Consider the following 57,025-nt stretch of genomic DNA (forward strand, 5'->3'; position numbering starts at 1 on the left):
TACATTGCACGTCGTGGACAATGGGGTTCATGGCCGACGACGACCTCCACTTCTATTTCGACCCGGTGTGCCCGTTTGCCTGGATGACCAGCAACTGGGTGCGTCAAGTGCAAGCGCAACGGAACTATTCGGTCGACTGGCGGTTCATCTCTCTACGCCAACTCAACGCGCACATCGACTATGCGGCCCACTTCCCGCCGGAGTACGAGGCCGGGCACACCGCGGGGCTGCGGCTGCTCCGAGTGTGCGCGAGTGTCCGACGGGAGCACGGGCGCGAGCTGATGAACCCGCTGTATCAGGCGTTCGGCAGGCGGATCTTCGACGAACACACCGGCACCTACCTCGTCGACGGTCGTGATGTCCGGGGCACCGAGGAGTTCCTCCGGCCCGTCCTGACCGAACTCGGGCTTCCCGTACACCATGTCGAGGCCCTCGACGACACCTCACTCGACGCCGAGATCGAAGCCGAGACCGACGAGGCCCTCGCACTGACCGGCCGCGACGTCGGCACCCCGATCATCCATGTCGAACCACCCACGGGCGTCGCCTTTTTCGGACCGGTCATCAGCCGCCTACCCGACGACGCCGACGCCCTCGAGTTGTGGGATCACGTGGTCGGTCTCGCGCGATTCCCGGGCTTCGCCGAGCTCAAGCGCAGCCTCCGAGAAAAGCCACAGCTCAGGAGTTTCGGTGTCGACGTCGACGCCGTCGGCGACCAAGAAGACTGGCACGGCGGGTCTCGGCGGACCAAGCATTGACGGCCTGGTTACTGTTTGCTCATGACGACCGACTGGCGAGCAGCCCGCGCCGATGAGGTGCGCACCCTGATCCTGCAGGCCGACCCCGACATCACCGAAGAGATCAAGTGGCGCAAACCGTCCAATCCCGATGGCGTACCAACGTTTTCGCTCGACGGACTGGTCTGCACCCTGGAGACCTACAAGGACAAGATCAAGGTCACCTTTGCGCAGGGGGCTTCACTGCCCGACCCGGGACAGGTCTTCAACGCAAGCCTGACCGCCGGCACCCGACGGGCCGTCGACCTCAAGAAGAACGATCAACTCGATGCCGATGCGTTTGTCGAGCTGATCCGCGCGGCGGTGGCGTTCAACCGGAAGTAGATCGTCCCCACCCGTGTTCATCAGACCTTCCCATGCAGGGTAGCCTTAGCTAATCTGAGGGAAGGGTGGTCATGATCGAGGCCGCAGCGACCCCGGTGCCGTTCATCGGTGCCGGCGCATTGATGACGATGCTGCTCGCGCTCACCGTGCTGCTGGCCTCGGCAATTGCGTTGGGCTGGCTCGCCCGGCGAATCGGCCTGCCCGCGGTGGTCGGCGAGATCCTCGCCGGCGTCATTCTGGGTCCGTCCATCCTCGGGCAGGCGTGGCCATGGCTGCAGCACACCCTCTTTCCGACCGATGCCGCCCGGTTGAACCTGATCGACGCCATCGGTCAACTCGGAGTCATCCTGCTCGTCGGATTGGCCGGCGCCGAACTCGACCTCGCATTCGTGCGGCGCCGCACCAGCGTGGTGACCTCGGTCGGGGTGTTCGCGTTCGTCGTTCCACTCGCCGCGGGCATCGGGGCCGGATTCCTCATCCCCGCGAGCATGCGCGCCGACGACGTCTCCCCCACGGTGCTGGCGTTGCTGCTCGGGACCGCACTGTCGGTCAGCGCCATCCCGGTCATAGCGAAGATCCTCACCGAGATGGGGTTGTTGCACCGCAACATCGGCCAGTTGATCCTCGCCGTCGGCAGCACCAACGACGCCGTCGCCTGGGTCCTGCTGTCGGTGACGTCATCGATGGCGACCGTCGGGTTGCGCAGCGGCAACGTCGCGGCGGCGCTCATCGCAACAGTCGGCGCGATCGGGGTTGCGGTGTTCGTCCTCAAACCGCTCATCCGGCCGCTGCTGGACAAGCTCGAGAACACCGAGGCGGCAACGGGATACCTCGTCCCGGTCTGCGCGACCCTCGTCATCGCATGTGCTGCCGTCACCCAGGCACTGAACCTCGAGGCGATCCTGGGTGCCTTCCTCGCCGGCGTGGTGATCGGTCCGCGCCGACCCGCCCTCATCGAGCCGCTGCGTCTGGTCACGATGACGGTGCTCGCGCCGATCTTCCTGGCGACCGCAGGTCTGCGGGTGGACCTGCGCCTGCTGGGCGACCCAACGGTCGCTCTCACCGCGGCGGTACTGCTGGTACTCGCCGTCACGTCCAAATTCGCCGGTGCCTACATCGGCGCGCGTCTGGCGCGGCAAACCCGTTGGGAATCGGTGGCATTGGGATCGGGACTGAACACCCGAGGTGCCGTGGAGATCGTCATCGCGATGACCGGATTGCGCATCGGGGTGTTCTCGGCCAGCGTCTACACGGTGATCGTGCTGATCGCCATCGTCACGTCCGTGATGGCACCGCCGATGCTCAAATACGCGATGTCCCGGATCACCAGCACCGAAGAAGAACACGTCCGTGAGGCGCTGCGGAGTGCGTGAGTGCCGAGTGAGTCTCGTGGAGTCGTTCGCAGTGCGTAAAACGGGCCGGTATACCGATGTCGTTCGGGGGGTAGGCGGACAGGATGCGGCAATCTCAGCAAGTCGACGCGTGTTCTGCCACCTGCGTGCCCTCACCGGCGTCCACCATCGGCTGTAGCCGCACAGGCAGATGCGGGCGCATCCATTCGATGACCGGGTCAACCACCATCGGCGCCGCGAGGACCGACGCCAGGGCGACACCGACCGAGGCCAGGACATCGGTGCGCCAATGCGCACCCAGATAGAGGCGTGACGCGCCGACGGCAGCGGTCACAAGCGTGGCCGCAGCGATTGCCGCAATCCGCGCGCCACCGGCCGCAGTCGCGGCCACCGCAGCCGCAAAGACCAACGCGCAAATGCCCGTGACGTGGCCCGACGGAAACGACATCGTCAGCTCGGGCGCCCCCACCTGATAAATCGCCGACGGCCGCAGCCGATCCACGCCGAGCTTCAGCGCCTCGGCCACCGCACCGGCGAGCATCACCGCCCCGAGAATGCGAGCTCCACGCTCCAGGCACCGGTCTCGGCGGATCAGACCGAAGGCACTGATCACCGTGGCGATCGCCACCCAGATCGGTGCGAATACGGTGCTCAACGCCGACGCCGAGCGCGTCGCCCATGACGTCCGGTGATCGAGTACCCATCGCAGTGTCGAGCTGTCGACGCCGGCGGCAGGATAATGCTGCACGGCGATCGATACCCCCCAGGCCCACTACCAGGACCATCAGGCCCAGAGCCACCATCATCCGCACGCGACCACTCATGCCGCCACCGTGCCTGGCTATCGCTGAGGAATCGCTGAAAGGCGATCGACAACCTCCCGTCCGACAACCCCACGTCGTGGCCGGCCGCATCCGAAAGTTGTTGCGCAGCAAGCCACCGGGATCACGTGACCGGTGGGCGGCGCCGACTGCGGCTCGTCGGCAGACAACACTACCGTCGCAGAACGCCATCGACGATGACGGCGACGGCAGCGATCGATGCCAATCCGGCCGGTCCGAACGACCAATGGGCTGATGCCACCAGGGCTCCCACCGCAACGCCGACCTGCGCAGCCGCGCCGAGTTGTGCCGCACGGCCCATCGACAATGCCCCGGCTGTATCCATGCTTCGTGAATTCATCAGCGGGAAGACCACGCCGACGCCGAGACCAAGCGGAATGGTTGCGAGCAAGAGCCATTGAGTCGAACCGAGGACGCCGGCCCACCAGGTGATCGCCGCCCCGCCGATGGCCAGTGCCGTCGCCCCGATGGCGGGCACTGCGCCGCCGGCACGATCAGACGATCTCGCCACCATCAAGGTGCCGATCGCGGCGGCGGCGTTGAGCGGCAGCAAGCCCACACCTGTCATCGCCGCAGACCATCCCCGATCGGCCTGCAGCGTGAAACTCGCGGTGATCACCGCAGCCGTGAGCAGCGCGTTGGTGGCCACGACAGCTCCCATCGCCGCCGTCGTTGTCGGATCGATACCCACCCACGGCACCACATCGCCGACACCGCCCGGTTGTGCGGACCTGGCGCGGGCACAAAGCTTCCACCACAGAGCACAAACGGCCGCGGCGGCACCGATCCCCCAGAAACACCAGCGCCACGACACATCCGCGATCGGTCCCACCACGAGCAGGGCTGCCAGAGCCCCCGAGCCCGACAACAGAGAGAACCCGGCGAAGGCGCGCATGCGGCGAGGGTCGGCGCGGGTTGCCGTGTGCAGCGCGGCCAGCACCCCGGTGGTCACCATCGCGGCCGAGAACCCCTGCGCTGCACGAGTCACGACGAGTTGCGCGGTCGTCACCGCACATCCGCCGACCACCGCACTCACGGCGAAGGACACCACGGTCGGCGCGAGTGTCCGCACCGGGGCCACCCGGCGGAGCAGGAGTCCGGCCACCGGAAGTCCACACACGAACGCGCAGGCGAACGGTGTGATGAGAACATGACGGGCCGAGGACCCCAGGGAGAGATCGCGTGCGATCACCGGAGCCACCAGCCCCACCGTGGTCTCGTCGACGACGATCACGAATTGGACACAGGCCAGGATCGAGACGGCGACGAGCAGGTCTGCCCTCCAGCGCCGCGCCATCGCTTCTCCCACCAAGTTGGGTCCGGTCGACACCGTCGACCGACACGTGTGCTTACTATGGCAGAACTCGCGGCAGCCGGACTCCGTCCACCAGCCCGGTGACCGGTCCACCTCGGTCGCCTCCTCCGGCTCAGTCGCCGACCGTAATGGAGCCCGTAATGTCTTACGCTGCCCTCAAATCCGCCCTCATGGCCACGGCCGTCGTCATGATCTGCGCTCTGGGCGCCTGCGCATTGACGGCCGCCGCAGGCGGTGCGACGGCCGACACGCTCACCGGTGTGCGGTATGCGCGGGCCACGGCAGGCCAACCGTTCCGCGAAACGGCCACGTCACCGAGAAACTCTGTGGTGTCGGTGTGGTCGGGGTCCATGGCCACCCAGATTCCGCTACTGGTGCAGTCCCCAGCCGACGGAGACCCCGCGGCACCAGTGCTCTACCTGCTCAACGGTTCGACCGGGGGCGAGCAAGGCGACGACTGGACGCATGCCACCGACGCGAACGCCTTCTTCGCGGGCAAGAACGTCTGGACGGTGACGCCGATAGGCGGGGCGGCGAGCTACTACGCCGACTGGCGACACGTCGATGGCGCCGCGAATTTTCGATTCGGTGTGACAAGTAGTCGCCCGCTGAGGTGGGAGACCTTCCTGACCTCCGAGCTGCCGAGGATATTCGAAACCAGACACGGAGGTCGGACCGGAGCCGCCCGCGCCCGTGCGATCGCGGGCATCTCTATGTCGGGCACCGCGGTCATTCGACTCGCCGAGAATCACCCCGGACTGTATCGGGCGGTCGGTTCGTATTCGGGCTGCGCCGACACCGCGTCGCCGGCCGGCAACGCGATCGCACGTTCCGTCGCCCTCCTGCCCGGAGGCGCCGATGCGTCCAACATGTACGGACCCCCTGGGGACCCGGAATGGGCCGCGCAGGACCCAGTGATCAACGCCTACAAGCTGGCCCGAGGCACGCCTGCGCTGTGGATCAGCGCCGCATCGGGACTGCCCGGACCCCATGACACACCGAACGACCGCCGGATCGCGGGCAACGTCGGCGCCTTGGCCGACCAGATAGCGATCGGCGGAATCGACGAGGCCGCCTCACGCGCATGCACCGCAACACTTGTCCGCCGACTCGGTGAACTCAAGATCGCCGCGCACGTCCGTTTTCCCGGCACGGGCACGCATTCCTGGGGCTACTGGCAGGATCAACTGCACCAATCCTGGCCCGTGTTCGCTCGCGCACTGGGCATCTGACCACTCGGACCCGCCCCCGTCCTGCATTTTCAGGTCTCTTTCAACTCACCGGCCGTAGGCTGTCGACGACGCTGTGCGAATACTGGGAGGGCATCTGTACGAATCAGCGAAAGCGGCTCGCGAAAGAGCATGCGGGCAATGACCATTACCCGGCGGGCTCTGTGGCTCGCACAGTTGTTGCGACCGCACACCTCTCACGTCATCGCATTCGGCATCGACCTCGACGGACCGCTCGACCTACCCCGTCTGCGCTCTTCGGTCGACTCCGTTCTCGCCCACATCGGCTGGGCCGGCGTCCACATCCCGGCGCATCTGTCACCCGCCGATCCGTCGTGCATCGATCCCCTGCGGCAGGCCGAAACACCTGTGCCGTCGATGGTGGTCGAGGATCTCCGGGATCACTCGCACCCCGATGACGAGAGCCGCAGACGAGCCGAGCACTTCATTGATTGCGCCGATGCCCGTGACCTCAGCTCGCCGTTGTGGGCCAGTCGGCTACACATCCTGGCATCCGATCGGCACCGCTGGATCCTTCGTGTGCACCACGTCCTGACCGATGGCGCCGGTGCACAACGCCTCATGCGCCACATCGGCGAGGTGTACGCCGGATCTGCACAACCGGGCGACCTTTCGGTACCGACGACCGACGAGCTCATGGCAATCGATCACCGGTACCGCAACTCGCCACGTTTCACCGCCGATGCCATGTATTTCGAGAAGGCCCTCGAGCACCACAGTCCCAGTCTGCTGTGCGCCACTCCCACCGGGCCCACCTCCGACGTGGTTCGGGTCACGCGTCGGCTCGGCGTCGCACGGTCGCCGGAGACACCGGAGATCCTGGCCGCCTTCGCGTGTCTGTGCGCCCGGTTGCTCGACACACCCGACGTCGGCTTCTCATTGCCGGTGGCCGCCCGCACCACCTTCGTGCGGCGACGCGCTCTGGCGCCGTTGTCGACCGTTGTGCCACTGACTCTGCCGGGGATCGGCGACTGCGCCGCAACCGACGCCCGCAACCGCATGACCACCACAGTCGTCCGGACACTGCGTCACCAATTGCACCACCGCGAGGACATCCTGCGACACCGCGAGGACCTCACCGACTTCGGCGCAGTGGCGAACATCCTGCCGGCTTTCGAACCACCGGCGGGGACGGGGCTCTCCTGGACGGTGGAGGTGATGCGGACCGGCCCGGTCAGTGACGTGGCGATGACGCTTCATCCCGACGCCACCGACGGCTTGCGGGCGCTCACCTGGGAGGCGCCGGCGGCGGCGTTCGACACCACGCGACTATCTGCACTGGCCGCTCGCTTCGACGGGTTTCTCGGCTCATTCCTCCACGAACTCGACACCCAGACGCCGATGGCACCGGAGGCGATCTTCATCGGCGACGAATGGGCCAGGTTTCGCCATCGATCGGGGCCACCCGCGCCGGAATTCACGCCCACCGCAGCTCTTCTCGACGAGGTGTGCCGGTCCGATCCGAACGCGCCGGCACTGATCGAACCACAGCACGACGCCGACCCGAGGGTCCTGAGCTGGTCGGACCTGCGTGCCGCGGCCGACCGCGGAGCGCAACTTCTCCTCGATGCCGGCGTCGCACCGGGCGATCGGGTTGCGGTGTGTCTCGAGCGTTCGGCGTCTTCGGTGATCGCATTCTGGTCGGTGATCCGCGCCGGCGCCGTGTGGGTGCCGGTGGGCGATGCGTTCTCCCCCGACACCAGAACCAACGACATCATCACGCGCGCAGGGGTATCGGCGATCATCGGCGCTCCCGGCGTCATCGGTGACGGGTCGAGGTCGCCCGCCGCAGACCTCCGATGGCTCGACCTCTCCGTCGCCGAGACGGCCGACGTCACCGAATCGAGCTGTCCCGAAAGACTTCCCGGCCTCGACCGCGGACCCGACGACCGTGCCTACATTTTGTTCACCTCGGGTTCGACCGGGATACCCAAGGGCGTGGACATGCCACACCGCGGTCTCCCGGCGCTGGTTGCCGAGATCAGGAATTCGTATGCGCTGAAGCGTGACTCGCGGATGCTTCACGCCTCGGCACCCACTTTCGACACCGGACTGGTCGAAGTGTTGTCCGCGGCGGCGACCGGCGCGGCCCTCGTCGTCGCCCCGACGGGGATTCGGGGCGGGGACGCGATGACGCGATTGATACGCCGGTACCACCTCACCCACATCATCGTCACCCCATCGGTACTCGACACGCTGGACCCGGCGATCGCCGATCAACTCGACCAGGTGGTTCTCGGCGGCGAGCCGGTACCAGCGCATCTCGTCGACCGGTGGGGCACTCTGGTGCCCCTGCGAAACGCCTATGGACCCACCGAAACCCGCTGCAGCATCAACTTTTCCGCGAGACTGCGTGGGCAAGCAGCGGTGACGGTCGGCCCGCCGATGACCGGGGTGACCGAGGCCGTCCTCGATCGACTCGGACGCCCTCAGCCGCCGGGGGCATGGGGAATCCTGCATTGTTCCGGGCCGCAGGTGGCCAACGGCTATCTCGACGCACCCGACCTCACCGCGACCGTGTTTCGGCCGAGCACCATCTCCGACGACGACGTCATGTACTGCACAGGAGATATCGCCAGTTGGACCGCCGACGGCGAGATTCGTCTCCGGGGTCGGCGCGATGGTCAGGTGAAGCTTCGCGGGTTGCGCATCGAACTCGGCGAGATCGACGCGGTGCTCGGCAGGCACGACACTGTTGCACGGTGTGCCACGCAACTGCGAACACTGGCGTCCGGGCGGCCCGCATTGGTCACCTATGTCGTTGCCGCCGAGGGAACCTTGGTCGACCCCGCCGAGCTACGACGCGCGGTCGGCGCAGTGTTGCCGGCGTACATGGTGCCCTCGGTGTTCGTCGACATTGACGAGTTGCCGCACACCGCCAACGACAAACTCGACATCGCGGCGTTGGCGGCCATTCCGCTACCCACTCGTCGAGGCAGATCGGCACTCGATGCCAGGGAGGCCGCTCTGATCTCCGCGGTCTCCGAAGCACTCGGGGTCGAGTCGGCGGATCCCGATGCCGCCTTCCTCGATCAGGGCGGCGATTCGCTCGCCGTGATGACCGCGGCGGCGCTGCTGAGAATGGCCGGGCATCCCGAGATCACCGCCAATGATCTACTCCTCGCCGACACGCTCGCCGATGTGGCCACCCGCATGAGCGATCCCTCGGCGGCCCTCGCAGCCGACACCCGACCTCGCCTCTCCGCGCGATGCGCGGGTGACCGCCCGACCCGGCCCAACTCCGATGCCGACTCCGTGATCGCGTTGACCGCTGCCCAGCGCAGCGTCGTTCGCGATCCGGATGACCCGTGCGCTCAGTTGATCCGATTCGCGTGGGTCGTCCCCCAGGGGACGTCACTGCGGTCCGAGGCCGACGTATCGCGACTGATCACCGAACTCACCTCCGCACACCCCACATTGCGCTCGACCCACCCCGACACAGCGACAGGGCCGGTTCGACACGTGCACCGCTCGTGGCCCACGACCAGGGTGTTACGAGTGGCCGCCGTCGACGGCGTGGACCGCGACGGTTTACAGCGCATCGTGGAGGACACCACCGCCCGACTCGACGTACGATCGCAGGCTCCGATCGCGGTGACCGCGGCGACCGATCCGGCCGGGCGGATCGTCGCCGTGGTTACCGTCCTCCATCACATCGCCGTCGATGGCAGGTCGCTGCTCCTACTCGCCGGTGATGCGGCTCGGCGGGTGTTCGGCGTCCCGGGCGACTTCGCGCAGAGTACCCCTTCGACGATTCGACCAGCGCAGCCGACAACGACTTTCACCAACGCGAACGCTCTCGACGACGAGCAGGAGCGCTTCTGGTGTGATCTGCTGACCGGCGCCGAAGGGTCTGTCTGGACGCTGGGTGGCATCACACCCACCGATGTGGCCGTGGCAGCCGCGACCCGGTTCTCGGCGACCATCCCGGCGGCAGTGACCGCTGCGTTCACCCGTCGCGCAGCGCAGGATTCGGTCACCGCCTTCGAGGCCTTCCATGCGGCGGTCGCCACGGCACTCGCCGAGGTGACCGGCGATCACCGAACGCTGAGCGCCACCCCGATATCGCGACGCACCCTCGACGATGCCGATGTGGTCGACGATTTTGTCGTGACGGCCATCATTCCACTCACCACCGACAGATCTCCGCACCGCGTCGCCGCAGAGACCCGGCGGTGTCGCGATGCGGCCGTGATCCCGATGGAAGAGGTGCTCTCCCTCGTCGGGCGCCCGGTCGACCCGGATCGTCTCTTTCCCGTCCCCGTTCTGATCGGTTGGGACCTCTCGCCACCACATCTCGACGGCATCGGAAGGATCCATGTGTTCCCACCCAAGAACACCCGGTGGCTACTCCAGGTCGACGGTACGATCATGCCGTCAGGTGACCTGCGTGTTCTGGTGACGGGCGCCGCCGACACACTCGGAACTGAGCGCCTCGAACGCATCCTGGCGGCCACCGTGGAGGCGGTGAGCGCGTCGTGACCGGCAGCACCGGCTCATTCGCCGCGGATCGGCGATCGGCCGATCGCGTGACTGCCGTCGCAGTACGGTTGGATTCCCGAACGGCCACAACGACACAACGCCACGGTCGCGCGCCGTCGTGGAATCGGATTACCTTCGGTATCAACGATCTCCACGTCGCCGCGCACCACCAGCGGTCCGGCCGGGGTGACCGTGATACTGGCCGGGTTGCGGCGATCGACGGGATGAGAACCGGACTCCGGGGTGGTCATTCATCCATTGTGCGCGACGGAGGCAGCTGATGTCAGGCCCGGCACCGGCCTCGGGTTGTCCGATGCTCGAACCTGTTGGCGCACTGGGTGAGACCGTCGCCGCGATGCTCCGCCGGGACCCACCCGCCCGGCGCTCGAGGATGCGCTCCATCGACACAGCTCTCGACGACCTGCCCACGGGCACAGACCTGCTGGCCGACCTCGACGCGCAGCGCACCTGGTTCGTACTTGCCGAGCTCGACGGGCGCGGCGTCGTCGGTGTGTCCGACAGGTGGAATGAGCATCCTGATGTGGCCGCCGTGCGTCACCGCCTCGGCGACGCGCTGGAGTGGGCGATCCGTGAGCGCGTTGGTCCGGTGATGCATTGCAGTGCAGACGATCTCGCGTCGAGGATCAGCCAGGACCTGTCCGAGCTGGACGCACCCCCGCTGTCGGCGCATCTGCGCAGCCACGGAACCGTCGAACAGTACCGGGACTTCTTGAGGCACCGATCGCTCTATCACCTGCGCGAAGCCGACCCGCACACCACCGCCATCCCCCGCCTGACCGGACAGGCCAAAGCCGGTTTGGTGGAGATCCAGAACGACGAGTACGGCGACGGGCGGATCGAGCGCATGCACTCCACGCTCTTCGCCCGGTCGATGGCGGCGCTGGGACTCGACACCGATCACGCGGCGTACCTCAACGCCGTCCCCGCGGTCACGCTGGCCTGGATCAACTCCCTGACGTTGTTCGCCTCGCGGCGTCGGCTCAAGGGTGCCATCGTCGGGCACCTCCTCGCCTTGGAGTGCACCTCGTCGTTGCCCAACAAGCGCTACGCCGAGGGTTTGCGCCGTCTGGGACTCGGTTCGGCGGCGACCGACTTCTTCGATGAGCACGTCGAAGCCGACGCAGTACACGAACAGATAGCACTCCACGACATGGCAATTCCGTTGTTGCGCAGCGAGCCCGCGCAATCGGTGGAGGTGCTCACCGGTTTCCGCGCGGCAATCCACTTCGACGCCGACGTCGGCCGCCACCTGCTCCGGTCGTGGAGTGTCGCAGGCGCCTGAGCGGGCCGCGGTTTCGCGCGCACCGGTCCCGTCTGCGGTCGATAGTAGAGTTGGATGGGTCGGGGGTCGCGGGAACACACAAGTGGAGGCTGCGTGCGGGTGCTGGTCGTCGACGACGACGCGAATGTGGCCGAGACCGTCCGCCGGGTACTCACCACCGCCGGGTGGAACGTCACGGTCAGCGGCGACGGTGTGGACGCCCTGGCCCAGGCGAGCGCCGAGGAGTTCGATGCGATCGTGCTCGACATCATCCTGCCCGGCCTCAACGGGTTCGAGGTGGTTCGCGAGTTGCGGCGACGTGAGGTCTGGACACCGGTGGTGATGCTCTCGGCCAAGGACGGCGAATACGACCAGGCCGAGGCCCTCGATTTCGGCGCCGACGACTACCTGGTCAAACCCTTCTCGGTGGTGGTGCTCAACGCGCATCTGCGGGCCGTGGTGCGGCGCGGCGGCCGGGAGCGCCCCGCCGTGCTCACCGCCGGAACGCTCAGTCTCGACCCGGCCCAGCGGGTGGTCACCCGCTCCGGGCAGGTCATCACGCTGACACCCCGGGAATACTCGGTACTCGAACACCTGATGCGCCGCAAGGGCACCGTCGTGTCCAAACATTCCATCCTGCAATCGGTCTGGGATGAGAACTACACCGGAGACGAGAACATCATCGAGGTGTACATCGGCTACCTCCGCCGGCGCATCGACCAGCCGTTCGGGGTGTCATCCATCGAAACCGTGCGCGGAGCCGGCTATCGGCTGCGGGAGGACTGAGCAGGGCCTTGGTCCGCCGAAGAGAGATTCTCGGCCGCCGGCATCGGTAGTCGCACAACGAAGTCGACACCGCCACCGGTTCTCTCGGCCACCACGACGCTGCCGTCGTGGGCACGAACGATCTCCCGCACGATGGCCAGGCCGAGCCCGGCACCGGATCCCTGACGCCGGTCGGCGTCAACTCGGGCGAACCTGTCGAAGATGCGCTCGCGCTGCGCTTCCGGGATACCCGGACCGTCATCGCCGACGGTGATCACCGCGTCGTCTCCGTCGGCGCGCAACGACAACGTCACCAGGGAGCGAGCGTACCGGGCGGCGTTGTCGGTGAGGTTGCGGACGGCGCGCGCGATCATCTCCCGGTCACCGACCACTCGAACAGGCGCCAGATGCGGTTCCACCACAACGGTGTTCGACGATTTGAGCCGAGCGATCTCGGCGCCGACGATGTCGTCGAGGTCGACCTCGATCCGCTGCAGCGGCAGCCCACGTTCGTCGGCTCGGGCCAACAGCAACAGGTCGTCGACGATGTGTTGCATTCGTCGTGCCTCGGGAAGCAGCACGGCCCGAACCGTTTCCGTGTCGATCGCGGTGTGGGAATCGTCGGCGAGGTCGAGGAGTCCGACGACGGTGGTCAGTGGGCTGCGCAGTTCGTGGGAGGCATCACCGACGAAGCGCAGTTGTGCGTCGTGGCTGGACTCCAGTCGGCGCAGCATCCCGTTCATCGTCACTGCCAGCGCTCGGATCTCGTCGTGCGCTTCGGGTACCGGTACGCGTTGCCCGAGACGGCTCGCACTGATCTCATTGACCCGCCGGGAGATTCGTGACACCGGCCGCAGGGACCGGCCGACGAGGAGGTAGACCGCCCCGGCGCCGAGGATCACGACCATCGGCAGTTCGACGGCCATGATCGAGGCCATCGTCCATTCACTGCTGCGAATGCCGCTCGCGCGGTCGAGCGCGATGACCGAATAGCGTTGTCCGGCATACCTGGCCGTCACCGCGGTCGCGCAGTACTCGCCATGGAATCCGGGGATGTAGACGTCGTCGGCGTAGACCGGCGAGTCGTCGGCCGGTACGGTGCCCGCCCCGGCCGACTGGTATCCGGCGAGTGTCACCGCGCCGGTCGGCGCCCCCGGTGAGGCCACCACGACCTCGCCCTGCTCATCGAGCACCTGCATCACATCCACACCGGCGCCGGGGGCGAGATCGTCGGAGTCAACGGCGGCGGGTCCGCCGTGGGTGATGGCGGTGGCGATCTGGTAGGCCTGCCGGGCGGTGGATCGATACATCGCGTCGGTGTTCGCGCGGTGCAACATGTACAGCGTCACCGCGCCGCCGATCCCGAGAGCGACGGCCACCACGATCGCCGCGATCACCGTCGACTGCACTCGCACACCCCATCGGGCGATGGGCGACGACAAAGTTCTCTTCACTGCTCGGTCCGTCCCGCGTCCGGCGGTCACGAGTCGGCTGGTAAGGGCATCGGTCCGCGTGGAACGCTGGTCGCACAGTCTATTCGATGCCCCTGGCGTCGACCAGTGTCGGCTTTCAGCGGCTCTTCAGGTGATCCGGCGAAGAGTGCAGAGATGGTTGCCGCAGGTACCGTCGCCGAGTGCATCCTCGAGGCCGCACGTGAGCACGGAATCAGCGCGGTGTTCGGGGTCCACGGCGCCAACATCGAGGACGTGTACGCCACCGGAGCGGTGATCGGCATGCCGATGGTGGTTGCCAAACACGAGTTCGCGGCGGGCGCGATGGCCGACGGGGTGGCGCGGATGACCGGGCGGCCGGGCATGGTCGTGACCACATCCGGCGGGGGCGCGCTGAATGTGGTTGCCGCGCTGGCGGAATCCTACGACAGCCGGGTTCCGGTACTCGCGGTGATCGGTGCACCCCCGACACCACTGACCGGGCGCGGTGCCTTCCAGGACATGCTCGATCCCCCCGACACCATCGATCTCACCGCCGTCCTCGGCGGCATCACCGGATACTGTGCGGTGGTGCGCTCGGCGGCCGACCTCGGGTCCGCACTCGCCCAGTCGTTCGCCGCGCTGCGCCGCGGCCTGCCCGCCGCCCTGATCGTGCCGAAAGACGTTCAGACGCAGCCGTATGACGGAGCGGCCGGCGCCACCGGGACAGCTGCCGATTCGGCGGAGCAGGCGTCTGCTTCCCTCGACACCCTGGCCACGTTCCTCGCCGAGCGCGTCACCGCAGGCGCACACACGTGTGTGTGGGTCGGCGACGAGGTGTCGCGCTCCCATGCGGGCGAGACCGTCAGCGCGATCGCGACGATGCTCGGTGCCACGATCGTCGCCGCTCCCGGTGGCGCCGATGCCGTCACCGACCTCACCACGCACGCAGGGGTCACCGGGGTGATGGGCCATCCGTCGGCACGGCAGGCCCTCGCCGACGCCGACGTGTGTCTGGCGCTCGGCACTCGGATGACGGTCACCGATCGTGGTGGCCTCGACGACCTGCTCGACGGTATCGAGCTGTATCACGTTGGCGAACAGCCTCCTCGGTATCCCAGCAAGACCGTCGCGGTCACCTCGATCGCCACGGCGCTCATCCATCTCGCGGAGTCCGCGTCCCTGCGTCGGCTCCCGCCGCGTCGCCCGCCGCGTGCGGTTGTCGAATACCTGACGACACCGCCGGCCCCCGATCCGCATCTGCCGGGCCTACCGGCACTCATGACGGAGATCGACGCACACCTACCCCACGATGCGCACGTCTTCGCCGACGCAGGCAACGCCGGAGCCGCTGCGTTACACCATCTGACGCCGCGCCGCTCCGGCCGCTTCACCGTCGCCCTCGGCATGGGCGGCATGGGATACGCGATCGCGGCGGGGATCGGGGCCGCCATCGACGATCCGTCCCGGCGAAGCGTGGTGATCGCCGGCGACGGTGCGTTCTTCATGCACGGCATGGAGTTTCACACCGCCGTGGAGCACGACGCCCCGGTCACCCTGATCGTCCTCAACAACAACGCCCACGGCATGTGTGTGACGCGGGAGAATCTGTACTTTCCGGAGACGGTCGGTGTCAACCGATTTCGCACGTCGGATATCGCCGGCGCCGTGTCGGCGCTGTATATCGGCGTGACGGTCCGCCATCCCCACGATGCGGCCGGCACGAGCGCCGCCTGCGCGGCGCTCTTCGCCGAGCGCGGACCCAATTGTCTTGTCGTCGAATGCCACAGCGATGAGGTTCCACCGTTCGCTCCCTTCCTGCCCCGAGAGGACTCCGCATGACCAGTCAGCCCGCCCCGCTCGCCGACCTCGGGGACCGCATCGCCGATATCGACGGGCTCATCCGCGTCGAGAGCCACCCCCGCACGGTGGCGACCCCGATCATCGTCGACATGCTGCGCTCGGTGTACCCGCACGACAAGATCTTCGGGCAGTTCTGCCCGATCCAGGGGTACGTGGACGCACCGCCCCGCGAGCTGTTCTCCTGGCTCTCCGACACCCGCTCGCTGGAGGAATGGACCTACAGTCTGCGCGGATTCACCGAAACCGACGAACCCGGCCTGTGGGTCGCCCAGGACCGGCTCGGTGACAACACCGACATCTACACCCGCACCATCTCCGACCCGAATGCGATGACCGTCGACTACCACTGTGCATGGGATCAGGGCGAACACCTGTGGATGATCTACCTGATGCGGGTCGTCGATGCGCAGGTGGTGTTGAATCGTCCGGGTTCGGTGGTGCTGTGGAACAACTGCCGGCATCCCTTCTACGACGAGAATCCCTACCCCGACACCGCGCCGCCCGATCGCCCGGTATGGGTCGGCGATTTCTGGGAGATGTTCTCTGCCGGACACCAACTCGAGCTCGACAATCTCACGGCGATCGCCGAGTTCCGCCACCACAACAACCTGCCCCTCACCCCGGAATGGATGACGTCATGACCGCCTCGACCAGACTTGATCCGACCCGCTCACCGGTGGTCCTGCGTGATCTCGCAGCCTATCTCCCCGACAACCGGGTCCCGGCCGACTATTTCGCCCGGTACGCCGCCGACGACGACCTTGCGGGCAACGTGATGTTCGCGGCACCCGCTTTTCGCCATCACGCCGCCGACGGTGAGACGTCGGCGGACATGATGGTCTCGGCGGCAGGCGTTCTCACCGATCGCCACGGGTCCGAGTACCTCGATGAGGTGAGCATCGTACTCACCCACAGTCAGCTGCCCGAGGTCCCGGTGCGGGGGTGTGGTGGCGAGTTGGCGCATCGGCTGGGATTGCGGCCCCGGACCGTCCTCGACGTCCACAACGCGGGGTGTGCGGCGTTCATGCACATGATCGACATCGCCGGTTCGTTGCTTCGCGCCGGCGGTGGTGGAGCGGCGTTGATCGCGCTCGCACAGAACAGTGCGGCACAGATCTTCACCCAGGAGCAGGTGCGGGGCAAAGCCCAGGCCGCCATCCCCGGCGATGGTTCGGCCGCAGCACTGTTGACCCTCGGTGACGACGGGTCGCCGATTCTCGGGTCGGCCGCCCACTCCTTCGGTGAGTACTCGGCGGACATGGCGTCGGTGTCGTCTCCTTCTCGCAAATACTGGGAGGCCGGACCCGGACAAATCCACATCGGCTTCACCGAGTCGCGCATCACCAAGGTGCTCGCGCGCGGCAACCGCATGGTCCCCGAGGTGGCGATCGAGGTGGCCGATGCGATCGGTATCGCTCCGTCGGCGCTGGATTGGTTCATCACCAATCAGCCCAATCGAATCTTCTTGCGCAACTGGCGCGAAGCGCTCGAACTCCCCGCCGAGCGTCACCCCGACACCTTCGACGAGTGCGGCAACCTGTTCGCGGTCGGTGTTCCCACCACACTCGACACCGCGATCGACGACGGACGTGTCCGACCCGGCGACGTGGTGATGATGTCGGCGTTCGCCCACGCCGGCGACTTCGCTGCGGCCACCGCCATCCGCTGGGCCGGCAGACGATGACCCGTCACCTGCGCCCGGCTCCCGACCCACCCCTTCAAATCTCATCACAGAGATCTGCTGCACCGCAACGAGTCCGGCTCGATCTCAACGAATCCGCATACGGGCCGCTGCCGAGCCTGGCGCGCGCCCTGACCGATGCGGTGCCCTCGCTCAACCGCTATCCCGAGTTCCTGCCGCACCGCACGCGCCGCACCATCGCCGGACATCTCGGCGTCGACGACGACGCGGTGACGGTGGGTCCGGGTGCCACCGGCGTGCTCGCCGCCGCGCTGCACTGCGCCGTGCGACATGGTGCTCGACGCGGCGTATCGTCACCCGAATTGCTGACGCCGATACCCACGTTCGGTGGCTACCCGATTCTCGCCGGCAGCCTCGGGCTACGGCTCCGCGGCGTGTCCCTCGACGTGCGCGGTCGCCCCGATCTGCAGAAACTGTACGAGCGGGTCGGCCCCGAGACCGTCGCGGTCGCAGTGTGTTCACCGCACAATCCGACCGGCGCGGTACTCGATTGCTCGGAATTACTCGACTTCTGTACCGCGCTACCCGACGACGTGACCGTGATCATCGATCAGGCCTATCTCGAATTCTCGGATACCGCACCGGATCTCGCAGAGCTGCTCGCGGCACATTCACGTGTCGTCGCGGTCCGGACCTTCAGCAAGGCCCATGGCCTTGCCGGATTGCGCGTCGGGTATGGGGTGGGACCGATTCCGTTGATCGACGAATTACGTTCTCACGAAGTGCCTTTCGCCGTCGGATCGCTCGCCGAACTCGCGGTTCCACTGACCCTGGACTTGTCCGACGAGTTGTCGGAGCGGGTGCGGCGGATGCGGATCGAACGCAGATATCTCGCCACCAGACTACGAGCCGTAGGCGCCAACGCGTTACCCAGTCAGGCCAACTTCTTGTTCCTGCCCGGCGCCGAGGGTGTCGCTCTCGGCGAGATCCTCGGCGCGTGCGGCATTTCGGTCACACCGTATCGGCCACACGGTCTGCGGATCACCATCGGCGATCGGTACGACACCGAGCGCGTGATCCGAACCCTGGAAACGGTGGCGGCCTCGGCGTGACACGCACGCGCGTGCCCGGTTGGTCTGACTCGCGCGCGAAGACCACCGGCTCCCCTACGCTGGGACGGTGCGCATCCTGGAGCAGACCGCCGAGAAGTGGCGTCGTTTCCGCGGGTCGCGTTTCCTCCCGGCGACCGTGGTCACCCTGCTGTGCAGTGTGGCGGTAGCCCTGTTCGTCGGTTCCTACACGTACGCGACGGCCAATCCCCGGCCGGAGACCATCCCGATCGCCATCGTCGGCAGCCTTCCGACCGCACAGTCACGAATGCTCGAGAGTGATCTCGAGGACGCGATCGGCAGCTCGCTCGACATCACCTCTGTGGCCGACCGGGCGAGCGGCGCCGAGCAACTGGCCGAGCAACGGGTGTTCGCGATCGTGGAGATCTCGACGCCGAATCGGCTGATGACCCTTGATATCTCGAGTGCATCGGGTCAGGCGGTGGCATCACTGCTCACCGATACCCTTCCGCCCGCCGCACAGCGGGCCGGGTACACGGTCACGGTTCGGGACCTGCATCCGTTGCAGGACGGCGACCCGCATGGTCTGACGGTCTTCTACATGACGATCGCGGCGGTCGTCGTCGGATTCGTCGGCGCCATCCAGCTCGGTGTACACGCGGCCGCGCTGAAACCCTGGGAGCGCATCGGATTCACGGGCGCCTACTCTCTTCTGGGCGGGCTGTTGGTGACCTTCACCGTCGACCGGGTGGTGGCCACGCTCGATCTGCCGTTCTTCGAGGCCTGGTTCATCGTGGCGTTCACCATGTTCACGTGCGGCATGATCTTCACGATGTTCAGTTCGCTGATGGGCCGGTGGGCGATCCTGCCGACCTGGGCGGTGATGATCCTGCTCGGCAACCCGTCGTCGGGCGGTTCGGTGGCGTGGCCGCTGCTGCCGCGCATCCTGGCGAGCATCGGTGGGTGGCTTCCGCCGGGTTCGACGGTCAGTGCCTTGCACACCGCCATCTACTTTCCCCATCACCAGCACGCGGCACCCTTCGTGGTGCTCACGGCGTGGACCGTGTTGAGCACCGCAGTCTATCTGGTCCAACAACGCCGCTCCCTTGCTGTGGTGACCGCCGCGTCCGCCGACGCCGCGGCCTGACGGCCGGTCACCCCGAGCGGATTCACCGGATCGCCGAAACCAGCTGTGGGTATCGGCTTTTCAGCGATTCTTCAGCGGACGAGCGCAACACTTCTGGCCCATGGACACGATCAATGGCATCCCTGCTCATCCCCTGTTCGTTCACCTCGCGGTCGTGGCGATTCCGCTCGCCGCACTACTCGCCGGCGCCAGCGCGGTCTGGCCGAGCGCTCGCCGCCGTCTCGGCATCCTGCCGCCACTCGTCGTCACGATCGCCGTCGTCGTGACCCCGCTGACCACCTCGGCGGGCGAAGCCTTGCAGAAACGTGTCGCCGCCAACCCCGATCTCCTCCGCCATGCCGAGCTCGGCGATCAGATGATCGCTTGGGTGGCAACACTGTTCGCGCTCACCGTGCTGTGGTGGGCGGCGCATGACGAGCGCATCCTGGCCCGTGTGCCGTGGCGGCCGTCGGCTCGGGTCATCCGGATGACGACGGTCATCCTGGCGGCGGCGACCGTCGTCGTCGCCGTCGGCACGCTCGTGATGGTGGTCCTGGTGGGCGACGCCGGCGCCCGGTCGGTGTGGGTGGACTGAGCACCAGGCGGTTCACCGCCAACGCAACGCCCGCACCGGACACAGCCGGATCGCGGTCGCACCGAGGTCGGCGTCGACGTGCTCGTCGTGCACGACGGGGTATCCCCACTCGTCCGAGGTGAAGGCCGGCGCCAGCAGCTCCGAACAGATCCCGCGCCCCTCGCAGGCGATCCGGTCCACGGCGAGCCGGGCATCGGTATCTGGTGCGGCGACTCCGGCGAGACGATCACGGATCGACATCACGCGACCTCGCCATCGGTGGTGGTCGAGAACGCGGCGGGCGCCGGTAGACGGTGACCGGCCACTCGCAACGCGGATTCGACGAACCCGGCCACACCGTCGGGATGGCGGCATGCCCCGCGCCCGTGCAGCAACGACAGTCGCCGGGCGAGCAGTCGGCGGTCCGCGACGGTTCCGCGACCTTCGATCACCCGGTGCACGACCTCGGCCAGTGCGGGTAGACCGAACACGCAGGGACCGCACTGTCCCGCGGAGTCGCCGATCGCCCGTGCCACCACACCGGCCACCAACTCCCAGATGTTCGTGTGGGCGGGAACCGCATGGACGATCGCCGGACCGACTCCCAGACCGTGCGGACGCAGACCTGCGCGTGACCATCGCACCGTCTGCGCCGCCTGAGTCGGGATCAGACCACCGCCGACTCCGTTGAGCCACAGGAACTCCGAAGGCCCCGTCGGCCCGCCCGCCAGATCGAGTAGGTGGGCGAGGCTCACCCCGGCCGCCGTCTCGTACACACCCGGGCGACGGACCGCGCCACCGATGGTGACCAGCCGAGGCCCCGGTTCGTCGTCGGTACCGTACGACCGGAACCACTCCGGTCCACGACGCGCAATCTGCTCGATACGCCATACCGTTTCGGCGTTGAGCACCACGGTGGGGGCGATCGGACGGCCGGCGGCGTCGCGAGCGCCGGAGGTGATCGGCGCGAATCGCATGAGGGGCTGTGCGGGGCCACCGGCGGCGAGTGATGCCAACGACGATTCCTCGGAGGCCACATAGCGATTGGGCACCTCAAGCCACCTCGCTCCGGCGGCCTGCAGCCGGGCGAGTGTATCCGATCCTCGGTGAGCGGCGATCAACGTGTTGTCCGCGGCAATGCGGTGCGCGGCCGCGTGCACCTCGTCGAGATGTCGCGCGATCACCGCGCCGTCCTTGGCCGCCTCCGGCTCCCCATCACAGGCGTTGATCACCACCACGGCGTTGCGTTCCTGTGCGGCACGCAGTTTGACCGCTGTCGGGAAACCCGCGCCGCCGCGACCGCCGAGCCCTGCGCGGGACACCAGGTCGATGAGATCGGTCATGTCCACTCCCGCATCGGAATCGCCGATCGTGACGGTCGGCTGTGCGCTGTCAGCGCGGGTTTCAACAGGCGCCACACCACGGCCAGCGCGGCGAGCACCGTGGCGCCGATGGTGATCCCGGTGAGCACCGGGGTATCGGAGGCCGCCATCAGGAGTCCGTGGGTGAGTGCGCACACCGCCACCGCATAGGTGGCCCAGTGGATGGAGCGCCACCACCGTTCGGGAATTCGGTACCGCAGAACCGAACTCACGATCACGGCGAGTGCGAGGTCGGCGGCAACGGTTCCGAACGCCACGTCCATCCGCTGATAACCCGACGCCAGCGGCACCAGCGTGGCCCACCAGCCGACATGCACATAGGTGTCGAGGACCGCGGTGAGCACGTGCACCCCGAGGAACACGATGGCCGCCATCGCAAGTGCACGATGCACCGCGGTCACGACCGTCGTCGTGCGCGCCGACCGGATGCCATTGCCCGCGGTGAGTACGCCGAGTACGAGCACACCGGTGAACATCAGCAGGGTGATCACCCCGGCGGCTCGCGAGAAGTACCACAACCAGGTGCTGTCCATCAGATCGCCTCACCGGTCGAGGTCTCCGGCGGCCATCCGGCGACCCGATACTCGTGACCGTCGTGGTCGACGAGAAGTGCCGGTATTCTCCTGCGCGTCAACCACTCCGGTGCGTCGTCCGCGGCGATCACCGCTGCCGTCGAGGCAGCGTTGGCGAGGACGGTGTCCGCGGCCATACATGTGACCTGCGCCCACGGGGTTCGCGCCGGTGTGCCGGTGCGGGGATCGATGATGTGGTGCACGATCCGTGCGCCACGCCGCCAGGTCCGCACGCGAGTGGACGAGGTGGCGAAGGCCTGATTGGCATGGACACGCACCGTCTGTCGGGTGCGGCCGGTCCAGTCACGCACGCCGATCCGCCATCCGTCGCGCGGAGGTGTTCCGGCACAGCCGATGTCGCCGCCGAGATCGACCAGCACGCCGACACCGACGTACTCGGCGATCCGATTCGCACTTCGTTGCGCGGCATGGGCCTTGGCGCTGGACCCGAGGTCGAGCATCGTGCCCGCCGGCAGGGTGAGTCGACATCCGGTGAGCCTGATGCGGGGTGCCGGAATGGACTGGGGGCGAACGGGTTCCGTCGTGGGCTCTCTACCGCGCACCACGTCGAGGTCGACGTCATATCCAGCGGCCACCAGGGCAGCACCGGTCGCGGGACTCACCAGGCCGTCGGTCAGGTTCTCCACGCGCTGCGCGACGGTGAGGAGTTCGGCCAGTTCGGGTGACACGGTCACCGTCAGCTGTTCGCGCCCACAGCCTGCCCCCGCCGCTGCCAGACCGTTGGTGCGAGACAGTTCGGATTCGGGACGAAACCGCGAGGCGACCAGGTCGAGCTCTGCGAGCGCGACGACGAGGAACTCGCGTGCCTGCGGCAGGGCCGCCGGCTCGGTCACGACCACCCGTACGTCGGTGCCGATCGCGCGCAGCGATGTCGCGTACACCGGCGGTCCGACGTCGGTGGTGGCGGTCATGACGCACCCGTGTGTGCGTGCGGGGCGCTCTCGGTGGTCTGCGCGGGAGCGGTCGGCGTCCACCCCGATCCGTCGTTGTCACCGGTGTCCGGTGACGACGACGTGGTCGGGGCGGTGGTGCCGGTCGGGGCGGTGGTGACGGTCGAGGTGGTCGCGGCGTGCGAATCGCCGCTCAAGGCCAGTCCGCCGGCGATGGCGCCGGTGGCGACGACTGCACCGGCGCACACCCCGGCGGTGATCCAGCGGGCATGGACAAGGGGTGGTGGGGTGGGCACGGGCAACTCCTGGCACCGCCGGGTCGTTCACCGTGATCGACAGGTCACCGGCGGTCATCCACTCATTGTGCGAAGCGTTGCTGAAGGGTCGCTGAATGCGACGTTCCAGCTTGCTGTCCTCCCCGGCCTCTCGGTCCCACGGTCAGTCGGCGGTCGGCGACGCCTGGTCGTTGTCCTGCATGGCGCCCCAGCCGTACCACCGCTGCACGGCCATCACCGCAGTCGTCCGGGGCCGCTCATGGTCGGGGTACGGCTGTCCACCGTAGTGCCGGGAGATGCGGTCGATGTCGGTGAACCCGTCATCGGCGCGGAAGTCGACGACCTCGCCGATCAACGTCACGTGCGTGTACCAGCTGTCTTCCGCGAGGACTGTCAACGTGACCCGCGGGTCGTTGCGCAGATGCCGCAATCGGACGCGTTCGTCGTCCATGTTGAGCAGCACATGGTCGCCGTCGAGGAGGTACCACGTGGCCGCCGACACGGGTGCGCCGTCGGATCGGACGGTCGCCATGACCGCGGGGTTGGCCTTGGCCAACAGCTCGCGGGCGGACTCGGGAAGCGGTGGACGGGACATCTGATCTCCTCGGAGTGGTTGGTGTCATGGTGGGAGCGGTCAGCCGGGATCGACCCCCACCAATTGTGCCGACGCCGACCACAACCCGTCGATCAGTTGCTGGTCGTGAGCCTGACGGTTCTCGGGTCCCTTGGCTTTGTGCCGATGAAAGTACACCCCGTTGATGTCCGGGTCGGGGCCGCGGCGGGCCAACTCGATCAGCGGTTGCGCACCCTTGTCGGGCGTGATGGTCCCGATGTGGCGCAGCGGCGTGCGATACAGGAGTCCGACGACCGCCGAGTCACGACCGAAACTCGTCGCCGCGGGACCGGGATGTACTGCGGCGGAGACGATCCCGTCGTCACTCCAGCGTTGGGCGATGCCACGGGTGAACAGGATGTTCATCAGCTTCGCGGTGCCGTAACAGCGCAGGCCGATGGGGCGTCGGCGTCGGTGGTCCAGATCGGAGAGATCGACGTGACCCGCCAGGTTGCCGACGCTGGCGGTGTTGACCACCAGGCAGGCGCCCGGCGCCGCCAGCCGATCGCGGAGCAGGTTGGTGAGCAGAAACGGTGCGAGATGGTTGATCTGGAAGTTGGGTTCGTGCCCGTCGGGCGTGGGGTGCCGTGGATCGAAGGTACCGCCGGCGTTGTTGAGCAATACGTCGATGTGGTCGGTGTGCTCGCGGATCCTCTCGGCGAGCCGGCGGACGTCGTCGAGTTCCGCATAGTCCGCGGTGAATCCCACCGCACCGGTGTCGGCGGTGACGGCGTCGAGTTTGTCGGCGGAGCGTCCGACGAGGATCAGGTCGACCTCGGGTGCCGCGAGGGTTCGGGCGGTGACCGCCCCGATGCCGTCACTGGCACCGGTGATCACGATGGTTGTGCGCGGACTCATGGTGGGGCAATCACTTTCGGTGATGAGGATGCCGGATACGGGAGGCGGTCAGCGCGGAGCGTCGCATGCCGGTGCGGGCGCATCCTCGAACAAGGGCTTGCCCAGGGGGATCAGGTAGAGCACGTCGAGCACCACCGGTTCGGTACCGAGGTTTCGACCGATGTGAGTATTCACTTGTCCTGCAGGCTCTTTGATGATGTCGCCGGTGTGGTAGACGACGGGTGCGCAATCGGCGCCCGGGTGGGTGAGCGTGCCGGCCCGCACCAAACCGATCAGTTCTCCGTCGTGATAGTGCCAGCCGGTGCTGCCACCGGGCGCGATGGTGATCTCCCGGACCGCCACATGTACCCCGCGCGGCACGAACGGCAGCAGGCCGGCGGGTATGTCACCTTCGGCCAGGGTCACCGCCGTGACCCCGGTCGACGGCGTCGCGTGCGCTGCTGCGGGCGTCATCGCCCCGAGCGTGGCGAACGCGGCGAGGACGACCAGGACGCGCGTGAGTGACCTCATGTACGGACCGTACCCGGACACAATCGGCAGCGGGAGCGATTGACGGGGCCGATGCGCGACCACCGGCCCTGTCCTCGTACGCACCGGTGCCTACCATCGCTGGAGAAGCGACCATCACCGCCCAACGGAGGACCACGATGCCGAGCACGCCCGAGAACTTCACCGCCCTGCTGGCCACCGAGGCCGACGGGGAGATCTCCCTCGACCGAACCACGTTGTCCGCGAAAGATCTTCCCGACGGCGAGGTGACGATCGCCGTGCACTACTCGGGCGTCAACTACAAGGACGCGCTCGCGGTGACCCCGCGCGGCGGGGTGGTCCGCACGTATCCGATCGTCCCGGGGATCGACGTCGCCGGGGAGGTCGTGGCCTCCGATCACCCCGATTTCGCCCCCGGTGATCGGGTCGTCGCGCACGGCGGACCGATCGGCACCGAGGCCAGCGGCGGTTACGCCGACTATGCGCGCGTACCCGCCGCGCAGGTGGTTGCGCTGCGGTCACTGAGCACCCGCGAGGCCGCCGCCATCGGGACCGCGGGCTTCACCGCGGCGATGAGCGTCGCCGCGCTGCTCGATCACGGTGTGCGCCCGGACGACGGACCGGTGCTCGTCACCGGCGCCTCCGGCGGTGTCGGCGCGGTGAGCGTCGATCTTCTCGCCGGGGCCGGCTTCACCGTCACCGCGTCGAGCGGCAAACCCGACGCCGCACCCCTGTTGCGCGAACTCGGGGCCACCGAGGTCATCGGACGGCTCGTCGACGAGGAGACGAAGATCCGGCCGCTCGGCAAGTCGGTGTGGGCAGGTGCGGTCGACTGCGTCGGCGGCAAGACCCTGGCGTACGTCCTGAGCACCATGAACCACAGTGGCGCGGTCGCCGCGAGCGGCCTCACCGGCGGTGCGGACCTGCCGACCACGGTGATGCCGTTCATCCTCCGCGGGGTCGCACTACTCGGAATCGACTCGGTGCTCATCGGCGCGGAGCTGCGCCGGTCGATCTGGTCACGCATCGAAAGCGATTTGCGCCCATCGCATCTCGACCGCGTCATCAGCGAGATCGGTCTCGACGACCTGCCCGCGGCGCTCGAGCAGATCAAGGCCGGCAAGCTCACCGGCCGCACCGTCGTGCGGGTCCTCGGCGACGACTGACACCGGCGGCGACTGACACCGGCGGCGAAAGCCCGCGTCACGGGGGCGGGGTACCCGCCAGATCCACGCTCTCGACGCGCGCCCCACCCAGCGCTTTCGCCCGATACATCGCCTCGTCCGCGGCGGCCAGTAGACGCCAGGCGGTCGAGGCGTCCATCTCCTGCGGTGCCCGGATAGACACGGACGCCACCCCGATGCTGAGGCCGACCGGCGCGATCCCGGGAACCGTGACGCGCACCGGCATGAGTGCTGTCGTCGCATCCAGTTCGTATGCGGCGTCGAGGGCGAGGTACACTGCGAACTCCTCACCGCCGTTACGCGCGACGGTCCCGGCATCTCCGACGGCCTCGACGAGCGCCTGCGCCACGGCTACCAGCACTCGGTCACCGGTATCGTGGCCGTACTCGTCGTTGACCGACTTGAAGTAGTCGACGTCGATGACCATCGCGCCGAGGACGCCACGGGGCTGCGTCCGGGACACGGATTCGACGTATCGGTCGAGGCCACGGCGGTTGGCAATGCGGGTCAGTGCGTCGACCTCCGACAGTCGGGCGCGACGCCGTTGGGAGGCCCACACGATCTGGATGGTCATCGGTAGGCCGAGTACACCGGCGATCACCACGTCGGTGCGGGCGATGACGGTCGGCCAGTTCATGCCGTCGCGCACCGAGAGCGCCGCCATCAGCAAGATGAACCCGAGGACGAAGACAACGTGGATGCGCATCCACGAACGCGGCAGATAGAACGTGAAGAACGCCCCGGTCACGGCAAACAGGACACACCCCACCAGCGCCTCACCCGGATCGGCGAAAGTGATCAACACCGATGCGGTCCCGACGTCCGCCCAGATCCCGAAGGCTCGTGCGGCCACGCCGTGTGTCATGACGTCGCTGACAAACCAGACCATCGCCACGACGGCATCGGCGACGATGCACGCGATGACCCATGTACGTGCGAGGTCCCCGACCGGCCCGCGCGTCGGATCGAGCAGCGTCACCGCCGCCACCACCGCGAAGTTCAGCGTCGACAAACCCACCGTCGTGCGCGTGATCCTCTGGAGTGTGGAACTCACCGTCTCCCCGTCGGCCTGATGATGGGCTAGACGATAGCGAACCACCAATGTGCGGACGTATAGACGACTTTATTCACAGCGTGAGGACCGTCACGGGGTGGCTGTGGAGTACCTGTGCGATGTCCGCAGAGGTTGATCCCGTTCTCGCGCGGCCCGTCCGACGCGTCGTGACGAGAGGACGCCGGCAAGACGTCCGACGATGTACATCGCGGCACAGATCGCGGTGACGAAGAACCCGATCGGCCAATCGGTCTGCACCGACAAGGCGATGGCGGCCCACACCGCACCGACCGACAGCACCACCGAGACCGCGATCGACCGACCCGGGCTGCGGGTGAAGCACCGGGCCGTCGCCGCCGGACCCACGAGCAGGGCGAACATCAGCAGAGCACCGACGATCGGCACACTCATCGTGGTCGCGCATGCCAGCACCAGCGCGATGGCCATCGAGGTGTACCGGGTGTCGACGCCGTGACCGGCCGCCATGTCGGGTAGCACCGAGGCGAGCAGCAGCGGCCGATACACGACGGCCACCGTCAGCACACACAGCGCACCGAGAACCACCATCGGGACAATGGCGATCGTCGACACTCCGAGGATCTGCCCGAACAGCAGGGCATACACCTGCGACGAGTACTGGTCGCCGCGGCTGAGGAAGAACTCACCGAGACCCAACATGAGCACGAGGCCCAGCGCCGTCGCCACGTCACGTCGGGCGCGCGCCCCCAGCGCGGAGATCGTCATCGCACCGGCGGTGGCGGCGACACCCAGACCGAGAAGGGGATTGGCGCCCACCAAGACCGCGGCCGCGGCGCCGGCGAAGGCACCGTGCGGAACGGCATGCGCCAGAAACGAATCCCCGCGCAGGACGACGAAGAACCCCACCACACCCGCGATGATCCCGACCAGGGTACCGGCGATCCAGGCATTGATCAGAAACGGCTCGAACATCAGCTCGGCACCGGTATTGCGATGGTGACGTGGCGTCGGCGGCCGGCCGACAGCACGCGCGCGAGGAGATAGGCGAGGAACACCAGTGTCACGATGCAGAAGCTGACCGGCCAATTGCCGTGCGTACCAGCCCAATAGTGGCTCTCATAGGAGAGCAGACAGCCCAGCCAGGTGGCGGCCACGCCGAGAACGACCGAGAGCAGGATCGCGGTGGAGAACCGCCGGGTCACCAAAAGCGCGGTGGCCGGTGGCCCGATGAGCAGCGCGGTGGACAGGATGACGCCGATCGTCAGCGACGACAACTCCACCGCCAGGGCCAAGGCGATCAGGAAGGCGCAGCCGGACAACCGAACTCGCACGCCGGCGGCGGTGGCGAGGTCATGGTCGACGAGGTCGAGTTGCAGCCACCGGTACATGGCTGCCACCAGGGCGAGTGCGACGAGGCCGAGGGCGACGACGACCGGCACCAGTGCCCGATCGATGACGAACAGCGATCCGAACAGCACCGACACCGTGGCGTCGTGTGACGCACCGGAACCATTGGTGGTCGCCAGATACAACAGCAGCGAGGTCAGGCCCAGACCGAGCCCGAGGATCACCCCGGTGGCCACGTCACGACCCTGGATGCGGCGAATCCCGATGACCTCCATCAGGAGTGCCGCGAGCACGCCGGCCCCCACGAATCCCCACAGCTGGCTGATACCGAGGAGGAACGACGCCGAACCGCCGACGGCGCCGAGGTCGGCGAGCGCGTGACCGGCGAAGGACTGCCCGCGCACGACGGTGAAGACGCCCACGACGGCGGCGACCGCGGCGACGAAGCCACCCACCAGCAGTGCGGTCTGGACCGATTCGGTGACGAAGAATCCGGTGAGCCACTCGTCGCTACTCATGCGGCCCCTAGACCCCGAGCTCGTCGGGTGCGACGAGCCCGGGCGAGGACATCCGATCGTCGGCGAGCACGAGGACTCGCCCGTCGGTGCGGATGACGCGGATGGGCCGTCCGTAGAGTCCGCTGAGCACCTCGGTGGTGATCACCTCGCCGGGGCGGCCGTCGACGGCCTTGCCGCCGGCGAGGTAGACGACGCGATCCATCACCGGCAGGAGCACATTGATGTCGTGGGCGGTCATGACGATGCTGACCCCCGTGGTGCGGCGCAGGGTGTCGAGGAGGTCGACGATGTCCGAGGCGCTGCCGGGGTCGAGGCCCGCCAACGGTTCGTCGAGGAGTAACAGTTGCGGTTTCCGGATCAACGCGTGCGCGAGCAGGACGCGTTGCTGTTGTCCCCCGGAGAGCTCGCCGATGCGCTTGTCGGCGAAAGCCTGCGCGTCCACCGCCTCGAGCGCCTCGTCGACGACGGGCCGTAACCTTCTGCGCCGCAGCGGTATACCGAGTCGTCCGCCGTCGATGCCGAGGGCCACGATGTCGCGGGCACGCAGCGGGGTGTCGGCATCGACGCCGACCTTCTGCGGGAGGTACCCGATTCCGCCGCGCGAGGGCCGATGCACCTGCCCGGAGTTCGGCCGAAGCACTCCGAGCAGCACGCGCAGCAGCGTCGTCTTCCCGGCACCGTTGGCGCCGATCAGTCCCACGAACTCTCCCGGCGCCACCTCGACGGAGACGTCGTCGAGCACCGGTTGGCCGCCAAGGCTCACCCGGATGTTGTGCGCGGCGAGAACGATCGAGTCCGCGGGACCTCCCACCTGCTCAGAGTTTCTCGGTCGAGGTGCCGTCGGTGACGGCCTTGGACATGGCGTCGAGTTCGGCGGTCATCCAGCGCTGGTAGGTGTAGCCGGTGGGCATCGTCTCGTACACGCCGACCACCGGGATGCCGTGTGACTTGGACAGCGCCAGGTACTTGCTGGTGGTGTCGTCTGTGACCTGCTGGTTGTAGAGGAAGACCTTGACCTGCTTGCCGTTCAGCAGCGAGTCCTGCAGCGTCGAGTCCTGGGGCGACGGATCGGTGTCGTTCATGATCGCCGCCTGCAGCGTCCAGGGGGTCTTGATATCGGTGCCTGCCGCCTGCAACAAGTAGTCGGCGACCGGCTCGGTGACGGCAACCGGTGTCGCGGGATGGGTCTTGGCAAAGCTCGCCAGCGCGGTCAGCCAGGGCTGCAGCGAGGCGGTGAACGCCGCCGCGTTCTTCTCGAACTCGTCCTTGTGGGCGGGTTGCAGCGTGCCGAGATCATCGGCGATGGCCTTGGCCACCGCGGGCATCGTCTTGGGGTCGTACCACAGGTGCGGATTGGGGGTGGAGTCGGGCAGTCCGAGCACTTGTTGGGCCACAACGACTTTACGCCCGTTGACCGGAGACGCCTGCTCGAGCTTGGACATGAAGTCGTCGTAGCCGAGCCCGTTCTGTACGACCAGGGTGGCGTCGCGGAGCTCTTTGGCCACCGACGGGCTCGCCTCGTAGGTGTGCGGGTCGGTGTTGGGATCGCTCATGATCGCCGAGACCGATACGTAGTGCCCGCCGACCTGCGAGAGCACATCGGCGTACTCGTTCTCCGCCGCCACGGCGTGGATCGTCGAGTCGTCGGTCCCGCTCGACGAACTCGAACATCCTGCGATACCGATCACCACCGCCGCGGCAGCCACCGCCGCCACCGCCATTCTGCTGATGCGCACTCTCGATCCGTCCCGGGCTTCACGCCCTACTGGCAACGACAACCATTAACACGAGGAGGGTACGACGCGAACCGAGCGGCAGCTACCCCGTCGGGCGATTTGCGAAGAAGATCGTCTATCGGGCGATAAGTACCAGATGCGCTGGCGCGCATGAATTTTCACCGGGGATTCGGACCCGGGCCGGGGCTCGGCGGGCGGTCGTCGTCGATCCAGACGGCCTTAGGGACGCCATAGTGCCTCCCATCGTCTGCGCAATCACCGCATCATGGGCGATTACGGCTTTTCCGGTGGCGTGCGCTGCGAGTATGCGAGCGCGGCCATATGTGGAGCACAATGGATGGTGCAGGCAATCGATCAGAGCCGCGCCACTCCCCCGACATCCCCCGGGTTGCGGCGTGCGCTCGGGAAGGACACCCGTGACGACAACCGTCAACGCCTACATCGCCACCGCACCCGACCAGCCGCTGTCGAAGACCACCATCGAACGTCGGGACCTCGCGCCGCGCGACGTCCTCATCGACATCGCCTACGCGGGCATCTGCCACTCCGACATCCACACCGCCCGCAACGAATGGGGCGGCACCACCTACCCGGTGGTGCCCGGCCACGAGATCACCGGCACCGTCTCCGCGGTCGGTTCCGAGGTCACCCGGCACAAGGTCGGCGACCGCGTCGGCGTCGGCTGCTTCGTCCAGTCCTGCGGCGAGTGCGGCCCCTGCAAGGACGGCGACGAGCAGTACTGCGTGAAAGGTGCTGTGGGAACCTACAACTCCACCACCTACGAGGGCGAATTCACCCACGGCGGCTATTCACAGCAGGTCGTGGTGACCGAGGACTTCGTGCTGCGGATTCCCGACGGCCTGGAGCTGGACGTCGCCACTCCCCTTCTGTGTGCGGGCATCACGCTGTACTCGCCGTTGAAGCATTGGGGCGCCGGGCCGGGCAAGAAGGTCGCCATCATCGGCATGGGCGGGCTCGGGCACGTGGGCGTCAAGATCGCCCACGCCCTCGGCGCCGAGGTGACCGTGCTCAGCCAGTCGATGCGAAAAGAGGAGGACGGCAAGCGGTTCGGTGCAGATCACTATTACGCGACCAGTGACGAGTCGACCTTCCGCACGCTGCGCAACGAGTTCGATCTGATCCTGAACACGGTGTCGGTGAACCTCGACCTCAACCAGTACCTCTCGTTGCTCGCGGTCAACGGCACCTTCGTCGAACTCGGACTGCCCGAACATCCCCTGCAGCTCAAGGCATTCCCGCTGCTGAACAATCGGCGCTCGCTGGCCGGGTCGATGGTCGGCGGGATCGCCCCGACCCAGGAGATGCTCGACTTCTGCGCCGAGCACGGCATCGGCGCAGAGATCGAGACGATCAGCGCCGACGGGATCAACGAGGCATACGATCGCGTCGTCGACAGCGACGTGCGCTACCGCTTCGTCATCGACGCGGCGACCTTGGCCGACTGATCTGCCGCATCGCGACCGCGTAAGGGAAACAACTGCGGGGCACCGGTTCACACCGGTGCCCCGCAGTTGTCGTACCAGGAATTCTTGTTCGGTGCGCCGCCGGTCAGAGTACTTTGTCGATGTCGTCGGTGAGCTTCTCCGGCTTGACCGTCGGCGCGAACCGCGCCACCACCGCACCCGACTTGTCGACGAGGAATTTGGTGAAATTCCATTTGACCCGGCTGCCCAGGATTCCCGACTTCTGTTGGCGCAGCCACTGATACAGCGGATGGGCGTCGTCGCCGTTGACGTCGACCTTGGCGAACATCGGGAAGGTCACGTCGTAGGTCAACGAGCAGAAGTTCTTGATTTCGTCCTCGTCACCGGGCTCCTGGTGGGCGAACTGGTCACACGGGAATCCGAGGACCACCAGCCCCTGGTCGGCGTACTCGCGGTGCAACTTCTCCAGACCCTGGTACTGCGGGGTGAATCCGCATTTGGATGCGGTGTTCACGATGAGCAGCGGATGGCCGCGATAAGTGCTCAGATCGACGGGATTGCCATCGATATCGGTGGCGGTGAAGTCGTAGGCAGTGGTCACGAGATCCCCCGGGGTCGTATGTCGGTGACGTCACATCGAGCGTACGCCCGCCGGTTCATACGGCGATGGCGGTGGCGACACCGTTGTCGGTGACGCCACCGCCATCGATTACCGCGTCGGCGACACGAGCTCCGTGCGCTCAGCGCGAACCGGGCGTGCGCTGCTCACCCGGAGTCGGCCCCTCCTCCGTGTCGGGACCGTCATCGTGGGGCGTGTACGGATACTCGTCGACGCCGGAGTCGTCGGTGACCTCGACGGTCTGTTCCACCCAGTCGGCCTCGTCGGCCTTCGGAATCGGTTCTTGCGCGGGCATGTTCATCACAACCTCCTGCGTTGTCCTCGGTTCCCCGGCCGGCCATGGGTTGCCTCGGCCCGACCGGTTGTCTCAGCCCGATGTTCCGGCCGCGATCGCGTGCGGATCGCTCTTGGTCTCGACGGCGATCTTGCGCGGCTTGGCCTCCTCTGCGAGCGGGATGCTCACATGCAGCACACCGTTATCGTAGGTCGCCGAGATGCGCGCCGGGTCGATGCCGTCGCCCAGGGTGATCTGGCGGCGATAGCTCCCCGAGAACCGCTCACTGGCCAGCCATTGCACTCCGTCGTCGGACGGGGCGCTGCGCTGCGCCGAGAGGGTCAGCACGCCGTTGTCCACGTTGACGTCGATCGATCCGGGATCGGCGCCGGGCATGTCGGCGATCAGCATGTAGTGATCGCCGACCTTGTACAGATCCAGCGGCATGAACCGCGGGGCGCGCTGACTACCGACCATCGAGCCGGTCATCAATCCACGAGCAAGCGCGTCGACATCACTGAACGGATCAAAACGAAGCACAGCACTCACCTCCTGAAGACCAGGCTGCCTGCCACCCTTTGACAGGCAGCTCTCACGCTGTACGGGTCCCAATATAACCCCGCTGCGCGCGCTCGTCTAGCACTCGAAGCAAAAGAGTGCTAATAGTCTTCAACGACGTCGTCATCGATCGTCTCACGGCGAAAAGACAAGGAGGACAGCATGACCGACCGTGAACACGATGCACCCGCCCGCACCGACGTGGTGTGGCCCGAGCCGTCGCCGCTGTCGACCTGGTGGTCGACGGTGATGGCGACGCCGGTGCGCGGCGATCACCGCAACGAGTCGACGAAGACCGCCGCGATGGCCTCCAGTCCGCGCTGATCGTCGGCGGTGAAACGCTCCGGTACCGGGCTGTCGAGGTCGAAGACGCCGATCAACTCGTCGTCGGCGCCGACGAGGGGCACGACGAGTTCCGAGCGGCTCTGCGCGTCGCAGGCGATGTGGTCGGGGACCGCGTGGACATCGGCGACGCGCTGCGTCGTGCGGGTGCGTGCCGCTGCGCCGCACACTCCGCGGTCGAGACCGATACGCACGCAGGCGGGCTTGCCCTGGAACGGCCCGACGACCAGCTCGGTACCGTCGAAGAAGTAGAAGCCGACCCAGTTCAGCTGGGGCAGTGAGTGATACACCAGCGCTGAGATATTGGCCGCGTTGGCGATACGGTCGTGCTCGCCGGCGACAAGGCCTGCTGCGGCCTCGGCGAGCTCGGTGTAGGTGCCGGTCTGGGCGGTCGCGATGTCGAAGCTCATCACTCCATCATGGACTCCGCCCGGATGGTTCCGGGTGATGTTGTACCCGGATGCCGGGCATAAGATCACCCGCGATCCGAACTGAGCGTGCGGGAACGGATGAGCACTTAAGACCCGTTCTGCGGTAGTGTTCGCGGCAACTTGCCATGATTGTCTTCTTCGCCGCATTCCTCGCGCTCATCACCTTCTGGCTGCATCGTCGCCTCGTGCGGGCCACAGCGCTGCCGCGCCCCTGGTCGGTGATCGCCGACGCCCTGCTCGTCGCGTTCTGGGCGTTGGCCGTCGTCGGTATCGCCACCGGGCGCGGACTGAATCCCTCGACCTTTCGTCCCCTGGCGTGGCTCGGGCTGACCTGGCTGGCGACGGTGTTGTACCTGGTGCTCGGGTTGGCGGTGGTCGGTATCGGCGCGTTCATCTGGCGGCTGGTCATCCGGCGGTCATCGAGTGAACTCGCCGAGCCGAGACGCCGGCGCCGCCTGCAGGCGGTCCGCGCGGCGACCGGGGCCGTGGCCGTCACGTCAGTCGCACTCACCGCGTACGGGGTGGTCGAGGCGGCCGACCCGCGGGTCACCCACACCGAGATCCGACTCGCCGACCTCCCCGAATCCTTCGACGGCACGCGGGTGGCGCTCATCTCCGATCTGCACGTCGGACCGGCCCGCGACGGCGACTTCACCCGGCGCGTCGTCGACCTGGTCAACACGCAGCGGCCGGACCTGATCGCGATCGCCGGTGACCTCACCGACGGAACGGTCGCCGAACTCTCCGGCGATCTCGCACCGTTGACCGCACTTCGCGCACCACTCGGGGTATTCGGGGTCAGCGGCAATCACGAGTTCTACAGCGACGACGGCGGACGATGGCTCGACGAGTGGGAGCGGGTGGGCGTGACCACGCTGCGCAACCAGCGAGTCGCCGTCAGCCGGGGCGGGGCGACGATCGACGTGGTCGGCATCCACGACCACAGCGCGCCCGAACCCTACCGGCCCGACCTCGAGGGCGCCCTGGCCGGCAGTGACCCGCAACGCTTTCGCCTGTTGCTCGCCCACGAACCCCGACAGGCATTGCAGGCCTCGGATCTCGGTGTGGATCTGCAACTCTCGGGTCACACCCATGGCGGTCAGATCTGGCCGATCCGCTACCTCGTGCCGCTGCAGCAGCCGTCGGTCGAGGGCCTCGACCGGGTCGGCGAGACGACGCTGTACACGACGCGCGGCGCCGGCGCCTGGGGCCCACCGGTGCGGGTCGGTGCGCCACCCGAGGTGGCGATCCTCACGCTACGACGCGGGTGACTCCTCGGCCCGGACCGACGAATCCCGGTTCGCACGAGCCAGATTGGAGTGCGTGCGGCCGTAGAAGAAGTAGATACCCAAACCGATCACCAGCCAGACCACGAACCGTATCCAGGTCTCGATCGCAAGGTTCACCATCAGCGCGGCGCAGCAGATCGCCGAGATGATCGGCAGTACCGGCGACCACGGAACCCGGAACGGACGCTTCATCTCCGGTTGGGTTCGGCGCAGGACGGGGACGGCGACGGACACGACCAGGAATGCGAAAAGCGTACCGATGGAGACCATCTCGGCAAGCGCGGAGAGCGGGACGAAGGCACCGAGGAGCACGACGACCGCGGTGGTCAGCATCGTGATGCGGTACGGCGTCTGCCATTTCGGGTGAATCTTGCCGGCCGAGTGCGGCACCAGACCGTCACGGGCGAGCGCGAACCCGATCCGCGACATACCGACGATGTCGACGAGGATCACCGACGTCAGGCCGGCGACCGCAGCGATTCCGACGAGCACGCCCGCCCAGCTCAAGCCCACCTGATTGAACGCATCCGAGAGCGGCGCACCCTCACTGAGGTCGGTGTAGTGCACCATGCCGACCACGACGAAACACACCCCCACGTAGAGCACCGTGCAGATGAGCAGGGTGCCGAGTAATCCACGGGTCATGGCGCGGGCCGGATTCTTGGTCTCCTCCCCGAGATTCGCGACGATCTCGAATCCGCTGTAGGAGAAGAACACGACCGCCGAGGCGAACAGTACTCCGGCCACACCGAACGCCGTCGCCTCGACGCCGGTGGCCCACTGCCACAACGGTTGTCTCAACCCACCGTCCCCGCCGGTCGGCTGTGCAGGCGGAATGAACGGGGTGTAGTTGGCGGCCTTGATGAAGAACAACCCGGCGATGATGATGAACACGCAGATGCTCACCTTGAGATACACCAAAGCGTTGGTGAGCCAACCGGATTCCTTGATGCCGATGGTGGCGACCACGCCGAGCACCAGAGCGATCGCCACCGCTCCGAGGTTGACCGTCGAGCTCTCGCCAAAGAAGGTCGTCGGCAGATTGAACACATCCTGCAGATATCCGGACCAGCCGCGCGAGACCACCGCCGCGCCGAGGGCGAACTCCAGGATGAGGTCCCAGCCGATGATCCAGGCGATGATCTCGCCGAGCGTGGTATAGGCGTAGGTGTAGGACGACCCCGCGGTCGGTACCGCCGAAGCCAGCTCGGCGTAACAGAATGCGGCGAACAACGCGATCACACCGGCCACGACGAACGAGATCATGATCGCGGGACCGGCGTTGTTCTTGGCCTGCACGCCGGTGAGGGTGAAGATGCCGGTGCCGATGACCATTCCGACGCCGAACCCGATCAGGTCACGGGTCCGCAGCGCCTGCTTGAGTCGCCCGCCCTCGAGCTGATGCCCCTCGTCGTTCTGGTGGATGACCGTATCGACCGACTTCTTCCGGAAGATCCCCCGGCTCTGCGTCCTTGGTCTCTCGGTCGACGGTCTCTCAGTCATCGCTCGACGGTAACCCGCCGCCGGGGTTGGCGTCACCGAACACGCCGTGGGCGGTGTATCGCGCCACACGAATCCGACATGGCCCGACTCACGCACTCGGGGTTGACCCCGACAACGATTCCGGGGTGCGATCCCGGGGTTCGACCGGATGTGTCACGGTGGGCATCGGCCGAGGATGAGTGCATGACAGCACGCGCGTCCACCGCTCTGGGTATCGCCGCCGTCCTCGGTCTCGTTCACGCCGGGGCCAGTATCTACTGGGGTCTGGGTGGCGACGCTCTGCTGAACACTGTCGGGCAGACTGCGGACAGAATCTCCGAGGGCCAATTCGCCGACGGCCGTTGGCTGTTGGTCCTCATCGGGATGGCCAAGGCAGTTCTGGCCATGGCACCCGCACTGACTGCTCGACGACCAGGCGCCGGCGTGCTTCGGCCCGGCTACTGGCTCGGTGCCACGGCGCTGATCGCCTGGGGCGCCATCAACACCACCACGGCGGGGCTGCTGCTCCTCGGAGTGTTACCCCGGCCCGAGCCGTTCGACAGCGCGGCGGCCGTCGGCCACGCATTGCTCTGGGACCCACTGTTTCTCGCGTGGGGTGTGGCGTTGGCGGCCGGAATGTGGCTCACCGCACCGGCGGTGACCGATCTGTGGCGCCTCGAGTCACGCGGTGGTGGCGAGCCGACCGAATCCGCTGCGGTGGAAGATGAGCGGGCTGCCGGTCTCGGGGTGGTCGACGCCGTGCAGCTCAAGCAGGACGATGATGTGGTCACCGGCCTCGACCTCGCGATAAACAGTGCAATCGAATTGCGCGAGACCGTCATCGAGGGTGACAGCCCCTTCGTCGGACGCGTTGAGGAGTACCCCGTCGAATCGCTGGGCCACCGGACCGGCGAGCTGGCGGCAGAGGACGTCCTGATGGTCGGCGAGCACGGTGACCCCGAGATGATCGGCGCGACGCAGATCCGGCCAGGTCTTCGAGGTGTTCGCGATCGACACCGACACCAGCGGCGGATCGAGGCTGACACTGGTGAACGAGCTCGCGGCCAGACCGATCACCGCGCCGTCGACCTCCGCGGCCACCGCGACGACGCCGGTGGGGAAGATCCCGAACGCCTTGCGAAGTCGCGCGGCGTCGAGGTCCTGGTTGGTTCGGAAGCCGCTCACGCATGCACCTCCAGCAATCGGGATACGACCGGCGCGGTTGCCGCCAACCAGTCGGCGTACGCCTCCGGATCGTCATGGCGGGAATCGACGACGTAGAGCCCGCGACCGGGGACGGTCCCGCCGATCTCGGTCAACACCGGTCGCAGGGTGAGCTCGGGTGCAAGCGAGTGCGCGGGCGAACCACCGAGCATGAGGGGAATCGCGATACCGGAAAGCCCTGTGCCACCAGCGAACCGATCGAGGAACAGTTTGAGCAGTCCGGTGTAGGCGGCCTTGTAGGTCGGGCTGGCGAACACGACGAGATCGGCGGCGCCGACCTGCGTCACCAGCTCGCCGATCCCCGGGTCGGACCAGTCGAGAATCGCCGTACCGAGGGTCGCGAGGTCGACGACGAGATCGGGTGCGCCACCGGCGAGTTGGGTGGCCACATACGTCGCGGCATCCAGGGTTCGACTGGCCGGCTTGGGATTTCCGACGACGACGGCCGTCGTCACGAGGCCGACACCGCTTTGACCGGCGCACCGAAGGGCACTGCGGCGCGAGCGGCGCGCGGCGGCGCCGGATGCTCCCACAGTCCACGACGGGTCAGCTCCGGCAGCACGCCCTCGCCGAACCAGTACGCCTCCTCGAGGTGCGGATACCCCGACAACACGAACTCGTCGATACCCACGTCGCGGTAGGCCTCGATGAGGTCGGCGATCTCGGTGTAGGAACCGACCATCGCCGTACCCGCCCCACCGCGCACCAGGCCGACACCGGCCCACAGATTCGGATAGATCTCCAGGCCGTCCTTGGAACCCTTGTTGAGCGCGAGCATTCGCTGCTGACCTTCCGACGCCGAGCGCTTCAGGCCGGCCTGGATGCGGGCGATGTCCTCGGCGGAGATGTTCTCCAGCAACCGATCCGCCTCGGCCCACGCCTCTTCCGAGGTCGCGCGGGCGATGGTGTGCAATCGGATGCCATAGGTCAGTTCCCGCCCCTGCTCTGCGGCCGCCCGACGAACGCGCGCGATCTTCTCGGCCACCGCCTCGGGCGGTTCACCCCAGGTGAGGTAGACGTCGGCGTGCTTGGCGGCCACCGCAATTCCGGCCGCCGACGAACCACCGAAGTAGATCTCGGGAAGCGGGTCCGGGATCTGATGCAGGGTCGCGTTCTCCACCGAGAGGTACTTGCCCTCGAAGGTCAGCGTCTCCCCGGTCCACAGGCGCCGGACGATCTCGAGGAACTCGTCGGCGCGGGCGTAGCGCTCCTCCTTGGTACTGAAGTCACCGAACATGGCCTGCTCGGCATCCTCACCACCGGTCACCACATTCAGCAGCAAGCGTCCGCCGGAAAGATTCTGGAAGGTACCGGCCATCTGCGCAGAGAGGAACGGAGCGGTGACACCGGGCCGAAAAGCCACCAGGAACTTCAGCCGCTCGGAAACGCTGCTGAGCATGGCCGTCGACACCCATGCGTCCTCGCACCACGCCCCGGTCGGGGTGAGCGCCGCCTCGAAGCCGAGTTGTTCGGCACTGCGCGCGATCTGTCCGAGGTAGGGCACCGACGCCGGTCGCGACGAGGCCTGCGCCGCCACCCCGTGGCCGCCGCCGACCACCGTCCGACCGTCGCCGCCGTTGGTGGGGAGAAACCAATGAAACTTCACGCCTGATCAATCCACTTCCGAATCGGGGATACCGTGCACAACCACACCATTGCACCCGACCCGCTCGGCTCACCCAAGAGTTTTCCGCGCGGTGAGTCAATCCCCGCGGCTCGGCGACCCGAGGGGCTACCGGGTGACGACCTCCCACCCGCCCCAGTGGTCGAGGTGGGCACCCCCGACCGACACGCGACGCTCCTACGCACCACCCCACCCCCAACCCGTGCGACGAGCGCTCCCCTCCCGGTGGTCGAGGTGCACGCCCAGCCGACGTGCGACGCACCCATTCCCGGTGGTCGAGGTGCACGCCCAGCCGACGTGCGACGCACCCATTCCCGGTGGTCGAGGTGCGGAGGAGCGCTAGCGACGGAGCCTCGAGACCTCTTGCGCCGGTGCTGGTTTCGGGTTTCAGCGTCGGCGTTCAGGGGTCTCGAGACGCTTCGTGCTCGCTGCGCTCGCGCGAGGCTCCTCGACCACCGGGGAAGGACCACCGGGGAAGGACCACCGGGGAAGGACCACAGGGGAAAGGGACCACCGGGGCTTGCCCCCGCTCAGTCGTCGGAGGTGATCAGTTCGTGGATGAACTCCATCTTCTCCAGGACCTTCGGCGGCAGCACGAAGGGATAGAGGTCCTGATGGCCCATCGAGCGGTTGATCTGGTTGAGCGCCCAGGTCAGCGGCAGCCACCATTCGATGATGCGATCGAAGCCCACCTGACCGGGGAGGTCGGCGTCGAGAGTGGCGCCGGCCGGGGCCAGGGCGAACGCCGCCGCCGTGTCGAGGGTGTCGCGGATGTGGAGGTAGTGGGCGAAGGTCTCGGCCCAGTCCTCGGCGGGATGCATGGTCGCGTAGGACGAGACGTAGTCGTCCTTCCAGTTCTCCGGCGGCCCGTCGCCGTAGTGGCGATCGAGCGCGGCCTGATAGTCCTGGTCGGGATCACCGAACAGCTCCTCGTAGCGCCCGCGATTGGGGCCGTCACCGACGAGCACCATCTGATAGAAGTGCCCGATCTCGTGACGGAAGTGGCCGATGAGGGTGCGGTAGGGCTCGTCCATCGACACCCGCAGCTGTTCGCGGTGGACGTCGTCGCCCTCGGCGAGGTCGAGGGTGACGACGCCGTTGGCGTGCCCGGTGATGACCTGCTGGGTGGCACTGGAGAGCAGATCGAAGGCCAGGCCGATCTCCGGGTCCTCGTCCTTGCCGAAGATCGGCAGTTGGAGTTCGTCGAGTTCGACGATGACGCGCCGCTTGGCGAGTTCGGCCTCGGCGAACGCGGCCATGGCGTCGGTGTCGGAGTCGTCGGGACGGGTGCGGGTCAGCCGGCACGACTCGCACAGCGCGGGCAACCCCTCACCGATCTCGACGAGCCAGTTGCACGCTGCAACGCCGCTGTTGGCGCAGCGACCGATCAACGCATCGTCGACCTGGGCCTGCTCGTTGTCGTCGAGGACCTGGACGGTTCGGGAGGGCAGATGGAAGCCCAGCTTGCTCTCGCAGTTCAGACACAGCGAGTTCTCGAAAATCAGCTGCTGGCCGCATTTACGGCAGTGGAAATCGCGCAACGTTGCACTCCTTGGGTGAATTCGAGCTCGTGGATCGCGGGGTCGCGTGGATCTCAGATCGGCCCGGGTGCGGCCCCCGCACATGCTCGACGCGGACCTGGCCCATCGATCGTTCTGTCGGAACACATGGCCCAATGTGCACATGTGAGTGCCCGACATCACACTACGGAGTGGGGCCCACCGCCGCAGGCAACTCCGGATCGGCGGACCACTGCGACCACGACCCCGGGAACAAGGTGCCCGAGAACCCGGCGATGGCCAGCGCCGCGAGCTCGTGCGCGGCGTTGATTCCCGATCCGCAGTACGCGATGACCTGCGCATTCTCGGCGACCCCGGCCTCGGTGAACCGTTCGCGCAGCTGCTCGGGCGACAGGAACCGCCCGTCGTCGGCGAGATTCCCGGCCGTCGGGACGCTGACGGCGCCGGGCACATGTCCGGCGCGGGGATCCATCGGTTCGGTCTCCCCGCGATACCGTTCGCCGGCGCGGGCATCGAGGATGACAACGTCGTCGCGGCCGTCCCGGATCTCCGAGGACAGTCGCGCGACCTCGTCGAGCGACACCTGCGGGAGTTCGCCGCCGGTCAGGGTGACGGTGCCGGGACGCGCGGCGGTGTCGCCGGCGGAGACACGCATCCCGGCCGAGCGCCAGGCGTCGAGCCCGCCGTCGAGCATCCTGACGTCGGTGTGCCCGGCCCAGGTCAGCAACCACCATGCGCGGGCCGCCGCCAGGTTGCCGATGTCGTCGTAGACCACCACCGGCGACAAGTCGTCCACACCCCAGCGTCGCGCGGCGTCCTGCAGGCGATCCGACGACGGCAGCGGATGGCGCCCGAGTTCGGCCGACGGCGGGTCGGCCAGTTCGGAATCGAGATCGACGTAGACGGCTCCGGGGATGTGGCCCTCCCGATACCGCTCACGCCCATCTGTCCGCCCCAGCGCCCAGCGGACGTCGAGGATCACCGGCGGACGGTTCGAGAGCATCTCCTCGGTCAGTGCGTCGACGTCGATCAGGTTCTGCGCCATGAACATTCACTCCTCTGTCGTCGGGGTGGCAGCCGACTCCGTTTCGCCGCCGCGGGCCGCGATGACCGCGGGGGCCATGACCGCAGCGAGGTCGGCGGCGACATCGCGGTCGCTCTCGGGCGGCATCGCCACGTAACTCAGCGCCATGCGCGTGATCGCCCGCGCGATACACACCGCGTCGTCGTCGGCGAGACCAAGCCACGAGGTGGTGAGCATGTCGGTGAGACGCGCGCTCGCGGTCGTGATCAGCGGCGCGGCATCGGTGGTGATCAGCCGCAGCAGATCCGGCTTCGCCTCACCACGCTGCAGCGAGGTGATGAGCGGGTCGGCCGCGGCCACGGCGAAGAAGGCGGCGAATGCATCGTGCAATGCGCCATGGATATCGTGTGGGCGCTCGGCAACCGTCGACGCGACGATGCCGGCGAATTCCGTGGCCAAGCGCATCGCATACGCCTGCGCCAGTCCGTGGCGGGAACCGAACTCGTTGTACACGGTTTGCCGTCCGACGCCCGATTTCCGGGCGACGTCGGCCATCGTGATCGACGGCCAATCCTTTTCGACCAGCAGATCTCGCAGACCGTCGAGCAGAGTTGTGCGCAGGAGCGCCCTACTCGCCTCCGCATAGGTCTGTCGGGTGGTCACCTCGACGAGGTTACCGAGCCGGCCCCGCGTGCCGATCGCGAGAGTCGAGGTCCCACGGGCCGGTACGAATTCCGCGCGGCGGTCTCATCGATCTCCTGTCGATGGCCGAACCCGATCTGGGTTCGACCTCAAGACAAATAATCACAATTTGTCTTCGTAAGAGACAAATACTCTGCTATTGTCGAGCAACACCGAAACCCAGCGAAAGCGATGGTTGTCATGCGCGTTGTCGATCGACTCATCAACAAAGCCCAGGTAGTGGTACCGATGGAACGCCAAATCCAGGGTCTGCATCTGTTCCAGCGCGCCAAACGGCTGATGGTGGACGATGGCCAGCCACGCTTCGAGGCGTCGGAAATCCCCGACGTTGCGGACTTGGATCTCACCGAGATCGACGTCAGCAATCCGTTCTTGTGGCGTCAAGGGCAGTGGCAGCCCTACTTCGCGAGGCTGCGAGACGAAGCGCCCGTGCACTTTCGGGCTGACAGCGCTTTCGGTCCGTTCTGGTCGGTGACCCGCTACGACGACATCGTCTCCGTCGACAAGGACTTTCAGACCTTCTCTGCCGAACCCCAGATCATTCTCGGCGCGCCGCCCGAAGGACTCGATATCGAGATGTTCATCGCGATGGACCCGCCGCGCCACGACCAGCAACGCGCCGCGGTTCAGGGCGTTGTCGCTCCGCAGAATCTGGAGGAGATGGAGGGCCTGATTCGTTCGCGGGTCCAGGATGTCCTCGACGCGCTGCCGGTGGGTGAGCCGTTCGACTGGGTCGACCGGGTCAGTGTCGAGCTGACCTCACGGATGCTGGCCACACTGCTGGACTTCCCGTACGAGGACCGACGCAAGCTGGTGCAGTGGACCGACTTGGTGGCCACCAGTTCATCGGCCACCGGCGGGGTCAACAACACCGATGAGATCTATCGGGGCGCCGCCGACATGGCGCGGAGTTTCAGCGCACTGTGGCACGACAAGGCGGCTCGTCTGGCGGCCGGCGAGAAGCCCGGGTACGACCTGATCACACTCATGCAGCTCTCCGAAGACACCAAGGACCTGATCAACCGCCCGATGGAGTTCCTCGGCAACCTCGTGTTGCTGGTCGTGGGTGGTAACGACACCACACGCAACTCGATGACCGGCGGTGTGCTCGCGCTCAACCAGTTCCCGGAACAGTTCGACCGCCTTCGCACCAACCCGGGGCTCGTGCCGAAGCTGGTCCACGAGATCCTTCGATGGCAGACCCCGCTGGCCTACATGCGTCGGGTCGCCACCCGCGACACCGTGCTGAACGGCCAGTTCATCCGTCAGGGCGACAAGGTCGTGATGTGGTACGCCTCGGCGAATCGGGACGAGCGCACGTTCGACGACCCGGACAGCTTTGTGATCGACCGGCGCAACGCCCGCCACCACCTTGCCTTCGGGATCGGCACGCACCGCTGCATGGGGAGCCGGCTGGCGGAGTTGCAGTTGCGCATTCTGTGGGAGGAGCTGCTGACCCGATTCGACGACATCGAGGTCCTCGCGGAGCCGGAGCGCGTGCAGTCGAACTTCGTGCGGGGTTACAGCTCGATGATGGTGCGCCTCACCCCGATCGGCGGTCGGCGGCCGGAGCCGGGCCCCTACCGCACACATCTACGCGAGGCCGGCGACAACGACTCTGCAGCACGCAGTTCGGCGGCACGCAGTTCAGTTCCCATGCCCGCACGGCCATCTCGTGGAAACCGTGGTGCAGCAATGCAGACGCTCGATCTGCGGGTGGCCCGCCGGCGGACCGCGGCCGAGGGTGTCGTCGAGCTCACCCTGACCGATCCCGCCGGCGGTTCGCTACCCGCCTGGACTCCGGGCTCGCACGTCGAGCTCCTGTTGCGTCCGGGGATGTCGAAGCACTACTCCCTGTGCGGAAATCCCGCAGACCGATCGTCATGGACTGTCGCGGTTCTGCGTGAACGCAACGGCCGCGGTGGATCCGAGTTCGTTCACGACGAGCTGACCGAGGGGTCGCACCTGCAGGTCAGGGGTCCCCGCAACCACTTCGCGCTCGTCGGCTCACCGCGATATCAGTTCATCGCCGGCGGCATCGGCATCACCCCGATACGCACCATGATCGCGGCGGCTCAGGCGGAAGGGGCCGAATGGAACCTGTTGTACTGCGGTCGGTCTCGGGACTCAATGGCATTTCTCGACGAACTGGGGGCCGACGATCGGGTGACGGTCTGGGCCGGTGACGAACACGGCGGGCGGTTCGATCTCGATGCGATCCTCGGCGAGCCGCGGGCCGACACCCTGGTCTACTGCTGCGGACCCGCCGCGCTGATGGACGCCATCGAGGAGAAGTGCGCAGCATGGCCGGACGGAAGCCTGCACCTCGAGCGGTTCGTGGCCGCGACCGGCGACGCACCCGAGGGCGCACTCGACTCCTTCGAGGTCGAGTGCGCGGTCTCGGGGGTGACTGTCACGGTCGAACAGGGCACGACGATTTTCGCCGCGGTCGAGGAGGCCGGTGTCGACGTCATCGGGTCGTGCATGGAAGGAATCTGCGGTACATGTGAGGCCGATGTTCTCGGCGGCGCCCCCGACCATCGCGACTCCGTGCTGTCACGTGCCGAACGCGAACGCGGCGACACGGTCATGACCTGCGTCTCCCGATCACTCTCGCCGAAGCTGGTGCTCGACCTGTAGGCCTGCAGCCGCAACCCGAGATCACCGCAGGGCAGACGGCGGTCGGCGCCGTGGCCGTACGATCGGGCGTATGAAGCAGGCTGACGGCGAGTACTACGTGACCGCGCAAGAAGTGGCGGCGTTCGAGGAATCGCGGCAAGCGCTACTGGTACATGCGGGAGGACGGATCGACCGACCTCTACCTCGACGATCTCGAGATCACCCACGGCTGGCCGATCTTCCTGATGGAACGCGACGCCGCATGGTTCGCCAAGTGGGACGGCGACTACGAGAAGGCCGTCGAGACCGATCTGAACCCGCACCTCATCAAGAACTTCGAGGAACTCCTGACGCAGGGCAACTGGCCGCACGACCAGGACTGACCAGCGACCGTCGACGAAGTTGGGGTAGCCTAACTTCATCATGGGTTTCTCGTTCGCGACAGTCACCGGTACCGACGACCTCACCCCGCACATCCGGCGGGTACACCTGCACGTCGAAGATCTCGCCCGTCTACCACTGCCCGGCGGGCCCGACGACGCCGTGGGCCTCTACTTTCCCGAACCCGGCCGAAACCGCCCTCCCGCAATGGAATTACGCGACGAGGTGTGGGGATATCACGACCTCGACCAGCCGCCGGAGGGCCGTAACTACACCATCCGTTCCGTCGACCACCGAACCGCGACCGTCGACGTCGACTTCGTCATCCACTCGCGTGGTCCGGCGACGCTCTGGGCCCAACGAGCCGACATCGGTGACGCGGTGGCGATGTCGCACGCGCGCGGCTGGTACCGGCCCGCGCCGGGCACCGACTGGCTCCTGCTGGGAACCGATCTCGCCGGATTACCGGCCGCCGCCCGCATTCTCGACGAGCTCGCCACCGATCCGCGGCCGGTGACCCTGGTGGTCGAGGTGATCGACGAGGACGACCTCGCCTATCTGGGCCGACCCACCGACGGCGTCGAGGTCATCAGCCTGATCGGCAGCGGCAACGGTATCTCGGCGAGCCGCTTGGGCACGACCATCGCCGCACTCGACTTTCCCGCCGGGAACGGATACTGCTGGTTCGCCGGCGAGGCCGCCGAATCCCGAACGGTGCGCAAACACTTTCGCCGCGAACACCATTGGCCCGCCGACCGCTACGACATCATCGGCTACTGGCGCTACGACGGTGAGGCGTGGGCCCGACGCTACGCCGAGCACGGCGACGAGCTGCTCGCGGTGTATGAGCAGGCGATCGCCGACGGCAAGGGCGAGAAGCGCGCTGCCGAGGAATTCGACGAGGCGCTCGAACGGGCCGGACTGTGAACCCCGCACCCGTTGGAGTACCTGGCGATTCAGTACCTCGCGATCTGACCGTCCTTGGGGGCGCGATACATTCGCCACAGCACTCGTGGGACAGCCCGCAATGGCGCGGCCCGCGGCCAGTCCCGGGCGCGCAGCAATGCCTCGGTACCACCGTCGACGGTGATCACCGATCCGGCCATGAAATCCGCGGCAGGTGAGAGCATCAGCATCACCCACTGCGTGATCTGCTCCGGTGTTCCATACTCGCGCAACGGAATCGGGAAGGACCGGACGTTCTTCGACGACGCGCCGGTCAGTTGCGACTGTAGCAGCGGGGTCATCACCGGCCCGGGGGCGATGATGTTGACCGCGATCCCCTCCCCCGCCCATTCGGGGCGGGTGCCGTGCACGCGACACCATCGGGTGACCGCGATCTTCGACGCCGCGTACGCCGCGGGACCCGACAGCGCCTTACCCCGCCTGCGCAGGATCCGGGTGGCCCCCTCGGTGTCGCCGGCCTCGAGTCGGGCGACCGCGCGGCGTGGGACGAGCGGCGTCGCGGTCGTCGAATTGGAACCGAAGACAACCACTTTCGACTTCTCACCGGTGGCGAGCAGTGGGCGAAAGGCGGTGAGCAGGTCGGTCACCCCGAGGAGGTTCACCTCGACGATGGTGCGTTCGGCCCCGCGCGCCGGGCCGAGACCGGCCGCGAGGACGGCTCCGGCGAGTGCGCCCTCGGCCCGGTCCAGGACCGCGGCGATCGCCGACGCACGCCCGTGCGGCGTCGAGAGGTCCGCGGTCACCTCGGCGCCGTCCCGATCGATCCCGATCACGGTGTGCCCGGCCGCCCGCAACGAATCGGCAACCGCCGCACCCATTCCCGACGCCGATCCGCTCACCACGTATGTCCCCACACGTTCTCCCTCAGCCGTGGTTGCGCGAACGCGCTCCCCGTTGTTCTGCTCGCAGCGTACGGTCGTAGGCCTCGTTGAAAGCGCGCAGTTCGCGCAACAGGACTTCCGGGGTACCGGGGTCGAGATCGGCGAAGACCTGTTTGAGGCGACTCACCCGCAGCATGCCGTCATGGGTGAATGCGGCCCGTCCGCTTTCGGTCGGGCGGATGAGCCTGCTCATCGAGCCCTCGACGTCGAAGCGTTCGAGGTAGCCGAGTTTGATCGCGGCGTTGACCTGCCGGTTGACCGTGGACTGTTCGAGGTCGAGTTCGTCGGTGAGTTCCCGCAGGGTCCGTGCACGGCCGTCGGAGAGGACGAGCAGGATCGCGAACGCCGAGCTCTCGAGTACCGACTCGGCGGGGTGTTCGCTCTTGCGTCGATGAAAGCGGCTGAGTTCCTCGACGATGTCGCGGTAGAGCGGGGACGGCCACGGTGCGTGGTCGGCCCCGTCGAAGGTCACCGGCGCCGGACGTGACGTGCCGTTGCGCTCACCCTCGCGGAATCCGCCCACTGCGACCTCTTTCGACATCCGGCTCACCGACATTCTGCCGCAGCCGCCCGGTATGTCCGATTGAGGAGCCTCACGAGCTGCGCGGCTTGCATATGTACCTTACATATGTACGCTACATACAGCTTAGGAGGTGCGATGTCAGACACCAATTCGTCGCCGGCAGCAGAGAACCCGGCACCAGTAGAGTCCGTTCCGCGCAACGGGTCGTCCAATGGCGCCGCGATCGCCACCGTCATCGCGCTGTGTTTCGGTGGCCTCGTCGCGTCCTTGATGCAGACGCTGGTCATCCCGATCCAGCCCGAGTTGCCCACCCTGCTGGGCACCTCCCATTCCAACGCGTCGTGGGTGATCACCGCGACATTGCTGGCCGCCGCGATCGCGATGCCCATCGCCGGCCGCCTCGGCGACATGTTCGGCAAGCAGCGCGTCCTGCTGGGCAGCGCCGCGCTCCTCGTCGCCGGTTCCATCGTGTGTGCCCTGAGCAGTTCGGTCATCCCGATGATCGCCGGCCGCGCGATCCAGGGCCTGGCCATGGGCTTCATCCCCGTCGGCATCAGCCTCATGCGTGAGGTCACCCCACCCAAGATCACCTCGATGGCGATCGCCGCGATGAGCGCAACGCTCGGTGTGGGTGGTGCGATCGGTCTGCCGCTGTCGGCGTGGATCGCGCAGAGCTGGAACTGGCACGGCCTGTTCTGGGTGTCGGCGATCCTGTCGTTGGCAGTCCTCGCCCTGGTCGTCGTGGTGGTGCCGCACGTACCCGACGCGGTCGGTGGGCGTCTGGACGTCGTTGGCGCGATCGGCCTGGCCATCGGCTTGTCGGCCGCACTCATCGCCGTGTCCAAGGGCAACGACTGGGGTTGGACGTCGGGCACCACGCTCGGCACGCTGATCGGCGGTCTCGTCGTGCTCGGGGCGTGGGGTTTCTATCAGCTGCGAACCCCCGAACCGCTCGTCGACCTGCGGACCACCGCACGTCCGGCGGTCCTGCTCACCAACATCGCCGCCGTCGCCATCGGCTTCGGCATGATGGCGCAGTCGATCGTCATCCCGATGCTGCTCGAGATGGACGTGCGCACCGGAGTCGGACTCGGCCAGACCATGCTCGAGGCCGGCCTGTGGATGGCGCCCGGCGGACTGATGATGCTGGTCTTCGCCCCGGTCTCGGGCACGTTGATCAACAAGATCGGTGCCAATTACACCTTGGCCATCGGCGCGACGGTGCTCGGTGTGGGCTATCTGCTCGCGATGTTCCTGATGAACTCGCCGTGGCAGCTGATGATCGCGTCGATCATCGCCGCGTCGGGCGTCGGCATCGGCTATGCGGCGATGCCCACCTTGATCATGGGCGCGGTGCCGATGACCGAGGCCGGTGCGGCCGTCGGACTCAACGGATTGATGCGCTCGATCGGCACCACCGTCTCCTCGGCGGTGATGGCGGTGCTGCTCACCACCTCGACGATCAGCATGGCGGGCAACGACATTCCCACCCATACGACGTTCAAGTGGTGCTTCCTGGTGGGTGCCGTCGCCGCGTTCGTCGGTGTGGCCATCACGCTGTGTATCCCCAAGCGCGGCCCCAAGCCGACGCCGACGGGCGTGGTGATCGCCGACTCGGCAGCATCGGGCTCGGCGACACCAGGCTCGGCGACACCGGGCTCGGCAGCACCGGCCACCTCGCACTGACCCCGCGCTCGGCCCGTCAGACCAGCCGGTCGCCGGTCTCGGGGTGGAACAGGTGAACCGCGTTGTCGGCCTGCCGCAACCGGATTCCCTCTCCACGCTTGGCCGGCGCCCGCTGTGAGGAGCGTGCCACCACGACCATCGGATCACCGTCGAGGTTGTGGACCGACTCGTCGGCCAGCGAGGCGTAGACGTAGGTTTCGCTGCCGAGCTCTTCGAGAAGTGCGACGTCGGCGTTGAGTCCGGTGCCATCGTCGGAGAGCGCGAGGTGCTCGGGCCGGATGCCGACGACGACCGAGCTCAGCCCGGACTTGCGTACTGCTGCCTGCGATGTGGCGTCGATGTCGATGTCGGCTCCGGCGATCGAGATGGCGCCGTCGCGGATCGGCGCGGTGAACAGGTTCATGGCCGGCGATCCGATGAAGCCGGCGACGAAGGCGTTGACCGGGTGGTCGTAGAGTTCGGCCGGGGTGGAGAACTGCTGGAGTACACCGTGTTTGAGCACGGCGACGCGGTCGCCCATGGTCATCGCCTCGACCTGGTCGTGGGTGACGTAGACGGTGGTGGTGCCCAGTCGGCGTTGCAGCGCGGCGATCTGGGTGCGTGTCTGGACCCGCAGTTTGGCGTCGAGGTTCGACAGCGGCTCGTCCATGCAGAACACCTGGGGTTCGCGCACGATCGCGCGGCCCATGGCGACGCGTTGACGTTGTCCGCCGGACAGTTTCGCCGGCTTGCGATCCAGGTAGTCGGTGAGGTCGAGGAGTTTGGCGGCCTCGGCGACCTTGCGCTTGCGTTCGTCGGCGGGGATGCCACGCATCTTCAATGCGAATCCCATGTTTTCCCCGACGGTCTTGTTGGGGTAGAGCGCGTAGTTCTGGAAGACCATGGCGATGTCACGGTCCTTGGGCGCGACGCCGACCATGTTGTCCCCGCCGATGCGGATCTGCCCGGAATCGATCTCCTCGAGTCCGGCGAGCATCCGCAGTGCCGTGGATTTGCCGGAGCCCGACGGTCCGACGAGGACCACGAACTCGCCGTCGGCGATGTCGAGGTCGAGGGAGTCGACGGCCAGTGACTCGGCGCCCGGGTAGACGCAGCAGGCCTTGTCGTAGGTGATGGTTGCCATGGGGTTCTCCTGTTGATACGAAAGCGCTTGGGTGAGTGGGTGACCGACGCGATTACTTGATCGCGCCGAAGGACAGGCCGCGGACGAGTTTGTTCTGGGCGATCCAGCCGCAGATCACCACCGGCAGCGCGGCCAGGACCGACGCCGCCGACAGTTGCGCCCAGTACAGGCCCTGCCCGGACATGAAGCCGGTCAGGAAGACCGGCATCGTCTGCCCGTTGACGGCGGTCATGTTGACGGCGAAGAAGAATTCGTTCCACGAGAAGATGACACAGATCAGTGCGGTGGCAGCGATACCCGGGGAGATCAGCGGCAGGATAACCTCACGGACCGAGGTCCACAGACTCGCACCGTCGATGCTGGCGGCCTCGAGCAATTCGCCGGGCACCTCGAGGAAGAACGACCGCATCATCCACACCGCGATCGGCAGATTCATTGCGGTGTAGAGGATCACCAGGGTCCACACGTTGTCGAGCATCCCGATCTTACCGACGATCACATACAGCGGGATGATCGCGGCCACGATGGGCAGCATCTTGGTGGAGATGAAGAAGAACAGCGCGTCCTTGGTCTTGCGTACCGGGCGCAGCGATAATGCGAATGCCGCCGGCACACCGAGGACCAGAACCAGAATCGTCGAGACGATGGTGGCGAACAACGAATTGAGCAGTGGCGTACCGATTCCGGCGTCGAAGACGTTGCGGAACTGCTGCAGGGTCGGGGCGAAGAAGAACGTCGGCGGGTTGGTGGCGGCGTCGCTTTCCTTCTTGAATGCGGTCAGCACCATCCACAGCACCGGGAAGAAGAACCCGATGGCCAGGATCCAGGTGAGTGCGGTCAGCCCCATCTGGCGTGGGTTGCGGCTGCGGCGTACCTCCGGCGTCGACGCCGGAGTGGTGGTCGGGGCGGGGCGGGTGTCGGTACTCATCAGGCCGGCTCCTCTGTTCCGGTGAATGACTTGAAGATCAGGCGCAGGGCCAGGGACGCGACGACGATCGTGCCGATCACCGTGACCACGCCCATCGCGGCGGCCTGCCCGATGTCGAATCCGAGGAAGGCACGCTGATAGATGTAGTAGGACAGGTTGGAGCTGGCCACACCCGGTCCGCCGGAGGTCATCATGTAGACCGCGTCGAAGGTGTTGACCAGGTAGATGGCGCCGAGCACCGTGCCGAGTTCGATGAACCGCCGCAGGTGCGGCAGGGTCAGTTCGCGGAAGAGCCGGAAGCTGGTGGCGCCGTCCACGCGTGCGGCCTCCTGGATGTCCCGGGGCATCGACTGCAGTCCGGCGAGGATCAGCAACATCATGAAAGGTGTCCACTGCCAGACGAGTTCGGCCATCACACTGGCGAGCGGGAATTCCGAGAGCCAGTCGGTGTGAATGCCGAATGGGCTCAACGCCCAGTTGACCAGGCCGTTGGTCGGCGAGAGCAGGCTCGTCTTCCACAGCAGCGCCGCGGCGACCGGTGTCACCAGGAACGGGGTGATCAGCAGGGTCCGAACCACGCCGCGCCCCAAGAATTTCCGGTCGAGCAGCAGGGCGAAGATCAGTCCGAGCACCACCGAGATGATGACGGTGCCCACGATCAGCAGGATGGTGTTGAGGGTGACCGTCCAGAATTGGCTGTCACCGAACACCTCGACGTAGTTGTCGAATCCGACGAAGCGACGTGAGCCCGGGCGAACCAGGTTCCACGACTGCGTCGAGTAGTAGAGCGTGAACACGAACGGCACCTGGGTGACCACGATCATGAAGATCAACGCGGGCAACAGGGGTCCGCGTCGACGCCAGCCCTCGGCGCGACTGATCTGGTCTTTCTTCGAGGTCACCGGCCGCCCCTGATCGGGGGGCACCTGCGCGCCTCGCGTGGATACTGCGGTGGCCATCTCTACTGCTCCCTCTGGTAGGACTTGCCGACGACCTCGGCGTACTGCTGGGCCTGTTCGAGTGCGTCGTGAACGCTGATCTGCCCGGCGATCGCCGCCGAGATCTGTTGGCTCACGCGGGTTCCGAGATCCTGGAACTCGGGGATCGCCAGGAACTGGATTCCGGTGTAGGGCACCGGCTCCAGCGTCGGCTTGTTCTGATTCGCCGCCTGCATCGCCTGCAGGGTCTGCTGGGCAAAGGGCCCGGAGATCTTCTGATAGGCTGGCAGCTGGTAGGTCGAGAGCCGACTGCCGGGCGGGACATGCGTGGCCCCCAAGGTGTTCGCCACATGTTCGATGTACTTGCGGTTGGTCATCCAGTCGATGAACTTCCACGCGTCGTCGCGGTGTTTGCTGCTCGACGGGATCCCGAGCGACCAGGTGTAGAGCCAACCGTTGTCGCCCTTGGCCATTCGCGGAGCCGGCAGGTAGCCGACGTCGCCGGCGATGGTCGAGGTGTCCGGGCTCTCGAGCACCGACACCGCCGAGGTCGCGTCGTACCACATCGCCACCTGGCCCTGCGACATCAGGTTTCCGCATTCCTGGAAGCCCGACGACGACGCACCGGCCTCCCCGTACTTGCGCACCGTGTCGACGTAGAACTGGACGGCGGCCTCGACCTGCGGACTGGTCAGCTGGGCATTCCAGTTCTCGTCGTACCAGCGACCACCGTAGGCGTTGATGACGGTGTTCAGCGGGGCGAGCACCTCACCCCAACCGGGCTTGCCGCGCAGGCAGATTCCCGCGGTACGGTCGTTGGTGAGCTTGCGAGCGGCGTCGGCGACCTGCGGCCAGGTGGGGTCCGCGGGCAGCGTCACACCGGCCTGCGAGAAGAGCTTCTTGTTGTACATGAGGAACGACGACTCGCCGTAGAACGGGGCCGAGTACATCGAACCCTGATACGAGAGCGCCGATTTCAGCGTCGGAATGAAGTCGTTCGCGTCGTAGGAGGGGTCGGCGTCCATGTACGGGGTGAGATTGACCAGCCACCCGTTCTTCGCCCACATGGGTGTCTCGTAGTTACTGATCATCACCACGTCGAACTCACCACCGCCGGTGGCCACCGACGCGGTGATCTTCGCGCGCGCTTCGTTTTCCGAGAGCGTGACGAAGCGGACCTTGGTACCCGGGTTCTCCCGCTCGAACTGGCCGGACAGCTTGATCGCGTCCTGCATCTGCGAATTCGAGACCATCGCGACCGTCACTTCGCGGTCACCGCCACCGGTGAGTGAACCGGCACCGGCGCATCCGGTGGCCAGCAGACCGATCGTGGCGGCCAAGGCCACCAGACCGGCCTTGCCGCGACGGGGCGACGGGGAGAGATGCCCGCGCGGGAATCTCGCTCGTAGGGATCTCACTGCTGACCTTCCTGTTGTGAGACAAGCCATTCCGCGGTCGGGACGTCGGTGACCAGGATGGTCGCGTAGCCGCCGCGGAGTGCGCCGAGAATGGATTCGGCCCGGTGGGTGCCACCGGATATCAAGATCGCCGTGGGGCAGGCCTTCACCGCGTCGAGGGGGACCGAGACGGTCCGCTCCACCAGACTCGATTCGACGGCGATGCCCTGTGCGTCGTAGAAGCGCCCGCCGATCTCGCCGACCGCGCCGAGTTCGAGCAGTTCGTCGAGGACGATCGCATCGATGAATGCGCCCTCGAACAGGGTCGTCGATGTCGACACCGAACCCACTCCGAAGAGCATCACCTGCGCGCCACGTGCTGCCGACAGAGCCTGAGAGACAACCGAATCACGATTGAGGGCGGCGACGGTGTCGGGGTCGACGAACAAGGGTGCGACCAGGCGCAGCGGCTGCGCGTGCAGACGCTCGGAGAAGCGGGCCAGCGCGTGGTCGACGCCGGTGTGGTATTCGACGGAGGTCATCGAGCCGTCCATCTGCACCACGCGTTGCGCCGCCGCGTTGGCGGTCATCGCGTCGGCGGTCGCGACCTGCTCCGGACCCCAGGTGAAGCCGAAGGTGTCGGCGGGTTGGATGCGCCGCGACAGGACCGACGCACCCGCGCGGCCGAGAGCGGCATTGCCCGACGCGGTGCCGTCGGCGACCTCGTCGATGATCAGCACCTCGTCGAGACCGAAGATCTGCTCCACCGTGCGTTCGAGGTCGGGGTGAATCGACGCCGACAGATGCTCGGGAGCGGTCACCGACACCTGGACGAGCCCCTGGGCACGGGCTCGCGCGATGAGCCGTCCGGCCGTCGGACGTGACACCCCGAGCCGGCCGGCGATGTCTGCCTGCGTCAATCCCTCGAGGTGATACATCGTCGCGGCGCGCACGAGCAGCCGCAGATCCTGACCGGTGTCGGCGGCGGGCCGGCCGGCTGACCCACGCCCGGTGGCCGGTCGTTTCGGTGGACCGTCGGGCACGTCCTTCGCGGCATCTGCCACATCTTTGCGAGAAGGCACTCGTCGACTCCGTTCGATCTCGGTGGTCCTGTGGAGCGTTGTGAGCATCTGCTCACTAGCCGTTCATGTGCTCAGTACGCTAACATCCTCGATGTGAGCCACGCAACAATGATCGAGAAACGTGATGCGCTGTCCGAAACCATGCGCGCCGGCGTTCTGCATCCCGACCTCCATCTGTCCGTCGAGGAGCGCCCCGTACCCACCCCGGCCGTCGGCGACGTGTTGGTGCAGGTCAGCGCGGTCGGAATCTGCGGGTCGGACACCCACTACGTGCGGCACGGACGTATCGGCGACTTCGTCGTCCGCGAACCCCTGATCCTCGGCCACGAGGCCTCGGGCACGATCGTCGCCGTCGGCGCAGACGTGGATGCGGCACGGATCGGCGAGCGCGTATCGATCGAACCGCAGCGGCCCGACCCGGCGTCGGCGGAGTCGATGCGCGGTGCATACAACCTGTGCCCGCACATGCGCTTCTACGCCACCCCACCGGTCGACGGCGCTCTCGCCGGGTTCGTCACCATCGGCGCCGCCTTCGCCCACCCGATTCCCGACGAGATCAGCGACGAGGCGGCCGCACTCTTCGAGCCGTTGTCGGTGGGCATCGCCTCGATGCGCAAGGCGGGCGTGGGCCCCGGTGACGCCGTGCTCATCGCCGGGGCGGGCCCGATCGGACTGATGTGCGCCCAGGTCGCCCGCGCGTCCGGGCTGACCCGCATCGTGCTCAGTGAACCCGATCCCGAACGTCGCACGCGAGCACTGGATTTCGGTGCCACCGAGACAACTGCCCCCGGCACCGGGTTGGCGCCGGTGGATGCCTTCATCGATGCCAGCGGTGTCGCGGCCGCGGTCACCGCGGGTCTGCGTGCGTTGCGTCCCGGCGGACGGGCCGTGCTGGTCGGCATGGGCTCCGACACCATGGACCTGCCGGTCTCACT

Annotated in this window: 57 protein-coding genes and 1 pseudogene (1 of these 58 cut by a window edge); 23 read left to right on the plus strand and 35 right to left on the minus strand. The window is 67.0% G+C overall.

Going from position 1 to position 57,025, the window contains the following annotated elements; all coding sequences use genetic code 11:
- The first annotated feature begins 20 nt into the window (after positions 1-20).
- The 3 genes from GOPIP_RS02425 (at position 21) to GOPIP_RS02435 (ending at position 2,494) form a co-directional block, all read left to right on the plus strand.
- Entirely contained in the window at positions 21-758 is a 738-nt protein-coding gene (locus GOPIP_RS02425) for a mycothiol-dependent nitroreductase Rv2466c family protein (protein ID WP_006367930.1), read from the plus strand.
- Between the two features lie 21 nt (positions 759-779).
- Positions 780-1,121: a DUF1801 domain-containing protein gene (locus GOPIP_RS02430; RefSeq protein WP_006367932.1), complete on the plus strand. Its 342-nt coding sequence runs from the start codon at positions 780-782 to the stop codon at positions 1,119-1,121.
- 71 nt (positions 1,122-1,192) lie between these two features.
- Positions 1,193-2,494, plus strand: coding sequence for a cation:proton antiporter (locus GOPIP_RS02435; RefSeq protein WP_210739844.1), 1,302 nt, complete (start codon positions 1,193-1,195; stop codon positions 2,492-2,494).
- 94 nt (positions 2,495-2,588) lie between these two features.
- On the opposite strand, the gene GOPIP_RS02440 is transcribed toward GOPIP_RS02435, so the two are convergent.
- Complete coding sequence (locus GOPIP_RS02440) at positions 2,589-3,221, minus strand: phosphatase PAP2 family protein (protein WP_035726944.1); 633 nt, start codon at positions 3,219-3,221, stop codon at positions 2,589-2,591.
- A 245-nt stretch (positions 3,222-3,466) separates the two neighbouring features.
- Positions 3,467-4,612: an MFS transporter gene (locus GOPIP_RS02445; protein WP_006367937.1), complete on the minus strand. Its 1,146-nt coding sequence runs from the start codon at positions 4,610-4,612 to the stop codon at positions 3,467-3,469.
- A gap of 158 nt (positions 4,613-4,770) precedes the next feature.
- Between GOPIP_RS02445 and GOPIP_RS02450 the strand changes: the two genes are divergently transcribed.
- On the plus strand, positions 4,771-5,862 hold the full coding sequence (locus tag GOPIP_RS02450; protein WP_020169894.1) for an alpha/beta hydrolase: 1,092 nt from the start codon (positions 4,771-4,773) through the stop codon (positions 5,860-5,862).
- Positions 5,863-6,000: 138 nt separating this feature from the next.
- Positions 6,001-10,362, plus strand: coding sequence for a non-ribosomal peptide synthetase (locus GOPIP_RS02455; RefSeq protein ID WP_006367940.1), 4,362 nt, complete (start codon positions 6,001-6,003; stop codon positions 10,360-10,362).
- Between the two features lie 14 nt (positions 10,363-10,376).
- Here the strand turns inward: GOPIP_RS02455 and GOPIP_RS02460 are convergent, their stop codons facing one another.
- Positions 10,377-10,613, minus strand: coding sequence for a CDGSH iron-sulfur domain-containing protein (locus GOPIP_RS02460; RefSeq protein WP_006367941.1), 237 nt, complete (start codon positions 10,611-10,613; stop codon positions 10,377-10,379).
- A 62-nt stretch (positions 10,614-10,675) separates the two neighbouring features.
- On the opposite strand from GOPIP_RS02460, the gene GOPIP_RS02465 reads away from it, so the two are divergent.
- The gene (locus GOPIP_RS02465) at positions 10,676-11,665 is read left to right on the plus strand and encodes an iron-containing redox enzyme family protein (RefSeq protein ID WP_035726947.1); all 990 of its coding nucleotides are present in this window, start codon (positions 10,676-10,678) and stop codon (positions 11,663-11,665) included.
- A gap of 93 nt (positions 11,666-11,758) precedes the next feature.
- Positions 11,759-12,430: a response regulator transcription factor gene (locus GOPIP_RS02470; protein ID WP_006367943.1), complete on the plus strand. Its 672-nt coding sequence runs from the start codon at positions 11,759-11,761 to the stop codon at positions 12,428-12,430.
- On the opposite strand, the gene GOPIP_RS02475 is transcribed toward GOPIP_RS02470, so the two are convergent.
- Positions 12,409-13,863: a sensor histidine kinase gene (locus GOPIP_RS02475; RefSeq protein ID WP_244421102.1), complete on the minus strand. Its 1,455-nt coding sequence runs from the start codon at positions 13,861-13,863 to the stop codon at positions 12,409-12,411. The genes GOPIP_RS02470 and GOPIP_RS02475 overlap by 22 nt on opposite strands.
- 153 nt (positions 13,864-14,016) lie before the next feature.
- Between GOPIP_RS02475 and GOPIP_RS02480 the strand changes: the two genes are divergently transcribed.
- From GOPIP_RS02480 to GOPIP_RS02505, 6 genes are all read left to right on the plus strand, one after another.
- Positions 14,017-15,681, plus strand: coding sequence for a thiamine pyrophosphate-binding protein (locus GOPIP_RS02480; RefSeq protein ID WP_035726950.1), 1,665 nt, complete (start codon positions 14,017-14,019; stop codon positions 15,679-15,681).
- A complete protein-coding gene (locus tag GOPIP_RS02485; RefSeq protein ID WP_006367946.1) occupies positions 15,678-16,343 on the plus strand; it encodes a hypothetical protein in 666 nt (221 codons plus the stop codon). Before GOPIP_RS02480 ends, GOPIP_RS02485 begins: the two co-directional genes overlap by 4 nt.
- Positions 16,340-17,386, plus strand: a complete 1,047-nt coding sequence (locus tag GOPIP_RS02490; protein WP_006367947.1) for a 3-oxoacyl-ACP synthase III family protein — start codon at positions 16,340-16,342, stop codon at positions 17,384-17,386. Before GOPIP_RS02485 ends, GOPIP_RS02490 begins: the two co-directional genes overlap by 4 nt.
- The gene (locus tag GOPIP_RS02495) at positions 17,383-18,456 is read left to right on the plus strand and encodes a pyridoxal phosphate-dependent aminotransferase (protein ID WP_006367948.1); all 1,074 of its coding nucleotides are present in this window, start codon (positions 17,383-17,385) and stop codon (positions 18,454-18,456) included. Before GOPIP_RS02490 ends, GOPIP_RS02495 begins: the two co-directional genes overlap by 4 nt.
- Before the next feature lie 67 nt (positions 18,457-18,523).
- The gene (locus GOPIP_RS02500; protein ID WP_006367949.1) at positions 18,524-19,561 is read left to right on the plus strand and encodes an ABC-2 transporter permease; all 1,038 of its coding nucleotides are present in this window, start codon (positions 18,524-18,526) and stop codon (positions 19,559-19,561) included.
- Positions 19,562-19,661: 100 nt separating this feature from the next.
- On the plus strand, positions 19,662-20,135 hold the full coding sequence (locus GOPIP_RS02505; RefSeq protein ID WP_006367950.1) for a DUF2231 domain-containing protein: 474 nt from the start codon (positions 19,662-19,664) through the stop codon (positions 20,133-20,135).
- Between the two features lie 12 nt (positions 20,136-20,147).
- On the opposite strand, the gene GOPIP_RS02510 is transcribed toward GOPIP_RS02505, so the two are convergent.
- The 8 genes from GOPIP_RS02510 to GOPIP_RS02545 form a co-directional block, all read right to left on the minus strand.
- Positions 20,148-20,375: a ferredoxin gene (locus tag GOPIP_RS02510; RefSeq protein ID WP_006367951.1), complete on the minus strand. Its 228-nt coding sequence runs from the start codon at positions 20,373-20,375 to the stop codon at positions 20,148-20,150.
- The gene (locus GOPIP_RS02515; protein WP_006367952.1) at positions 20,375-21,457 is read right to left on the minus strand and encodes an NADH-ubiquinone oxidoreductase-F iron-sulfur binding region domain-containing protein; all 1,083 of its coding nucleotides are present in this window, start codon (positions 21,455-21,457) and stop codon (positions 20,375-20,377) included. The genes GOPIP_RS02510 and GOPIP_RS02515 overlap by 1 nt, the downstream gene beginning before the upstream one ends.
- A complete protein-coding gene (locus GOPIP_RS02520) occupies positions 21,454-22,029 on the minus strand; it encodes a ferric reductase-like transmembrane domain-containing protein (RefSeq protein WP_006367953.1) in 576 nt (191 codons plus the stop codon). The genes GOPIP_RS02515 and GOPIP_RS02520 overlap by 4 nt, the downstream gene beginning before the upstream one ends.
- On the minus strand, positions 22,029-23,000 hold the full coding sequence (locus tag GOPIP_RS02525) for an FAD:protein FMN transferase (protein ID WP_006367954.1): 972 nt from the start codon (positions 22,998-23,000) through the stop codon (positions 22,029-22,031). Before GOPIP_RS02525 ends, GOPIP_RS02520 begins: the two co-directional genes overlap by 1 nt.
- The gene (locus tag GOPIP_RS02530) at positions 22,997-23,275 is read right to left on the minus strand and encodes a hypothetical protein (RefSeq protein ID WP_006367955.1); all 279 of its coding nucleotides are present in this window, start codon (positions 23,273-23,275) and stop codon (positions 22,997-22,999) included. The genes GOPIP_RS02525 and GOPIP_RS02530 overlap by 4 nt, the downstream gene beginning before the upstream one ends.
- 142 nt (positions 23,276-23,417) lie before the next feature.
- Positions 23,418-23,849: a PPOX class F420-dependent oxidoreductase gene (locus GOPIP_RS02535; protein WP_006367956.1), complete on the minus strand. Its 432-nt coding sequence runs from the start codon at positions 23,847-23,849 to the stop codon at positions 23,418-23,420.
- Positions 23,850-23,888: 39 nt separating this feature from the next.
- A complete protein-coding gene (locus GOPIP_RS02540; protein ID WP_006367957.1) occupies positions 23,889-24,725 on the minus strand; it encodes an SDR family NAD(P)-dependent oxidoreductase in 837 nt (278 codons plus the stop codon).
- A 48-nt stretch (positions 24,726-24,773) separates the two neighbouring features.
- Positions 24,774-25,235: a cupin domain-containing protein gene (locus tag GOPIP_RS02545; protein WP_006367958.1), complete on the minus strand. Its 462-nt coding sequence runs from the start codon at positions 25,233-25,235 to the stop codon at positions 24,774-24,776.
- Positions 25,236-25,372: 137 nt separating this feature from the next.
- On the opposite strand from GOPIP_RS02545, the gene GOPIP_RS02550 reads away from it, so the two are divergent.
- On the plus strand, positions 25,373-26,380 hold the full coding sequence (locus tag GOPIP_RS02550; protein ID WP_006367959.1) for an acrylyl-CoA reductase family protein: 1,008 nt from the start codon (positions 25,373-25,375) through the stop codon (positions 26,378-26,380).
- A gap of 37 nt (positions 26,381-26,417) precedes the next feature.
- Here the strand turns inward: GOPIP_RS02550 and GOPIP_RS02555 are convergent, their stop codons facing one another.
- From GOPIP_RS02555 to GOPIP_RS02575, 5 genes are all read right to left on the minus strand, one after another.
- Entirely contained in the window at positions 26,418-27,452 is a 1,035-nt protein-coding gene (locus GOPIP_RS02555; protein WP_050955228.1) for a GGDEF domain-containing protein, read from the minus strand.
- A 90-nt stretch (positions 27,453-27,542) separates the two neighbouring features.
- Entirely contained in the window at positions 27,543-28,403 is an 861-nt protein-coding gene (locus tag GOPIP_RS02560) for a metal ABC transporter permease (protein WP_006367961.1), read from the minus strand.
- Positions 28,403-29,296, minus strand: coding sequence for a metal ABC transporter permease (locus GOPIP_RS02565; RefSeq protein WP_006367962.1), 894 nt, complete (start codon positions 29,294-29,296; stop codon positions 28,403-28,405). Before GOPIP_RS02565 ends, GOPIP_RS02560 begins: the two co-directional genes overlap by 1 nt.
- Before the next feature lie 7 nt (positions 29,297-29,303).
- Entirely contained in the window at positions 29,304-30,107 is an 804-nt protein-coding gene (locus tag GOPIP_RS02570; RefSeq protein WP_006367963.1) for a metal ABC transporter ATP-binding protein, read from the minus strand.
- Between the two features lie 4 nt (positions 30,108-30,111).
- On the minus strand, positions 30,112-31,032 hold the full coding sequence (locus GOPIP_RS02575) for a metal ABC transporter solute-binding protein, Zn/Mn family (RefSeq protein ID WP_244421103.1): 921 nt from the start codon (positions 31,030-31,032) through the stop codon (positions 30,112-30,114).
- 416 nt (positions 31,033-31,448) lie between these two features.
- Here GOPIP_RS02575 and GOPIP_RS02580 point away from each other — a divergent pair, with 416 nt between their 5' ends.
- Positions 31,449-32,498 carry an NAD(P)-dependent alcohol dehydrogenase gene (locus GOPIP_RS02580; protein ID WP_006367965.1) on the plus strand — a complete coding sequence of 350 codons (1,050 nt, stop codon included), beginning with the start codon at positions 31,449-31,451 and terminating at the stop codon, positions 32,496-32,498.
- 103 nt (positions 32,499-32,601) lie between these two features.
- On the opposite strand, the gene GOPIP_RS02585 is transcribed toward GOPIP_RS02580, so the two are convergent.
- The 3 genes from GOPIP_RS02585 to GOPIP_RS02595 form a co-directional block, all read right to left on the minus strand.
- Positions 32,602-33,078: a glutathione peroxidase gene (locus tag GOPIP_RS02585; RefSeq protein ID WP_006367966.1), complete on the minus strand. Its 477-nt coding sequence runs from the start codon at positions 33,076-33,078 to the stop codon at positions 32,602-32,604.
- Between the two features lie 139 nt (positions 33,079-33,217).
- Positions 33,218-33,397: a hypothetical protein gene (locus GOPIP_RS02590; RefSeq protein ID WP_006367967.1), complete on the minus strand. Its 180-nt coding sequence runs from the start codon at positions 33,395-33,397 to the stop codon at positions 33,218-33,220.
- Positions 33,398-33,463: 66 nt separating this feature from the next.
- Complete coding sequence (locus tag GOPIP_RS02595; protein ID WP_006367968.1) at positions 33,464-33,910, minus strand: Hsp20/alpha crystallin family protein; 447 nt, start codon at positions 33,908-33,910, stop codon at positions 33,464-33,466.
- A 180-nt stretch (positions 33,911-34,090) separates the two neighbouring features.
- Here GOPIP_RS02595 and GOPIP_RS28985 point away from each other — a divergent pair, with 180 nt between their 5' ends.
- Positions 34,091-34,252 (plus strand): hypothetical protein, encoded by a 162-nt coding sequence (locus GOPIP_RS28985; protein WP_165776308.1) that lies wholly within the window; start codon positions 34,091-34,093, stop codon positions 34,250-34,252.
- On the opposite strand, the gene msrC is transcribed toward GOPIP_RS28985, so the two are convergent.
- On the minus strand, positions 34,201-34,680 hold the full coding sequence (gene msrC / locus GOPIP_RS02600) for a free L-methionine (R)-S-oxide reductase MsrC (protein WP_006367969.1): 480 nt from the start codon (positions 34,678-34,680) through the stop codon (positions 34,201-34,203). The two genes, GOPIP_RS28985 and msrC, sit on opposite strands and share 52 nt — an antisense overlap.
- 146 nt (positions 34,681-34,826) lie before the next feature.
- Here msrC and GOPIP_RS02605 point away from each other — a divergent pair, with 146 nt between their 5' ends.
- Positions 34,827-35,972, plus strand: a complete 1,146-nt coding sequence (locus GOPIP_RS02605; protein WP_006367970.1) for a metallophosphoesterase — start codon at positions 34,827-34,829, stop codon at positions 35,970-35,972.
- Here GOPIP_RS02605 and GOPIP_RS02610 read toward each other — a convergent pair.
- Positions 35,958-37,493: an APC family permease gene (locus GOPIP_RS02610; protein ID WP_006367971.1), complete on the minus strand. Its 1,536-nt coding sequence runs from the start codon at positions 37,491-37,493 to the stop codon at positions 35,958-35,960. The two genes, GOPIP_RS02605 and GOPIP_RS02610, sit on opposite strands and share 15 nt — an antisense overlap.
- Before the next feature lie 183 nt (positions 37,494-37,676).
- On the opposite strand from GOPIP_RS02610, the pseudogene GOPIP_RS29845 reads away from it, so the two are divergent.
- Positions 37,677-38,087, plus strand: a pseudogene (locus GOPIP_RS29845) (DUF3995 domain-containing protein); the annotation flags it as partial.
- Positions 38,088-38,153: 66 nt separating this feature from the next.
- Here the strand turns inward: GOPIP_RS29845 and GOPIP_RS02615 are convergent.
- The 6 genes from GOPIP_RS02615 to GOPIP_RS02640 form a co-directional block, all read right to left on the minus strand.
- A complete protein-coding gene (locus GOPIP_RS02615; RefSeq protein WP_006367972.1) occupies positions 38,154-38,657 on the minus strand; it encodes a flavin reductase family protein in 504 nt (167 codons plus the stop codon).
- Positions 38,654-39,151 (minus strand): NAD(P)H-dependent oxidoreductase, encoded by a 498-nt coding sequence (locus tag GOPIP_RS02620; RefSeq protein ID WP_006367973.1) that lies wholly within the window; start codon positions 39,149-39,151, stop codon positions 38,654-38,656. Before GOPIP_RS02620 ends, GOPIP_RS02615 begins: the two co-directional genes overlap by 4 nt.
- Positions 39,148-40,302, minus strand: a complete 1,155-nt coding sequence (locus GOPIP_RS02625; RefSeq protein ID WP_006367974.1) for an LLM class flavin-dependent oxidoreductase — start codon at positions 40,300-40,302, stop codon at positions 39,148-39,150. The genes GOPIP_RS02620 and GOPIP_RS02625 overlap by 4 nt, the downstream gene beginning before the upstream one ends.
- A gap of 548 nt (positions 40,303-40,850) precedes the next feature.
- On the minus strand, positions 40,851-41,861 hold the full coding sequence (locus GOPIP_RS02630; RefSeq protein ID WP_006367975.1) for a zinc-binding metallopeptidase family protein: 1,011 nt from the start codon (positions 41,859-41,861) through the stop codon (positions 40,851-40,853).
- 163 nt (positions 41,862-42,024) lie between these two features.
- A complete protein-coding gene (locus GOPIP_RS02635) occupies positions 42,025-42,891 on the minus strand; it encodes a sulfurtransferase (protein WP_006367976.1) in 867 nt (288 codons plus the stop codon).
- The gene (locus tag GOPIP_RS02640) at positions 42,892-43,527 is read right to left on the minus strand and encodes a TetR/AcrR family transcriptional regulator (protein WP_006367977.1); all 636 of its coding nucleotides are present in this window, start codon (positions 43,525-43,527) and stop codon (positions 42,892-42,894) included.
- Between the two features lie 219 nt (positions 43,528-43,746).
- Here GOPIP_RS02640 and GOPIP_RS02645 point away from each other — a divergent pair, with 219 nt between their 5' ends.
- From GOPIP_RS02645 to GOPIP_RS02655, 3 genes are all read left to right on the plus strand, one after another.
- Positions 43,747-46,206, plus strand: coding sequence for a cytochrome P450/oxidoreductase (locus GOPIP_RS02645; RefSeq protein ID WP_035726966.1), 2,460 nt, complete (start codon positions 43,747-43,749; stop codon positions 46,204-46,206).
- Between the two features lie 152 nt (positions 46,207-46,358).
- Positions 46,359-46,568 carry a hypothetical protein gene (locus tag GOPIP_RS02650; RefSeq protein ID WP_006367979.1) on the plus strand — a complete coding sequence of 70 codons (210 nt, stop codon included), beginning with the start codon at positions 46,359-46,361 and terminating at the stop codon, positions 46,566-46,568.
- A 40-nt stretch (positions 46,569-46,608) separates the two neighbouring features.
- Complete coding sequence (locus tag GOPIP_RS02655; protein WP_006367980.1) at positions 46,609-47,493, plus strand: siderophore-interacting protein; 885 nt, start codon at positions 46,609-46,611, stop codon at positions 47,491-47,493.
- Between the two features lie 29 nt (positions 47,494-47,522).
- Here GOPIP_RS02655 and GOPIP_RS02660 read toward each other — a convergent pair whose 3' ends face one another.
- Together GOPIP_RS02660 and GOPIP_RS02665 are read right to left on the minus strand one after the other, a co-directional pair.
- Positions 47,523-48,386: an SDR family oxidoreductase gene (locus GOPIP_RS02660; RefSeq protein WP_006367981.1), complete on the minus strand. Its 864-nt coding sequence runs from the start codon at positions 48,384-48,386 to the stop codon at positions 47,523-47,525.
- A gap of 10 nt (positions 48,387-48,396) precedes the next feature.
- Positions 48,397-48,954, minus strand: coding sequence for a MarR family winged helix-turn-helix transcriptional regulator (locus GOPIP_RS02665; protein ID WP_020169845.1), 558 nt, complete (start codon positions 48,952-48,954; stop codon positions 48,397-48,399).
- Between the two features lie 117 nt (positions 48,955-49,071).
- Here GOPIP_RS02665 and GOPIP_RS02670 point away from each other — a divergent pair, with 117 nt between their 5' ends.
- On the plus strand, positions 49,072-50,622 hold the full coding sequence (locus tag GOPIP_RS02670) for an MFS transporter (protein ID WP_035726954.1): 1,551 nt from the start codon (positions 49,072-49,074) through the stop codon (positions 50,620-50,622).
- 16 nt (positions 50,623-50,638) lie between these two features.
- Here the strand turns inward: GOPIP_RS02670 and GOPIP_RS02675 are convergent, their stop codons facing one another.
- The 5 genes from GOPIP_RS02675 to GOPIP_RS02695 are packed head-to-tail and all read right to left on the minus strand — an operon-like array spanning position 50,639 to position 56,090.
- On the minus strand, positions 50,639-51,745 hold the full coding sequence (locus tag GOPIP_RS02675) for an ABC transporter ATP-binding protein (protein WP_006367984.1): 1,107 nt from the start codon (positions 51,743-51,745) through the stop codon (positions 50,639-50,641).
- Between the two features lie 52 nt (positions 51,746-51,797).
- Complete coding sequence (locus GOPIP_RS02680; RefSeq protein ID WP_006367985.1) at positions 51,798-52,673, minus strand: carbohydrate ABC transporter permease; 876 nt, start codon at positions 52,671-52,673, stop codon at positions 51,798-51,800.
- The gene (locus GOPIP_RS02685; RefSeq protein WP_006367986.1) at positions 52,673-53,632 is read right to left on the minus strand and encodes a carbohydrate ABC transporter permease; all 960 of its coding nucleotides are present in this window, start codon (positions 53,630-53,632) and stop codon (positions 52,673-52,675) included. The genes GOPIP_RS02680 and GOPIP_RS02685 overlap by 1 nt, the downstream gene beginning before the upstream one ends.
- A 2-nt stretch (positions 53,633-53,634) precedes the next feature.
- Entirely contained in the window at positions 53,635-55,029 is a 1,395-nt protein-coding gene (locus GOPIP_RS02690; protein WP_006367987.1) for an ABC transporter substrate-binding protein, read from the minus strand.
- Entirely contained in the window at positions 55,026-56,090 is a 1,065-nt protein-coding gene (locus GOPIP_RS02695) for a sugar-binding transcriptional regulator (protein WP_006367988.1), read from the minus strand. Before GOPIP_RS02695 ends, GOPIP_RS02690 begins: the two co-directional genes overlap by 4 nt.
- A gap of 108 nt (positions 56,091-56,198) precedes the next feature.
- Between GOPIP_RS02695 and GOPIP_RS02700 the strand changes: the two genes are divergently transcribed.
- Positions 56,199-57,025, plus strand: partial view of an NAD(P)-dependent alcohol dehydrogenase gene (locus GOPIP_RS02700; protein ID WP_006367990.1) — the 5' portion only. It continues 253 nt past the right edge of the window; only the first 827 of its 1,080 coding nucleotides appear in the window; its start codon is at positions 56,199-56,201; its stop codon lies beyond the right edge, outside the window.

The sequence above is a fragment of the Gordonia polyisoprenivorans NBRC 16320 = JCM 10675 genome (assembly GCF_000241325.1).
Classification (GTDB): Bacteria; Actinomycetota; Actinomycetes; order Mycobacteriales; family Mycobacteriaceae; genus Gordonia; species Gordonia polyisoprenivorans.

Coding starts and splice junctions, on each gene's coding strand:
- GOPIP_RS02425 (WP_006367930.1), top strand. CDS start 21: ATGGGGTTCATGGCCGACGACGACCTCCACTTCTATTTCGACCCGGTG.
- GOPIP_RS02430 (WP_006367932.1), top strand. CDS start 780: ATGACGACCGACTGGCGAGCAGCCCGCGCCGATGAGGTGCGCACCCTG.
- GOPIP_RS02435 (WP_210739844.1), top strand. CDS start 1,193: ATGATCGAGGCCGCAGCGACCCCGGTGCCGTTCATCGGTGCCGGCGCA.
- GOPIP_RS02445 (WP_006367937.1), bottom strand. CDS start 4,612: ATGGCGCGGCGCTGGAGGGCAGACCTGCTCGTCGCCGTCTCGATCCTG.
- GOPIP_RS02450 (WP_020169894.1), top strand. CDS start 4,771: ATGTCTTACGCTGCCCTCAAATCCGCCCTCATGGCCACGGCCGTCGTC.
- GOPIP_RS02455 (WP_006367940.1), top strand. CDS start 6,001: ATGACCATTACCCGGCGGGCTCTGTGGCTCGCACAGTTGTTGCGACCG.
- GOPIP_RS02460 (WP_006367941.1), bottom strand. CDS start 10,613: ATGACCACCCCGGAGTCCGGTTCTCATCCCGTCGATCGCCGCAACCCG.
- GOPIP_RS02465 (WP_035726947.1), top strand. CDS start 10,676: ATGCTCGAACCTGTTGGCGCACTGGGTGAGACCGTCGCCGCGATGCTC.
- GOPIP_RS02480 (WP_035726950.1), top strand. CDS start 14,017: ATGGTTGCCGCAGGTACCGTCGCCGAGTGCATCCTCGAGGCCGCACGT.
- GOPIP_RS02485 (WP_006367946.1), top strand. CDS start 15,678: ATGACCAGTCAGCCCGCCCCGCTCGCCGACCTCGGGGACCGCATCGCC.
- GOPIP_RS02490 (WP_006367947.1), top strand. CDS start 16,340: ATGACCGCCTCGACCAGACTTGATCCGACCCGCTCACCGGTGGTCCTG.
- GOPIP_RS02495 (WP_006367948.1), top strand. CDS start 17,383: ATGACCCGTCACCTGCGCCCGGCTCCCGACCCACCCCTTCAAATCTCA.
- GOPIP_RS02505 (WP_006367950.1), top strand. CDS start 19,662: ATGGACACGATCAATGGCATCCCTGCTCATCCCCTGTTCGTTCACCTC.
- GOPIP_RS02510 (WP_006367951.1), bottom strand. CDS start 20,375: ATGTCGATCCGTGATCGTCTCGCCGGAGTCGCCGCACCAGATACCGAT.
- GOPIP_RS02515 (WP_006367952.1), bottom strand. CDS start 21,457: ATGACCGATCTCATCGACCTGGTGTCCCGCGCAGGGCTCGGCGGTCGC.
- GOPIP_RS02520 (WP_006367953.1), bottom strand. CDS start 22,029: ATGGACAGCACCTGGTTGTGGTACTTCTCGCGAGCCGCCGGGGTGATC.
- GOPIP_RS02525 (WP_006367954.1), bottom strand. CDS start 23,000: ATGACCGCCACCACCGACGTCGGACCGCCGGTGTACGCGACATCGCTG.
- GOPIP_RS02535 (WP_006367956.1), bottom strand. CDS start 23,849: ATGTCCCGTCCACCGCTTCCCGAGTCCGCCCGCGAGCTGTTGGCCAAG.
- GOPIP_RS02540 (WP_006367957.1), bottom strand. CDS start 24,725: ATGAGTCCGCGCACAACCATCGTGATCACCGGTGCCAGTGACGGCATC.
- GOPIP_RS02545 (WP_006367958.1), bottom strand. CDS start 25,235: ATGAGGTCACTCACGCGCGTCCTGGTCGTCCTCGCCGCGTTCGCCACG.
- GOPIP_RS02550 (WP_006367959.1), top strand. CDS start 25,373: ATGCCGAGCACGCCCGAGAACTTCACCGCCCTGCTGGCCACCGAGGCC.
- GOPIP_RS02560 (WP_006367961.1), bottom strand. CDS start 28,403: ATGTTCGAGCCGTTTCTGATCAATGCCTGGATCGCCGGTACCCTGGTC.
- GOPIP_RS02565 (WP_006367962.1), bottom strand. CDS start 29,296: ATGAGTAGCGACGAGTGGCTCACCGGATTCTTCGTCACCGAATCGGTC.
- GOPIP_RS02590 (WP_006367967.1), bottom strand. CDS start 33,397: ATGAACATGCCCGCGCAAGAACCGATTCCGAAGGCCGACGAGGCCGAC.
- GOPIP_RS28985 (WP_165776308.1), top strand. CDS start 34,091: ATGACCGACCGTGAACACGATGCACCCGCCCGCACCGACGTGGTGTGG.
- msrC (WP_006367969.1), bottom strand. CDS start 34,680: ATGAGCTTCGACATCGCGACCGCCCAGACCGGCACCTACACCGAGCTC.
- GOPIP_RS02605 (WP_006367970.1), top strand. CDS start 34,827: ATGATTGTCTTCTTCGCCGCATTCCTCGCGCTCATCACCTTCTGGCTG.
- GOPIP_RS02610 (WP_006367971.1), bottom strand. CDS start 37,493: ATGACTGAGAGACCGTCGACCGAGAGACCAAGGACGCAGAGCCGGGGG.
- GOPIP_RS02635 (WP_006367976.1), bottom strand. CDS start 42,891: ATGTTCATGGCGCAGAACCTGATCGACGTCGACGCACTGACCGAGGAG.
- GOPIP_RS02645 (WP_035726966.1), top strand. CDS start 43,747: ATGCGCGTTGTCGATCGACTCATCAACAAAGCCCAGGTAGTGGTACCG.
- GOPIP_RS02650 (WP_006367979.1), top strand. CDS start 46,359: ATGCGGGAGGACGGATCGACCGACCTCTACCTCGACGATCTCGAGATC.
- GOPIP_RS02655 (WP_006367980.1), top strand. CDS start 46,609: ATGGGTTTCTCGTTCGCGACAGTCACCGGTACCGACGACCTCACCCCG.
- GOPIP_RS02665 (WP_020169845.1), bottom strand. CDS start 48,954: ATGTCGAAAGAGGTCGCAGTGGGCGGATTCCGCGAGGGTGAGCGCAAC.
- GOPIP_RS02670 (WP_035726954.1), top strand. CDS start 49,072: ATGTCAGACACCAATTCGTCGCCGGCAGCAGAGAACCCGGCACCAGTA.
- GOPIP_RS02675 (WP_006367984.1), bottom strand. CDS start 51,745: ATGGCAACCATCACCTACGACAAGGCCTGCTGCGTCTACCCGGGCGCC.
- GOPIP_RS02680 (WP_006367985.1), bottom strand. CDS start 52,673: ATGAGTACCGACACCCGCCCCGCCCCGACCACCACTCCGGCGTCGACG.
- GOPIP_RS02685 (WP_006367986.1), bottom strand. CDS start 53,632: ATGGCCACCGCAGTATCCACGCGAGGCGCGCAGGTGCCCCCCGATCAG.